This window comes from Mesoplasma photuris ATCC 49581 (assembly GCF_000702725.1).
Taxonomy (GTDB): domain Bacteria; phylum Bacillota_I; class Bacilli_A; order Mycoplasmatales; family Mycoplasmataceae; genus Tullyiplasma; species Tullyiplasma photuris.
The window spans coordinates 57,672-115,342 of sequence record NZ_JNJI01000003.1; the positions used below are offsets into that span (position 1 = coordinate 57,672).

Consider the following 57,671-nt stretch of genomic DNA (forward strand, 5'->3'; position numbering starts at 1 on the left):
CTAATATTACTAAAATTGAAAATGATTATATTGAAATGGAAAAAGAACACTATGGATATAAATTCATAATTATCAATACTAAATTAAATACATTTAAGTTAGGTTATCAAATAGTCTATATTCATAAAGTTATTAATGAATTTGAAGAAGTATATTATGGTTTTAAAAACGAAAATGAACGCGATTTATTTAAAAACTTAATGAATATTAAATCAATTGGTGTTAAAACTAGTTCTTTAATTATGTCAACTTTTTCATTTAATGAAGTTATTGAAATTGTTGAAAATAATGATTTAGAATCTTTAGCTTCAATTAAAGGAATTAGCATTAACTTAACAACTTCGATCATCAAAACACTGTCTAAAATTTACTTTGATAAAAAAATTTCTACTAAAAAAGATGTGGTGATCACTTCTTTAAATAAACTTGGTTATCAAACTAGAAAAATCTATAAAATCGTTTCTGAACTTGATAATAAAATTGGCCAAGAAGAAATGGTTAGATTAACATTAGAAAGAATTAGTTATGAGCAATAACTTTAGACCAAAAGACTATGATGAATATTTTGGTCAACCAAAAATTATTAATAATTTACAAATTTATATCGCAAGTGCAATTAAACGAGAAACTAATTTAGATCACATTATTTTATCGGGAGCTAGTGGGATGGGTAAAACATCATTAGCTTATTTAATAGCTAATGTCTTAAAACGGAAAATTCATATTTTAAACGGACCAACCATTCAAAAACAAAGCGATGTTATATCTGTATTAACTGCTTTAAAAGAATTTGATGTATTGTTTATTGATGAAGTACATTGTATATCAAAAGAAATTTTTGAACTATTATATCCAGTAATCGAAGATAACAAAATCAATATTTTGATCGGTAAAGATTACAATTCGAAAGTAATCAATATTAAACTTCCGAAATTCACTCTGATTGTTGCTACTACTGAAATTGATCGATTACCTGTTCCGTTTATTAATCGCTTTCCAATTAGTTTTGAATTACAAGATTATACAGATGAACAAATGGCACAAATTAGTCTAAATACAGCTCATAAACTTAATTTACCTATCAGCATTGATATTTGCACTAAATTAGGAGAATATGGACGAAAAACGCCACGTATTTTAAATAACTTAATGAAAAGAATTCATGATTTTTATATTTTTGAAGAGATTGATAAAATTGATGAAACTTTTATCAACTATGTTTTAAAAAGAATGGATATATATGAATGTGGTTTAACTAAAAGTGAGATTAATTACTTAAATATTTTAAATGATTGAAATGTACTTGGAGTTGAATCAATTGCGCATCATTTAAACTTACCAATTTCAACCATCATCAAAACTATCGAACCTTACTTAATTAAAAATAATTTGATTACCAAAAAAAGTCGTGGTCGAGCATTAACTCAAAAAGGTTTTCAAGTCATTAGATTAATTAAATAATTTACATTTTAAAGTAATTAAGAATAAAATATACTTAAGGAGGAATAACTTGATGTATCAAAAAAATATATGATTATTATTTTCGGAAAATAATTTAGATTTATATAAGGAAATTTATGAAAAAAACGGAACCTTATCAGGGGCTATAACTAGAGAAAAAGAAATTAAAGAACCATGAACTTTAAAAAGATTCCCTATTTTTTGCGATGTAAATGATAGTAATAAAATTTATAGTGCGCAACCGATGAAAGCTATTTTTAATGAAAAACTACAAGACCTTTTAATTGGGGCAGTTCAAGAAGCTCATGAAATTGCTAAACTAATAAAAGATCAATCATCAAATTATGGAGAAAAAGAAGAAGGAGCAGTTTCTGCTACAGTATTTTCGTTAATGAATAGTTGGTCGTATAATGAAAATTATGATAACTTTACTTTTTTAGACTTGGCTGCAGAATTACTTTATGCAATTGCCTGTAGACATAAATTTAGAGATGGAAATAAAAGAACGGCACTATTATCAGCTATATTAATTTTGAAAATGTCTGGTTTTTCACTGAAAACAGAGCAATTAAAACTTGTAGAGCAATGAGATGATTTTATGGTTAGAATTGTAGAAGAGCATGTAGAAATTCCTGAAAATATACATATAAATCAAATTAAGGAAAAATTGAAAGAAGAACTATTAATAAAAATTTAATATATAATATTTTAAAAGAAGGAGGTATTAATATGAAATTTAATGATTTAGAAACTACTGATTCATTAGTTATTGATTTTGATACTTATGCTAATGAAATCAAAAATGATAAAGATTTAATGGAAGCTTTAGAAAGACTGGCTAATAAATAATTTTAAAAAAACACCTATTGGTGTTTTTTTATTTATTCATTTTTTTAAAAACTGATTTTGCTAAAGTAATTAATATCGAAATTGAATGCACATTAACAATCGCATCTGCATAATTTTGTAATTTAGCTCCTGCTTCAGAATTTTGTAATTCACTAATATCAGACATCGTTTGAACTTCACTAATCATATCTTGTTGTTTGTATACAGCAAAATACTTTTCAATCGCTTTAATTGAATCATACTTTTTATCTCAAGATTTTGCATCTTCTAAAGTTGCAAATTCAGTAACAATATTTGCTGCATCATGTGGATTTCTAATTAAGAATTCTCTAATAGCATTGATTTCACTTTTCAAAGCACTATTTAATAAATAATCTAAATCGTCAGCGTCAATTTCGCTTAATAATTCATCTGCACCCAATTTATTCATAATTGATTCAGTTTTAACAACTGCTTTTTGAATTGTTGAGAAAATTGAGCCAAATTGCATTTTTAGCATTGTCTTACCAAATCCTCCACCACTCATCATCATTGACATTAATTGAGCTTGATCCATTGATCCATTCATCATTCCAGCAATATTAACTGCATTATTTTTTAATAAATTAACTAAGTTTTCAAAAGTGTTTATTTGATTGATTTGATTCACCAATTCAGTAGTGTATTCATTTATCTCATCTGTTTTAGGTAAAAATTGAGCCACCATTGGATTATCAGCCATTCCTGAATCATTAAATTGTGTTTTAATTTCCAATGATTTTTCATAAATTTTATCAATCGAAGTTTTAATTAGTACTTCAACAAGTAATTGTTTTAATGTTTGATTATTATTCATAATTTTAATTCCTTTTACATTTATAATTATATCAATTGAACAACCATAAAGGAATTGCTATTATATAAATAGTAAAAGGAATATATGAAGCAAAATAGTATTACAAAAATTGAAGATAAATACTATGTAAATAAGCATCAGTATTTCTTAATCGATAAAAAAGAAATTAAATCAAAAATGAGTAAGATTGCTTTTCCAGCAATCATTATGGATACTGAATTTTTTAATAGAAGTCACGATCATAACGAAATGAACAAACAATTATATAGTGAAGAAGACCATGATATTGTTTATGTACTTCAATATTCGTTTGCTCAAAATTTTAGAGAAATTTATACACGTAACAATCGAAAATCCATTAAATCGATGACAATGAGAAGAAATTATAATGATAATCATTATAATTTCATGAAACAATACGACATGACAATTAAAAGTTTTATTAACATGTGTATTAACAAAGGAATTAAAACCTTGGTTTTTGCTGGTGATGCAAATGATGCTAAGATTCTAAAAACTTGAATTAATCGTAATAAACAACTTTTAAATAATAAAAAATCTGAATTATTTATTTTAAATGAAGAGACACATGAATATGATGTAAATACATATGATATTTATGATGTTTTAAATCGAAATATGTCATTTTCTAATTTTGATAAAAATGGAAAACAGTTTTATGATCCTAAAAATTTAAAACCAGGAAGAATGGGTGAAAATACTTTATCTTTACCATCTTTAAAAAAGTTTTTTGACTATATGAGAACTTTGAGTAAAAATGAAAATTTTAAAGAAGATGAAGATATTTATAAATTATGTATTAGTGCTTTAAAATTTTATTCTTATGATGTTGCAACTCTTGAACAACATAACGCTTGAAATAAAGATGTTAAAATGGCAAAAGTGCATTGTTATAATGATGTTTTGAAGTTACTTTATTTAATTGATTTTTTATATGCTTTTATGTTTTTTAGTGATGATAAAAACAAATATATCAAAAATGAGAAAAAAGCTGCACCAAAACCAAGAGCTAAAAAACCTAAAAATGTTGAGACTAAAAACACTTTAACATCAACTGTTAAAACTAAGAAAAATGTAAAAGATTTTAGTACTAAATAACTAAAATCTTTTTTATTTAATGTTATTTAAATTGAATGTTAATATGTATAAATATTTTTTTTAGACAATATTGCTATAAAATGATTTCGAAGGGAAACTACAACCATGGAAAAGAAAAATAAACAAATACGCGAATACATATTAGGTTTAATTGAAAAGAATAAAGAACTTAAAATATTTCAATTACCTAGTGAAAATTTTATTGCAACTAAATTTAAAACTTCAAGAACAACAGCTAGAAAAGAGCTTTCTTTATTACAAAGTCAGGGGATTATTTATTCTGTTCAAGGATCAGGTTATTTTATTTCATCATCTGTAGAATTTTCAAAATTGTATCCTATCGGAAATGAAACATACAAAAAACGTAAAGTTATTTTATTAGATGATAAAAATCTTTTGTTTAAAATTGCAGACAAATTAAGTATTGACATCCATAATTTGTCTAACGAAAATTATTTTTCATATACTAAAATTTTTGAAAACGAAGATGGTGTTCCTAGAATTTGCAACAATTCATATATTTTAAAAAGTGCATTTAAAAATATAGATATTATCAAAATAACAAATTCTTTAATGGGTTTTATTAATGAAAATAATATTAACTTAGATAGACAAATAAACGTTGCAAGTGTTTCAGAATCAAATAAAAGCGATCAAGAATTATTGGGTGTAAAAAACAAAACATTGATTCCGGTTGTTTATGGAACCATAATTTCATCTGATGGACAATACATCGAAATATATGAAAGAAGATATAACCCTGATGATTTTATTCAAAACTGAGTTAAATTCTTTTAGTTGTATATACAACTATTTTTAAGAAAAAGCACTGTATTACAGTGCTTTTTAATTTGTATATACAACTTAATTAATTGAAAACATAATATTTTGGTACTTTATTTTATTAAATATGTATGTGAAAGGAAAATATGGAAAAAATTAATTACAACAAACTTATTGATGGTGAAAAAAATTGAGCTATCGAAGAAACTTCTTTTGATATTAATAATCAAGGAAAATTTGAAACAATTTTTTCTTTAGGAAATGGGTACTTAGGTTTAAGGGCAGTTACTGAAGAAAAATATGAAAATAGACATTATGGGCTTTTTATCGGAGGTACATTTAATTTACCAAAAGGTAATGAAGTGCCCGAGCTTCCTAATGGAGCAGATATTTTAAATATGGAATTTATTATTGATAATAAAAAATTTAGCATATTGGATGGTAACATAAATAATTATTCTAGATATTTAAACTTAAAAAATGGTCAATTAATTCGAGAATTTAATTGAACATCTGAAGATACTAAATTAAACTTCGATTTTAAATTTGAAAGTTTCACTTCTTTTGACAACATACATTTAATTTGTCAAAGAGTAACAATCAAATCTTTAAAAGGTAGTTCTGAAATTACTTTTATTGGAGGCATTGATGGTCAAACAACAAATTCAGGAACACAACATTTTGAAGATTATGATACTCAATTTAAAAATTCTAAAATACAACAATATGTATTTAAAACAGATGAGTCTAAGATATCTTTTTATTATAATAGATCTTTCAATTTCTTTAAAAATAAGAAAAAAATTGAAAAAATTACTAATTATTTATTATCTGTTTATGGTTATGACCGTAGAAAAGTTTTTCAAGAGTTTGATTTAGATATAGAAGAGGGAGAAACTCTTACAATTGAATCGTTTTCAACGGTTGAAACAACAAGAGATTTTGATTGAAATTACAAAGCAGATTATGATGAAATTTTGGAAATTCAATCTAAACATCTAGAAAAAGTATTAAATAATGGTTTTGAAGATGCGCTTTTAAAACATACTACAAAATTTAAAGGAAATTTATGAAAAAATTCTGTTAATATTAAATCTAAAAATGATTTAGATATCTTGTTCACAAGAATGGCAAACTATCAACTTTACAAAGTCACACCTCAATTTGATAAAAGATTAAATTTGGATGCCAAGGGTTGAGTTGGAGAAGAATATAAAGGTCATACATTTTGGGATACTGAAATTTATATTTTACCCTTTTATATCTATACTGATCCGCAAAAAGCACGAGCTCTATTGGAACATAGATATTTTGTAAAACCTTCAGCTCATATTAAAGCAAAATTAAATGGACAATTTGGAGCAATGTGACCTTGAGAAACTTCTTGAGTAGAAGATGGTGAAACATGTCCAACATGAGGAGAAGTGGATTTTAAAACAGGAAAAAGAATGAAAGTATGAGCAGCATTTAATGAATTACACATAAGTGCAGATATTATGTGAGCTATCGATATGTATTTTAGACAAACTAATGATCAAGATTTTATGGATAAATATGGTTATGAAATGTTATTTGATACAGCTATTTTTTGAGCAAACATCGCAAAAGAAAATCAACAAGGAAAATTTGAAATTTTAAATGTAACTGGTCCAAATGAATACAAAGAGAATATAGATAATAATATTTTCACAAATTACATGGTCAAGTATGCTTTGGAAAATACATTACAACACTATTTAAAATTAAAAGAAAACAATCCAAAGTTATTGAATAAAATTTCAGAAAAAATTGGTTTAATAAAACATTTAGATTTAATTATTAAATGTAACGAAAATATGTACTTACCAGAAAAAAATGATAATGGTATCTATCCTGAAAATGACACTTTTCTTAATTTAAAAAATTTGGAGAAAATGAATTATTACAAAGAAAATAAAGGTTCAATTTGAAAAGAATATACAGCGAATGACATTAATGAATATCAAGTCTTAAAACAAGCTGATATTGTTGCATTATTTTATACACATTTAGAAAAATTTGATTTTAATGATGTAATTAACAACTGAAAGTATTACGAAGAAAGAACTTTGCATTCTTCATCTTTATCATTAAGTATGCATTCTGTTACAGCAGCATTAATTGGCGAAAAAAAATTATCATATAAGTTTTTTCAAAAAGCAATTGGTGTAGATTATGGTATGAACATGAACTCTTCAAATAATGGAATTCATACAGCAGCAATTGGTGGAATAATAAAATGTTTAACTGAGGGATTTGGTGGAATTAGAATTAATAATATTTTAGAGATTAATCCTAAGCTTCCATTGGAGATTGAAGAATTAGAATATAATTTTCACTATTTAAATAATAAATTCAGAATAAAAATTACTAATAATGAAATTGTTTTACATAGATTGAGTGGAAATGACAAAATCAAATTTTTAGTTAACAAAGAAGAAAAGATAATAGATAAGAACGAAAAGGAAAAGGAGATAAGTTATTAATATGTCAATAAAAGGATTTATTTTCGATTTAGATGGTGTTATAACCGAAACTGCATGAATGCATTTTGAATCTTGGAAAAAGATGGCTTCTAAAATCAATATTAAACTTTCTACTGAAGACGAAAAATTGCTGCGTGGTGTATCAAGATCTGAGAGTTTAAATTTAATAATTAAAAAATATTCTACTGAAGATTATTCTTTAGAATTTAAACTTGAATTAGAAGATTATAAAAATTCGGAATATATAAAATTACTAGAAAATTTAAATGAAAATTATATTTTGCCTAACGTCTTAGAAATTTTAAAATATCTAAAAAACAAAAATATAAAAATAGCATTAGCCTCAGTATCAAAGAATGCTGTAATGATTATTAAGAAACTTGGAATTTATGAATATTTTGATTATATCGTCGATATAAATAAAGTTACTAATTCAAAACCTAATCCCGAAATTTTTGAAAAAGCAATTGCTGGATTGGAATTGCAAAAAAATGAAGTAATTGTTGTTGATGATTCTGAAATTGGTATGGAGACTGTGGAAAACGGAAATATTAAAAGTATTGGAATAGGTGTTAAAGGTCTTTACTCATTTCCATCAACAAAGGAATTCGGAATAAAAGAACTTAAAAGAATTTTGGAGGAAAATAAAAATGGCTAAAAGTGAATTAATTAAACGATTTGCACAAAGAAAAAGCTATAAGCAAGATCAACAAATAAGTTTGAAACAATTAGTATGACTTGGTTTCAACTATACAGTATCAATGGGATTCACATTAACTTTATCTAAAACTTTTGGTGGAGAAACAGGTGTTGGTGTTCATTTGTTTTGAATCATCATGCTTGGAGCAATTGTTGCTGGTGGAGCAGCTTGAGCATTCGCTAAATGTTCAAATGTTTTTTCAGATAAAAATGGGGGTGCTTTTGAATATACAAGAAGAACTTTTGGTAGATTCAACGGGTGGATGGTTGGTTTTTATCAATATGTTCTAATACCAGTTACTACACCGGCATCAATCCTTGTTATGATAACAATCGCTTTTCAGGGAATGTATGACCCATTAATGTTCGGGAGTGAAGAAAAAACTAGATTGATATTAAACATTATTGCTATTGGAGTTTATATTGTTCTATCATTATTAGTTCTTTTAGGTACAGTAGTATTTAAATGAGCAACTAATTTAACTTCAGGAGTTAAATGAATAATTTTAATAATGGTTTATATATCATCTGTAATAATAATGATTAGAACAAATGGTGAAAATTACAATGAAGCTATCGAAACCGGAGAATTAACTTCACAAAATTTTAATACATCCTTTTCTGCGTTTTTTTACGCTTATACTGGATTTGAAACTTTTTCAACTATAAGTGATAATGTTAAAAATCCAAAGAAAACAATGCCGAAAGCAATTATGTTAGTATTATTTATTGCTACAGCATTTTATATCATTGGATTAGTATTTGTTATGGGTGCTCTTGGTGGTAATGTTTCAGAAAATCCAAATAATCAAATAATTTCAACTGCTATGGGTGGTGGTGCATTGGTGATGGTTGGTATTTCTAATATAGCTGCAAATATTAATGGATTTATGCAAGGAGCATACTATAGTGGTGGTATGTTACAACCTTTAGCTGAACAAAGAATGATTACTACAAAAATTGCAGAAGTTAATAAAAAGAAAAATGTAGCAATCAAAGCATTATTTTTAAATATGATATTAACTGTTTTCTTTGCTGTTTTTTGATTAGTATTACCATATATATTAAATGATGACGGTGTTGATTATACATCTCTTATAGGATTTAATTCTATAGTTACATTTATTATTTATGGATATGTTATTTGCGCAGCACTTTATTTAAGTATAAAACACAAAACAAGTTCAAATATTTTAATTTATATATTGTGAGGTGGAGTATTAGCATTTTTAGGATATCAATTTGTTGCATATTTCATAGAATGAGATACAAATAAATGACAAATATTAACTTTTTCTGTTGTTACTTTGCTTTCTTTATTATGATATTTCTTTGGAGCTACTTTAAACCAGAGAAAAAAATATTTTGAATACAAAATAAGACAATTTGATAAAAAACTGTTAAATTGTTCTAATGAAAAAACTATTAAAAAATTTAAAAATAAGAAAGTATTCGTTCAAGAGCAATTAGACTGAATTAATAATGAAATTGTAACAGGTAAATATGATATAAATAGTCTACCTGATTGAAAAGATACAAACGAATTTAAAGAAATCAAAGAATATAAACTATCAAAAATAAGAACAAAAGAAAGATCTATAATTGACGGTTCATCATTAATAACAACTCCTAAATTTATTCTTGTTTCTAAAATTAAAAAAATTAATAAAAAGATAATGAAGTCAGGAAGCCACACAAAACAAATCGAATTTGATTTTATGACTAAAATAGAAATGAATGAAATAATAAATTCAAATTCTAATTAAACTTATTTGATTTATATATATTAGCAAAAAACACTTTAACATCAACTGTTAAAACTAAGAAAAATTTAAAAGATTTTAGTACTAAATAACTAAAATCTTTTTTATTTAAATAAAAAAATAATTAAAAAATAAATAAGATTAATTAAAATTAAAAAAGTAAATTTTGCTAACAATTTTTAACTTTTTAGATACTATAATCAAATCGATTAGTAGTGATGCTAATCGCAAGGAGTAAGTTATGAAATTAAATTTGAAGCAGTTTAAAACTAAACCGCTAAATGATTTAAATGATTCAAAGCTTATTGAAAAAATTAAAGAACTTGAAGAAATTGATTATTCTAAATTAAGCAGTCCTGATTTACCATTCTTCCATCATGGATATGTTCATACTTTTGGTGTGATAAGAGACTCACTAAGATGACAATGACGTAAACAATTAGTTGCTGGAATATTAGCAGGAATATTTATTGGTGTTGCTTATGTTGCTGTGGTTTTTGCAACAGCATCAATCGACAATGTATCAGTCAAAAAACTTTTAACTGGGACATTGTTTTCTGGAGTAATCTTGTTAATCGCATTTTTAGGTGGTGGATTTTTAACAGCTTATTTTTGAATGAATAAACTGTTATTTACTAAAGGTGAACGATGAAAAATATACTTAAAAGCTTGTGGATTAGTATATTTAGGTAACATTTTAGGTATTGGAATATTTTCAGCATTACTATTATTATCAAAAACATTTGGACAAGCACAAATTCAAATGATTCAAGATTCACTTATCTATGGAAAAATGTATGGATTGGGTGATCAATTGAAATCTGGAGGACTAAGTAACATTACAATATCAATTGTGTTTAAAGCACTCGGCTTTGTATTTGCTTCTGCAATTTTATGTAATTTTTTAGTTTGTTTAGCTGCTCAAGGCGCTAAATCAACAAAAGGAAATGTAGTTGCTTCTATGATTATGAACTTATTAGTCATATTTTATTTTTCATTGGCAGGATATCAACATACAGTAGCTAACTGATTCGGTGCTTGATTCGCCCTATTGGGACCAATTAGTGGAACAGGCTTTACTCTGGATGTTAATGCAGGTTGATTATTCATAGTGATTAATATCATTCCAGCATTTTTTGGTAATTGACTTGGTGCAACAATCATGACTTGATTTATTGCCATTTTCAATAAAGAATTTGAAGTATTATTAATTAAAAAATATCGATTACAAGATTTAAAAATGGAATTTGATAATCGTCAAAATAGTTAAAAGCTTACAAATCACCTGCTCAGGTGATTTTTATTTTTCACATACTTCAAATTAAGTTATAATTTTATATATAAGGAGCGTCTATGAAGAAATGTATCGGTTGTGGTAATGTTTTACAAACAGAGAGTCAAAAAAAGACTGGTTATGCAGTTAAATTAGAAAATGACTATTGTTTAAGATGCTTTAGAATTAAAAATTATAATGATTTAGTTGATCAAGACATTAATCAGGATCAGTTCATTGAAAACATTAAAGAAATTTCAAAATCAAAATCTAAAAAAACTTTTTATTACATTGTTGATATTTTTGATTTAGAAGGTACTAGAATGCTAGAACTTGAACAAGTTATTTCTAAACACAATGTAATTATTGTGGTTAATAAAATTGATTTAATGCCAAAAGCTGTTAAATTATCAAAAATTAGACGTTATGTTGCAAATGAGTTTAAAAACTCTATATTAAAAGATGCCAAAATTGTATTAACAACAACAATGAAACAAAACTTTGTAACTCCACTATTAAATATAGTTTTAAAAGATGGCAACGAACAATATTTTGTTGGAGTTTCTAACGTTGGTAAATCTTCAATTATTAATGCAATTTTGAAAGCGAACAATTTAATTCCGAAAATTTTAGAATCAAAATATTTCAATACAACTTTAGATATTATTGAAATTAAATTAAATTCAAAAGTCTCAATGTTTGATACTCCTGGTGTTGCAAGAGTTAACTCAATTGCTAACATTATGGAAACTAAAGATTGAGAATATTGTTATTTTAAAAAAGAAATTAAACAATTTACTTTCCAATTAAATTCAGAACAAACGATTTTTTTTGCGGGATTAGCATGATTTGATTTTTTAGGAGAGGGTAAAACAAATTTCCATATTTATACTAATAAAGAGATTGATTTACATCGTACAAAAACAACTAATAGCATCGATTACTGAAATAAAAATAGAGACATTTTATCACCAACAATTATTGATGATAAATTTAAAAAACACTATTTTGAATTTACTGATGCAGTAATTGGCAAAGAATACGATATTGTAATTTCTGGTTTGGGATGAATTCATTTTATTGTCGAACATCCAATGACTATTGTGGTTAATATTCCAAAAGAAGATAATCAAGTTTTAGTTTATAGTAGAGATCCATTAATTTAGTAAAAATATATTATATAATTAAATTGTCTTCTGGGTGGCACGCCTACGCGGACTTTAAATGCAATGACACAAATGTGTAACAGCAATTTATTTGCTGTTTTTTTTATTTAAAAACAAAAAAAGGATTGCTCCTTTTTTATCTCAATATTTCTTTAAGTTTTTCAAGGTCGTGAGAATCATTTGATGTTAATTGAATCATAGATTCTGTTCCACCGCCATTAAATTTAGTGTTTTCTAAAATATTTGCTAAAAGTAATTTTAAATTAATATCTAAGTTTTTATTTCTCATTAAAATTGTATTTACACCTGCTGATGACTTATTAATAAAAACGATCACTTTTTCTGGGTTATGAGATACTTCTTGTGAAATTTTAGATAAAAACATTTTATTAGTATATAAATCTTCTGCAGTTTCTAAAATTAAATAATTACCAACTGAATTGAATTCAAAAGTAGATTGATTGATTTTTTGTACTAAATCACGCTCTAATTCTTTTAAATATTTATTAACGATCAAGATGATTTCATTATGGATTTCATTAATTCTTTTAATTGATAAGTAATTTCATTGGTTAAGTAATGATTCAGCTTCATTTAATAACTCTTTAAAATCGTAGTTTATATTATTGTTCACACCTCTATTAATGGTTGCTTTAATTTCTTCTAAACGAGTATTTAACTTAGCTGTAAAGTATTCATTAGCATAATCAGGATTTGATGTCATTTCAATTAAAGTGCGTTTTGAATTTTTATCAAAATCTAAAAATCAAGTTTGCTTAATTTCACCAGTTGAATCTACATGAGTTCCACTACATGGTTCAATTACAATTCCAGGAAATTCAACCATCCTTACTAATTCATCACCACTGATCTTAGTAAATTCATATAAATATTCTTTTTCAATCGCTTCAGCTTGAGTTACGTTGAAAATATTTGACTTAATATTTGCTGGAATGATTTCATTATTAAAAATATTAGTTACCTTCATAACCAAATCTTCAGTTAGTAATTCATCGTTTTCAAATTGAAGTTGATATTTATATTTGTCTAATTTACTTCCAATTTCATAAATGTAATGACCAACATTTTTTATAGTTGATTGTCACATAATATGTATTGAGGAGTGATTAATTGAAGTTAGTCGTCTTCATTCGCTATCAACTTTGGTTTCAACTACATCACCGATTTTTAATATTTGATCTCCTAAATTAATTTGATGAATGAAGTAACCATAAACCAGATCTTTTCTAACATCGATTACATCAAATTGCTGATTTTTAAATTTAATTATTCCTTGATCAGAAGCTTGTCCACCAGACATTGCATAAAAAGGAGTTTTATCAAAGAACACATATCCCTCACCAGTTAAAGCTTTAACTGACTGATAGTTACTATCAAATAATTCTAAAACAGTTGACTTTGTTTTTAAAGTTTCATAACCAACAAATTCAGTTTTATCAAAATTAAACTTTTCATACTCTTTAAATTTTTCCATATCTTAATTTCCTTTTCTTTTAAAAATTATACATTATCAAATCTCAAAACCAAATTTAGATAATTAAGTATTTTTAATTTAACTAATACTAATTAAAATTGTTTATTTTAATGTATTTTCAAATTAGCAAACCACCATCAATTAGGTTAAAATATTTATAAAGGAGTTTATTAAAATGAGTGAAAAAGAATATGATACTTTAGATAAAATTATTCCTAAAATTAATGAGTATGCTAAAATTAAAAAAGAGCGTGAATTAACCGAATCAGAAATTAAGCATAGAGATATTTTAAGACAAAGATATTTAGAAATATATCGTGCTGGTTTCATTGATCAATTAAAATCAATCAAAGTAGTTGATGAAAAAGGCAATGACGTTACACCTGAAAAACTAAGAAAACTAAAAGAGGAACAACACTAAGATGAAAATAAATAAAGATATTAATCTAAATGCAATGAGAATATTAGGAGTTGAAGCAGTTAATAAAGCCAATTCTGGTCACCCCGGAATTGTTTTAGGAGCAGCACCAATTGTTTACACATTATTTACAAAAATTATGAAACATAATCCAAGTAATAGTAAATGATTTAACAGAGATCGTTTTATATTATCTGCAGGACACGGTAGTGCACTATTATATTCAGCATTACATTTATCTGGATATGATGTAACGATTGAAGATATGAAAAGTTTTAGGCAATGAAAATCTAAAACTCCTGGTCATCCAGAATTAGGAATGACTGATGGGGTAGAGGTTACAACTGGTCCTTTAGGTCAAGGAATTGCTATGGGAGTTGGTATGGCTTTAGCTGAATCAGTTCTTGAAGCTAAATTCAATACTGAAAATCACCAAATCATTGACCACCACACTTATGTTTTATGTGGTGATGGGGATTTACAAGAAGGTGTTTCATATGAAGCAATTTCATTTGCTGGAAAAAATGAATTAAATAAATTAATTTTAATTCATGATTCAAATGATATTCAATTAGACAGTAAAGTAAGCGACGCTATGAGTGAAAACATGGCGATGAGATTTAAAGCTGCTAATTGAAATGTTTTAAAAGTTAAAAATGGTGAAGATGTTCAAGCGATTGAAAAAGCAATTTTAAAAGCTCATAAATCAAAAAAACCAACTTACATCGAAGTAAAAACCGAAATCGGAATTGGTGCTAAAAACTCAGGAACTAGCGAAGTGCATGGTTCTCCATTAGGAGCTGGAATTATTGATGTTAAAAAAGCAATGAAATGAACTGAAGAAGAATTTACAATCCCTGCTTCTGTTTATGAATTTTATAAAGAAGTAGCTTTCAAAAATGCTGAAATTAATACACAATGAGATAACTCATTTAAAGAATATAAAAAAGTTAACAAAAAATTAGCAACAGAATTAGAAAATGCTTTAGCTGGTGAAATCACTATTGATTCAGAAAACTTATTAAAAGCAATTCCTGCTAAAAAAGAGGCAACAAGAGTAAGTTCTGGAAATATTTTTAATGCTATTCAAGCAAAAAATACAACATTGGTTGGTGGAAGTGCTGATTTAACTTCATCAACAAAAATCGCAGGAATGAATGGTAATTATTCTCCTGAAAATCGTAAAGGTAAAAACATTAAATACGGTGTTAGAGAATTTGCAATGGCCGCTATAAATAATGGAGTGGCCGCTCATGGTGGAGTTACACCTTTTGCATCAGGATTCTTTGTCTTTGCTGACTATATGAAACCAGCAATCAGATTGTCTGCAATAATGGATTTACAAACATTAAATATCTTCACTCACGATTCAGTAGCAGTTGGAGAAGATGGTCCTACTCATCAACCAATTGAACAATTAGCAATGTTAAGATCAATTCCTAACCACGTTGTTATTAGACCTGCTGATTATGCAGAAACAGTTGCAGCTTACGAAATTGCTTTAAATAATAAAAAGGGACCAACAAGTATTGTTCTAACACGTCAAGACTTAGAACAATTACCTCACAAAAATGTAATAAGTGAAGTAAATAAAGGTGCTTACTTAATAGTTAATGATAAAAATGCTACAATTACATTGTTAGCTTCTGGATCAGAAGTTTCATTAGCTATAAAAGTAAAAGAAGAATTAGCAAAAGATGGCATAATTGCAAAAGTTGTATCAATGCCATCAACTAACTTATTTGAAAAACAAACTAAAAAATATAAAGATTCAATTATTGATCGATCAACATTAAGAGTTTCAATCGAAATGGGAGCAACAATGGGTTGAGATAAGTATATTGGAGAAGATGGTTTAGCATTCGGTATTGATCGATTTGGTGAATCAGCTCCTGGTGATTTAGTAATTCAAAAATTAGGATTCACACCAGAAGAAATTTCAAAAGAAATTATGAAAAAAATTAGATAGGAGAATACACATGATATTAGCAACAACATTTTCAGCTGGAGGATTAGCTGGTATGATTATTGGGATAATTATCGGTGCATTATTAATTGGAGGAATCGCTGGTTTCTTCATTACAAAAGCAATGGTAAAAAAACAATTAAAAGAAAACCCACCAATCAATGAAGCACAAATTAGAGCTATGTATATGTCAATGGGAAGAAAACCTTCTGAAGGTGACATCAGAAGAACTATGAATGCAATGAAAAAAGGAAAATAAGCAACAGCTTATTTTTTTTAATGTATAATAATATAAACAGAAAGGAGAATATACATATGACAAATCAAGCATTGATTAAATCATTACTTGTTCAATTAGCTAAATTAGCTACAAGTGATAAAATTAGTAAAAAAGATATTATCAAAGTTAATATGTTGTATTCAACTTTAACTTTGATGTCAATGATGAAAACTAAAAATCCAGATTTAATGAAATTAGTTAAATTGGAAAGTAAAAATTTAAATTTAAATGTTAAACCTTTAATTAAGGAGAAAAATAAAAAATAAACTTCGGTTTATTTTTTTTAGCAAAAATAAACGAATTTATAAGTGGAGATATAGTTGAATTAGTGCGAGAATCAAAAAATAAATTAAGTAAATACAATTAATTCAAAGAAAAGAAGAAGTATAAAATTAAATATTTAAAAAAAATAAATAAAAAATTAGTTTATAAGTAAACTAATTTTTAAATTCTATATTAAGTTGATTTGTGAAATCTTCTTTGGTGTTTGTGCTAACTTGTTCGAAATTTTTTCAAATGCAATCTTCGATTCCGATTTGATTTAAAATAGATTTAATTAATATCGAATTTACTGGATCACCAAATTCTTCACATAAAGCTTTAGTTGTTCTTTGACTTGTAGTATAAATGATAGCACTTTTAATGCAATCTAGTTTTTTAACTAGATTGCCGTTTTTATATTCTCAAGCAAACCCAGATTTAAAAACTAAATCCATAAATCCCTTTGTGCTTGCGGGCATCAAGCTTCATCAAATTGGAAATATCATAATTAATTCATCTGATTCTAATAAATACTTTTGATATTTTTTAATATCATCTCTGCTAGTTTCACCTTTACTATATAATGCCAATTCTTCTAAAGAATAAACAGGATTAAAATTATCTTTATGAAAATCGACTAAATTGTATTCTTTACCTTCTTCTTTTAGTTTTTTGATTACTCTATTTAATATTTCTTTATTCAAACTACCATCATAAGGATGGTCAAATAGTATCGTTGTCTTTTTCATTTTCAATCTCCAATTTATATGATTATTTTGTTATGCTTTTTTTTATTTTGCTTAGCAATTTTATTATCTAATTTTATTTTATTTTTATAAGCGCGTTTTTCTTCTGGTGTCATTTTTTCAAAAGTAATTGGCTCAGTTTTTGCTTTGATACGTTTCATATTAGGAAAATGTCTTCAAGCAAGAATTGACATTCCAATAATAACAACAACTTGCATTTCTAACATTCCTGTTGCATAAGGTACAATTCCAGCATCAATCATGTATTGTGATTGGTTAATCGCTTTATGGAAAGCATTAAATCAAGCGAAAATGTAACCTTGTTCTCACGGACCTTGGTTTCAAACATCGTAAGCATTTCATAAATTTTCTGGTCTGTACATAGCACTTACATCAGTTATACCATGAATGTAAGGTATTCAAATCAAAGCACCAACAACCAATGCACCAGCAATTGAAGCGATACTTACTTTACGAGTAAGAGCTGCTAATGAAAATCAAACTATTAAAAATATTATTAAGTATAGATAGTTAATTACAAATAATAACCCTAGGAAACAACTAACTGCTTTACCACCTTTGAATTTATAGTATATGGGGAAACAATGTCCTATTAAAACAAAAATCGCTGGTATAAAATAACTGGTTTGTGAAAATAATTCATTTGGGATAGCTGATAAACCAACCGCTACTAAACTAGTTATTACAACTTTAAAGCCATCCAATACAACGGTTAAAAACCCTCAACCCTTACCAATTAATCTTGTTGTATTAGTAGCACCTGCGTTTCCAGAACCAGTTGTTCTAACATCAATTCCTCGTCTAATATTAACAATAACGATTGATCAAGATATACCACCAATGAAATATCCAACAATACACGCCAGTATTGTACCTAAATAAAACATATATACTCCTTTGTTTTCTCTATTTATTATTATAAAATAAATAAGATTAAATACAAATAAAAGGAGCGATATTATGAGTAAAAGATTTAGTGAATTGATAAGTATTGAAATGATCGCTCAAAGCTTATTCACTCAAGATGTGGAGTTAATGGATGTTGTTCCTGATGAACAAGTTTCTAATTACGCTAAGAATGAATTAAAATTAATTTATAAGAATAGTGATAAAATAAATGAAGTGGTTGACCAATTGGCAACATTAGCTGGTAAGTTAGCAGATAATAAAGATATTTCTTCTTATTTATATATTGACCAATATTGATCACGCTATTGATATTTAAATATGGTAAATAAAAATTATCTTAAATATACAAATGACTTTACTGAAGAACAAATTTTAGAAGAAGCTGGTTATACGTTTATAGATGTTTTTGCACCATTCTTTATTAATCTGATTGATCAGGAATTAAGTAATTATTTGGAAAACGTTATTAACAAATTAGACATAAGTGATTGAAATTTAGAAGTATCATCTAAATTAAATAAAATGGTTAATAACGGAATTGTTGCTGTTGAAGTAGTTGACAAAATTCAGTATGCAGAAGATATCATGGTTTATTTAAGTGATATGCAAGCTTTATTTGATAAATTGAACCTTGATGAAAATAATGATGATCATAATTTCTTCGTTTCTGAATCAAGACAACTAAGAACAAATTTATCAACATTAATTATCTTGATTCAAAAAGTGTTAGAAAAAATTATGATTGTAACGGAGGCTAAAAAATGCAAGTAGACCAAAATAAAACAGTTGAAGAATTATTAGAGGAAAATGAAATTCTTAAATCACAAAATGTTGAATTTGAAAAAATAGTTAAAGATATTAATAAAAAAATCATTTCTAAATTTTGATTATTATGATTAATTCCTATTGTTGGATGAGTTGTATTTGTAGCAATCACTTCTAAAAGAAGGCTACAACCAGAATTTAATGATGCTTTAGTAAAAGTAAAAACAGAAATTGCGACAAATGAATTTAAAATAATGTTAAATAACGCAAGAATCGAAAAAATTAAATAATCGTTGAATAATATTCTCAAATGAGATATTATTTTTTTATGGAGGAATATATGGAAAAAAGAAATATTGATGTACCAATTTTATTTAAAGTATCATTTATATTAGGAAATGCTGTTAAATATGTAAATGCAAAAATGAATCAAAAAGAAAATTTACCTAAAATTCATTTTTTAATTTTCATGTTGATTTTTTTAAAGCCAGGAATTAATCAAAATAAAATATCACTTGCCTTAGAAGTTGATAAAACAACTTTAAGTCGTATTATCATTAGATTAAAGGAACTTGGTTTAGTAACAAAAATTATGGATGCTAATAACCGTAGAAGTACAATTTTAAACGTAACTAAAAAAGGAGAAGCTTTAGCAAAAGAATTCACAATTCATTTAAACGAATATAAAGAAAAGATATTTACAGGAATTAATAAAAATATTTTGGATCAAGTTGAAAAGACTGTTAATATTCTTTTAGAAAATATTAAAGACCAAAAGTTAACATTTGAAGAGGAATATTTTAACTTTTAGAAAGATAATTTATGAAAAGAAATAACAAAAATGATAAAAGTATTTCTACTAGATTCAAAAATTGAATTTCTACTTTCCGAGAAGCAACAGTTGTTGAGTTTGAATCAAGAATTTTTATGTCTTGAAAAAGAATTATTAAATTCGTAGGTATTTCATTAGTCCCAATCATTTATGGTGTTGTTTGTGTTCTTGCTTTTTGAAATCCATTAAGTGGAATAGGAAATGCACCAATCGCAATTATGAATAATGACAATAGTATTATTTTAGTAACATCTCATGATGGAAAAAATTTAAAAATGGGTGCATTAGAAGATGAAAATGGTGAAATACTTGGAGTGAATGCTGATCAAAAAACAATGAATCAATATTTATATAATTTACAAAATGGTTTTGATTATACAGGTGAAAATATATTAGAAACTGTTAATTTAAATAGTAGTTCTACTCCAATTAATGTCGGAGAAAAAACAAAATTTCAAATAATTGATGTTTGATCAGTTATTAAAGAAAAACTTTTACCTAAAACAGATGAAAATATAAAAGATGAAGATTATATTTTTTCAACACCAGTTTTAGGAGATAAAACTGCTTTAACTGAAATACATTACATTACTAACTCACAAGAAATTGAGAAAGAATGACAATCAACTAAATATTATGGTCAATTAAAAATTGAAAAAAATTATTTAGCTAATTTAGTGGGATATTTTGGTACTTTAATATCTGGTGATGATAATAGTAAAATTGTTGTTGAACCAGGACAAACACCAGTTGAAGAATGAATAGAAATTTTAGAAAAAAATAAAATGCAGTTATTCACTACATTTGAAAGAAACTTCATGTTCGGATATTTAATGGACACATTTATGTCATTTGCTGATGGAATTGTTTTAAGATCAATACCAACTCTAGCAACAAATTTCTTAAGTGGATCTTTATTAAATTCACTTTCAACTAGTGGATGAATTTTGAACGAATCAATTAAACACGAAAATGAAATTCATTCAGAAATAAAATATAAAGATGATAAAGATTATATTTTAACAACTTCAGCTATTTTTAATGACAATCAAATAAATAAAAAAATGGCTAAATATTCAATTTTTGGAAACTATAAAAATGGTGAAACTCTACAAGAAGAAGATTATGGTATTTTTGCTAATTCATTAAAAGGAATTGTTGATTTAGGAGCTGATGTAATTAAAGATCTTTTAGAAAAATTATTACCAAACGCATCAGTTACTATTCATAATATTTTAAATGGAATTGTTGATATTATTATTAAAAACCAAAATCACATAACTTCTTTAAATTCAATTGGATACAAAATGTTTAATATTGGATCAACAGAATTTACAGATGAAGAAAACAAAATAATTGATTTTATCGGTCAAAAGATTTTCAAAATTAATGGTGATGAATTGAAAGAAGCTTTATTAAAATTCCAAAAAATCGATATAAGAAAAAATTACACAAAGCAAGAATTTGAAACTGTCGTTGATAGTGGTGTTCTAGCTAATACTGATTTGTTTTTTGGTGCAACTACTTTTAAAGAAATTCCTACCTTAATTATTGATAAAATTTCAGATGATATTACTGGAGGTTTATCACCTGATAGTATCATCGGAATTGAAATTCAAGGAAAAGAATTTGGACTATATGGAATTGGGTTAGGAATCTTCTTTTTAGTAATTGGACTATGAGTTGGTGTATTAATGCAAACATTTGTATTTGATAGAGGAAAACGTTTAGCCAAAGCAAATGCAAAACAATGATATTTATCTAAAACTGCAATGATGATTACGACCGTGATTATTCAAGCAACTCTTGAAATATGAGTTGTTTACGCAGTTGGTTGACATATATTAGGATTTTCTACAATGTGTCTAATATGGCTATGATTTATGGCCGCTGGAGTAATGTTTGTTATCTTGATTCAAGCCTTTTGATTCTTAGTCAAAGATGAAACGGTTGGTAAATTCTTAGTCGTTGTAATCATGGTATTATCACTTGCTGCTGGTGGTGGTACTTTCCCAGCATTCTCACAATTAGAATTCTTCCATATTGCTGGATACTTTGTTCCGTTTACATATGTTATAAAAGGATTTACAGCAATTGTGTATGGAACCACAATACCAAGTGGAGTTACTTTAGATACACAATTAGAAATACTTAAAAACTTTGGAATGTTCTTCGTTTATATTGTTCCATTACTAACATTAGGATTATTAGTTGGAGCAAAAAACAGACTTAGAGAAATGAATTACGGTAAATATTCAGGTAAAAAGGTAGTAATTGCTATGGAAGCTTTAGGAAGAGATGTTTCTCATTTTAGAATCAATGTTTCTAAACCTAATGCTAAAAAAATTAAATACAAATATGATTGAAAAGCTTTACCAAATGAATTTGATCAAGAACTATATATGAAATCAAGAGAGCTTTTTCCATTCGAAGGTGAGTTCAAATGACACAAAAATAAAAAACATGATTTTGTTCAAAAACCAAATTACTCTGATGAAGATCAAATATCTAGAAATGAATAAGAGGGAAACCTCTTTTTTGTTTTATCAAATCTTGGAATTGTATTTAGGCAAAATTGAATAAATGAGTAAAAAGTAAAGGTTGTGTTAAAAATAAAAATATTAATTTATGCAAAGCATTATTTTAACAAAACAAAATTAATATAAACAAAAAAATATTTTGAATAAAATTTTATGCTTTAATCATAAACGAAAGAGGTATAAATGAAAAAAGCGGGATTTTGAAGAAGATGAATAGCTAATTTGATCGATCTTTTATTAATAATTGTAACAATTGGTATAATGCTTATTGTCAATATAATTAAGTTTTTTAGAGGGAAACCAACATTTGGTAAAAAAACAGTTGGTATTTCTTATTCAGATAAAACAAGACAAGGAAAGTTATTTGGTTGCTTAATTTTACAATTCTTTTTACTTTTATTATTAGTTACAATAATTATTAATATTATTAAAATAGTTACTAAAAATGGTTCTTTTGCTGAAAATTGAGCAAATAACTTTTTAAAAATTGATTAATTAAATTATTAAAAATACATAAAACAAATGCATGGCATTTGTTTTATTTTTTTTAAATTGAAAGAGTGTGTTATAATTTAAAACATAATTGCGATTTAAATTTTGAGGAATGTTTTTTTATTTCAATTATAAAAAGAAAGAGATAAAATGAAATTTAATGAACTAAACTTACATGAGGATATTTTAAAAGCCTTAGAAAAAAACAAATTTAATGAACCTACAGAAATTCAAATCAAAGCAATTCCTGTATTTTTAGAAGGAAAGGATTTATTTGGTAAATCATCAACTGGTACAGGAAAAACCGCAGCCTTTGTTTTACCAATATTAAGTCAATTAAAATTAAACTTAAGAAAACCACAAGCTATTATTATGGCACCAACTAGAGAACTTGCATTACAAATTATGGATCAAGTTAAAATGTTTTCATCAAAAATGAAACACATTAATGTAGTGCCGATTATCGGTGGAGCACCAATGCAAAATCAAATCAACAGATTAAGAGATGCTCAAATTATTGTTGGAACACCTGGAAGAATTAACGACCACATCAATCGTAAAACAATTTGATTAGAAGATGTTCGTACAGTTATTTTAGACGAAGCTGATGAAATGTTGAAAATGGGATTCAGAAATGAAATCGATGCTGTATTTGAAGGTGTAGATCCAACTGGACAAGTTGGACTATTCTCAGCTACAAATAATGCAAAAGTGATGCAAATTGCTGATAGATATTTAAAAGATCCTGTTGTTGTTGAAATCGATAACGTAATCGAGGTAAACAACAACATCGAAAATACTTTTGTTTTCACAAAAGGATTTGACAAAAACGAATTATTATTAGCAGTATTTGAAAAACACGAACCAAAACGTTCAATTATTTTTTCAAATACAAAATCAATGACTGATAAAATTGCAAAAGTTTTAAGAGACGCTGGAATTAAAGCGGTTGTTATCAACGGTGATAAAAAGCAATCTCAACGTTCAAGAGCAATTCAACAATTTAAAAATAATGAATATCAAGTATTAGTAGCAACTGACGTTGTTGCTCGTGGAATTGATATCACTGGTATTGATTACGTAATCAATTACGATATTTCAATTGAAGATGAACACTTTGTTCACCGCATTGGACGTACAGGAAGAAACGGAACAACAGGATCATCAATTTCATTCATTCCCAATATTCCAACAATTAATCAAATGAAATCAATTCAAACTAAATATAAAATTGTAGTAACTGAAATTGATGCTGCTGAATATGGTGTGGAGAAAAAGAAAAAAGAAGCAAGTGGTCAATCATCTAATAAGATGGGAAATAACGGAAACTTTAGAAGTTCTAGATCTAAAAATGATTCTGGTCGTGGTGGAAGTAGAAATGGTCGTAATGACAGAAATTCTAGCAAAAGTTCAAAAAGTGGATCTAAAAATGGATCTAATGGATATGGTAGAGGCAAATCAAGTGATGGGTCAAAACCTAAACAAGGAAACAATTTTAAATCAAGTGATCAAAAAAGATCGAATGGTAAAAAGAAATCAAATTCAGATACAAGAATTAAATGATAATAAATAAAAACAGCCATTAAAGCTGTTTTTATTTTGGAAAGGAATTTATTAATCATTTTTCACTACAACATAGTAAGATAATAGCAAGAGGAATTTATGAAAAGAATTATTGAACCAATTGAAAATTATAAAAATGAAGTTAAACCAACACTTGAAACAGAAATTCAAAAAATGGTTCAAACAAAAATTGAAAAATCAAATATCGATTTAGAACAAAATAAGAAACAAGTAGCCGAAATTGATGAAACAACTAATTTAATACTTAGTCTTTCAAAAAATAAATCACTTTTAAAAACTTTTAGAATAATTTTAATAATATTGGGTATTGGTGCTTTGATATTGGCAATTTCGGGGTTTTATTCACTTACTTCTACAGTTTATGAAAAACCAACTTTATTTCAATTGCTTGCGACTATTTTAGGAAGTACAATTGCACTATTTTCTTTATTTTTCACCATCTTTTATTTAAATAAAAAAATTAAAGGTATCAATTTATCATTAGCAGATGAAACTGAATTAAATAAAAAATTAATTGATCAAGCTACAAAAAGCATAGCTGCTTTTTGTGAACAATTTCAACCAGAAGATACTTTAGAAATACTAAACAGAGCTGTGCCACAAATCAAATTAGATAAATTTAATACAGCTAAAAGAATGTCAGAAATGTTTGAAAGAGGATTTCCTGATCACAGTTTTGACAATGATATAACAACCAGATTTATACAAAGTGGAATTTTTGGTGAAAATCCTTTTATGATTTATAAAATTAATAAACATAAAATGAGCAGCGAAACTTATGTTGGATCAATTGTTATTTCCTGATCAGAAACATACACAAATACTCAGGGAGAACCTGAAACTAGAACAAGAACCCAAACATTAACCGCATCCTACACAGCACCAAAACCTTCTTATCAATTTGTTGATATTTTAACTTATATAAATGAATCGGTTCCGAGTGTTGATTTTGATAGAACAGTTGGTAAATATACTACGGAAAGAAAAATTGAAAAGAAATCAAAAGATATGAATATCGATTTCAATGCAATGTCCAATATTGAATTTGAATCAAAATTTAATGCTAAACGAAATGACGAAATTGGATTTAGAACACTTTTTAGTGCGCTAGCTCAAGAAAATATAGTCAAGTTAATTAATACTAACGATGAAGATGTTCAAGGAGACCATTTTAATTTTTGGAAAGAAGAAAATATTTTTTATATAACTTCTGATTGTTTAAACACAAATTTTGACTATAAAAATAAATATTATAGTCATTATAGTGCTCAAAAAGTAATTGATAAGTTTAAAAAATTTAATGAAAACTATATAAAAAACATTTATTTTTCTTTATCACCAATTATGGCAATACCAATTTTACAAGAAACATCATTAAGTGATTTATACACTTTTAATGAAAAAGATAAAATAAGTTATCAAGAAGCCGAATATTTAGCTCATTCAATTGATCCTCATCAGTTTTTTGGCAAAGATGTTGATGCTGAAGTTATTTGAAAAATAAGTAAATCAGATAATGATGAAAATACGATTGTGACAGGAATGAGTTATAACGCTTATGAACGAGTTCATCTTTCTCAACAATATGGACAAGATGGTGAATGACATACAGTTCCGGTTATATGATACGAGTACATTCCGATTGTTGCAAGTAAAGACATAAAGTTGGCGGATTTGAATGGCGTTTAACTTTATAGTGATAATATATAGATAAATAAGGAGTCAATATGGCAAATAAATTAGATGAAGTAACAGGAAATGTTAATACACAAGGAAGAGATATAAATGTTATTGAAAAACAATTACCAATGGAAGTTGGGACAGGAAGTAAAGTTTTTGAAATTATTTTATGATGTTTACTAATCATTCCTGGATTAATCTTTATGATTATGAAAATCAGTAAAAGAAATTATTTTTATAGTTTAGAGCAAAAAATTCAATCTGGAGCATCTGAAATTGATAATACATTAGAACAAAGAGTGATTGTTATGGAAAACTTAGCATCACTTGTTGCAAAATCAGTCGATTTAGATAAATCAACAATGACTGAAATTGCTGCTTTAAGATCAGGAGCAACTCATAATGATGTTCAAAGAAATGAAATTTCAAAACAAATCGATAATGTTTCAAATAAAATTAATTTGGCATTTGAAAACTATCCTGATTTACAAGCTCATGAATCAATCAAAAATGCAATGCAACAAAATATTGTTTTACAAAGAGAAATCTCAGCTGCTAGATCAAATTACAATAGTTTGGTTAGTCGTTGAAATCAAGATATTCAAGTTTGACCAACTGCAAAAATAGTTGCAGCTAAAGAAGGATTTACAACAAGAATTCCTTTTACAACTTCAGCAGAAATTAAAGCATCAGCTCGAAAAAACTTCTTTTAAAAATAGTAAATAAATATTTGTGCTAAAGATTAGTTTAGACTAATCTTTTTTATTTGAAAAGCTTGTGTAAAATACATTATAATTTAATTAAAGAGGATATATGAAAAAAATAAATTATAACGAAATGTTAATGATGTTATGAAATCAATCACCAACAGTTGCTGCTATTGGTGATTGAGGTAACTGAACTAATCAAGAAAAAAAATTATTTGATAGTTTATTAAAAACTGAAGAATTAGAAAAAGCAATCATTTTGATAAGCGATAATTACAATATTGAAAATACAATATCAGACAATATTGTTTTAAAATACGCAAGCGACCACGATATTAAATTAATTAATTGAAATTGTATGAAAGGTTTTGAAAGAAGCTATCAAAAAATAAAAAATGATTTAAATATTCGTAAGATTATTGTTAAATCTAACCAAAGTGATTTAAATCTTATTATTGAAGCTTTCGGAAAAGAAAATGTGATCGTTATTGATGTTGAAGCACAAGATTTAAATGATTTAAATCTTAAAGCAATGAAAGAAGCTTTATTAACTGGTGATTTAGAACAATATAAAAAATTATCTGGTGGTAATTTTACTTTTACTGGTCATGTTGTTAAAGGTAAACAAATCGGAAGACAAATTGGTTTTCCAACAGCTAACATTAATACTGAACATAAACTAAAAATTATTCAAGGTGTTTATTGAGTTAAAGTAACTTTACCAAATGAAGATTTTTTTAGATGAGGAATTGCTTCATTTAGAGATAATACTGATGGGGTTGAGGTTTTTGAAACAAATATATTAGATTTTAATAAGGATATTTACGGTTGAAGAATGGAAGTTGAATTAGTTAAATTCATTAGACCAAATACAAAAGTTAACTCTTTAGATGAATTAAAAGAGCTAATAGAAGCAGACAAAAATAATGCATTAGAATTTATTAAAAATTACAAATAAGGAGAAAATATGAAAAGTTACCCAATTTTAGGTTCACATGTTTCAATGAATGCAAAAAACAATTACTTGGTTGGTAGTGTTCAAGAGGCGATAAATGATGGGGCAAATACATTTATGATTTATACTGGTGCCCCACAAAACGCAAACAGAAAACCCGTTAGTGAATTTAAAATTGCAGAAATGAATCAAATGTTAGAAAATTCAAATATTGATAAAGCTCATTTAGTAGTTCATGCTCCTTATATAATTAATATTTCTAATCCCGTTAACCAAGATACTTGATTATTTGGAGTTGATTTTTTAAAAAAAGAAATACAAAGATGTGAAGCGATTGGAATTAATATTTTAGTATTACATCCCGGAGCATACACAAAAGGAACTGTTGAAGAAGGACTAGAAAAATTAATTGAAGGTTTAAACTTAGTTGCAGATTCACAAACAAATGTAAAAATCGCAATCGAAACAATGAGTGGAAAAGGAACTGAAGTTGGAATCACTTTAGAGCAAATTGGTTACGTAATTTCAAAAGTTAATGAACCATCAAAAGTTGGTGTTTGTATAGATACATGTCATATGAATGATGCTGGTTATGATTTGAGTAATTGAGCATCTGTTAAAAATAACATCGATCAAGCAATTGGTATTGAAAAAGTATTAGTGTTTCATTTAAATGATTCTAAAAATATAATTGGCGCAAATAAAGATCGTCATGAAAATATTGGCTATGGAACTATTGGGTTCGATATTTTAAGTGAAATTTTATATGATGATACTTTTAAAGAAATTCCGAAAATATTAGAAACTCCATACATCGGTGATCAATCACCATATAAGAGTGAAATTGCAGATTTGAAAAATAAAAAATTTACAGATTGAAGGATAAATATATCTAATTCATAAAAATAATGAGATAATTAATAATAAAATCAGGAGATACAAATGAAAAAAATTTTAGCTATTCTTGGAGCAATTACTTTAACAACAACAGCATCTAGTGTTGTTGTGTCTTGTGGTGATGCAAAAACTATTGAAAAAAAATATCACGATGTTACATCAATTAAATCAGATTCTTTTAGACCTAATCTAACAAACGGAAATGTTAAGTTAGATTCATTGACTGGTCATACAGATTGAATTAAAGGAAACATCGCTAATTCATTTGGTAAAAATTCTCAAAAAGCTTGAGATGATCTTCAAACTGCAGAAATTGTTTTTGAATATAAGCCATTTGCTGAATGAACATATTTAGATGAGTCTAAAGTTACGGGAGATCAGCCTGTAGAAATTAGAATGTATATAAAAAATGCTACTTCTAGATCTGAAAGTATTAAATTTGAATGAATTAAAACTCCAGATCTAGCAACTGTTGTAGAACCAGGAAAAATTGATTTAAGTTGAAGTAATGGTCCAGACCATAAGGAGTTTTTAATAGAAACCCATGAAGAAATAGGTAAACTACAAAAAAATATGGCGCATGTTGGAGGTTGACAAGAAGCTTCTGATGAAGAAAGAATTAACTTTTTAAAATATAACTATTCATATTCTTCAAGTTTTATAAAATCTCTTTCTAGATCTCTTTCTGAAATGGTTTTAAATAATTACGGTTTTACAGATGAAATATTTACATCACCAAACTTTGAATACAAATATTTAAATCAACAACTAGAAGATAATTTTTATAAAAATGATAATAATTTTAAACAATTATTTAAATTGTGAACAAATCCAAACGAAATTGGCGACTTCATTTTTGACTTCGGAACTGCAAACGGTAAGCCAGTAACTTTAACATTTACAAAATAATAGAAAGGATAGGAATTACATGACAAATATAGATGATAAATTAGAACAAGAGAGATTAGATGATCAGTTTGTTGAAAATTTATTAAACAGTAATGGTTCTTCATTAACTTCTCGAAGAAAAATATTAATTTCAATGTTTTATCGTTACGAATTAGGTAAACATACTTATGAATATATCCAACAAGATATTTTAGATGAAAATCAATTTAAAATCGATGAATCAACTTCTAAAGTGGCGAATGATATTAATGATAAATGAAATGAAATTGTTGATGAAATAGAATCTAAGTTAGCTGACAAATGACATTTTGATAGAATTCCTGCCTTAATTAGATCAATTTTAATTGTTGGAGTTTATGAAATTAAGTTCACCGATACTCCAAAAGCAGTAACAATTAATGAAATGGTTTCGTTAACTAAAACTTTTGAACCAGATTATAATTTTAAATTTGTTAATGGATTATTAGATAAGGTTAATAAAATTTAATATGGAACAATTTATATTTTCAGTTAAAGAATTAAATTCACTTATTAAAGAAGGAATTGAAAACAACAATACATATAGAAACATAAATGTGACTGGTGAAATAAGTAATCTTACTTTCAATAAATCAGGGCACATTTATTTTTCTATTAAAGATACTTCTTCATCAATAAATTGTATGATTTGAAGTATAAATGCTGATAAACTAAGAAAAATTAATCCTAAAGAAGGAATGAAAATTACTTGCACAGGTAGACTAACTTATTACATACCAACTGGAAGGGTGAGTTTTGAAGTTAATGATATAAAACTTGATGGTATTGGTGAATTGCAAATTATTTATCAACAAAGAAGAGAACAACTTGCAAAAGATGGTTGATTTGATAATTCATTAAAGAAACCAATCACTAAAAATCCGAAGGCAATTGGTATTGTAACTGCAGATACAGGTGCTGCTGTTCATGATCTAATCACAACTATTAAAAGAAGAATGCCAAGTGTTGATATTTTTCTTTTTCCTTCTCAAGTTCAAGGAGAAAAAGCGCAATTTGATATTGCTGCTAAAATAAAACAAGCAAATAATTTTGAAATTAAGCTTGATACATTAATTGTTGGACGTGGTGGTGGAAGTTATGAAGATCTTTGATCTTTTAATGAAATGGCTGTTTTAGAAGCAATTAGAAATTCAAATATACCAATTATTTCGGCTGTTGGACATGAACCTGATTTTACATTAGCCGATGAAGTGGCTGATTTAAGAGCAGCAACTCCAACTGCAGCTGGTGAAATAGCAACGAGTGATATTCAAGAATTGATTAGGGACTTAGCTTATCATTATCAAAATAATAAAAAAATGATCAGCAATCTTTATCGATTACACTTAGAGATAATAAATAAAACGTCAATTGAAGATACTAATAAATTGAAATTTATTATTCATAGAGAAGAAATTAATTTTAATAGAACAATAGAGTATTTCATTAATAACACCAAAAATATTATTAAACATGCAAATAACTATATGGAAAATCTTCAACAGACAAATTTTTTAACTATTGATAATATACTTAACAAACAAACTGAGCAGATAAAAAATCTAGAAGAAAAAAATCAAATATTGAATCCAAAAAAACCTCTTGAAAAAGGTTTTGTTCTGTTAAGAAATCAAAACAAGAATATTATTAAATCAGTAAACGATTTAAACATCGATGAAGAATTTGAATTAGAACTAAAAGACGGAAAAATAAAAATAATTGTAAAGGAAATTAATCATGGAAAATAAAGATAAAAAATACGATCAATTAATTAAAGAAATAAAAGAAGATACTAATAAGCTATCTTCAACAGAAATAACAATGGAAGAAGCAATGGAGTTATTTGAAAATAATTTAGAAAAAATTTCTTTAGCTAAAACTCAACTTGAAGAATACAAAGGTAAAATTAAAAAAGTTTTAGCTGATAATATGATTGAAAATTTTGAATAATATGAAAATTAGATTAGATGAAATTTTAGTTAATCAAAACTTAGCAGAAAATCGAAGTAAAGCAAAAGCGATGATTAAAGATCAAAAAATTATTTATATTAATAATAAACAAATTACTAAACCAGGCATGTTGTTCGAAAATGATATTGAAATAGAAATTAAAGGCGAAGAAAATCATTATGTTTCTCGAGCTGGATTAAAATTAGATAAAGCTATCAAAAAATGAGAAATTAATTTAAATAATTTGATTTGTATGGACATCGGTGCATCAACTGGTGGTTTTACTCAATGTTGTTTAGAAAACGGCGCTAAAATGGTTTATTCGGTTGATGTTGGTCAAGATCAACTCCATGAATCATTAAAAAATAATTCTAAAGTTATAAATATTGAAAAATATAACTTTAGAAATGCTAACGTTGAAGATTTTTCCGAAGTGATTGATTTTATTTGTTGTGATGTAAGTTTTATTTCGGTTGAAAAAATATTAATTCCTTTAAAGAGTATTTTAAAAGATCAAGGATTAGGTGTTATTTTAATTAAACCTCAGTTCGAATCAGAAATTAGCGAAGTAAAAAATGGTAAAGTTAATTCAAAAGAAATTCATTTAAAAGATATTCATAAAGTATTTAAATATGCAACAAATAATGGCTTTAGTGTTTTAGATTTAACTTTTTCACCAATTAAAGGAAACAAAAAACAGAATATTGAATATTTAGCTTTAATTAAAAAAGAAAATAAACCATTTGTTTCAATTACAGATGAAAATATTAACGTAGTAATCAATCAAGCATGACTAATATAGGAGGCATCGTATGAGTAAAAATACAAAAGTTATTTTTCACTTAGATATGGATGCTTTTTTTGCTTCTTGTTTACAAATGAAATATCCACAATACAAAAATAAGCCGATTGTTGTTGGTATTAATAGTAAAAGAAGTATAATTACGACTTCTAGTTATGAAGCCCGTAAAAAGGGCGTTAAAACGGCAATGCCGATATACAAAGCTTTAGAATTATGTCCAGAATTAATAGTTGTAGAGCCTGAGTATGATTTATTTACTAAAACTAGTCAAAAGATATGAGAACTATTATTTAATCGATTTACAAATAAAATAGAAGTAGCTTCAATTGATGAATGCTATATTGATGTTACTGATATTTGAAAAGATTACGGAACTGTTAAAAGTCTTGCTTTAAAAATTCAAGAATCAATTTATCAAGAACTAGATATTACTTGTTCTATTGGTATTAGTGAAAATAAATTTTTCGCTAAAATGGGAGGAAAATTACAAAAGCCAAATGGAGTAACCATTCTTACTAAAAATGTATTTTTTGAAAAAATGTGAAATTATCCAGTTAGAGAAATGTTTGGTGTTGGAATCAGAACAGCTCAAGCATTTGAAAGTTTAAACATTAAAACGATTAAAGATTTGGCACTATCAGATGATAAATTTCTTAAAGATAATTTTGGTGATAATGCTTTAAAAATTAAAATGAATGCTCTAGGTGAGGGCAGCAATATTATAAAGTTGGAAAATAATGATTTAAAATCTATTTCAAATGAAGTTACATTAGATTTTCCAACCGATGATGTTAAAGAAATTGAAGACATAATTAGACAAATTTCAGCGCACGTTAGTGAAAGAGCTTTAAGAAGAAGAGTGAAAGCTAGAACTGTTGCAGTGATTTTGAAATATTACAAAAAATATGAAGTGTTTGATAAAGTAGATCACATTAAACACAATCGAAAGCAAGTAACTTTAACAGATTACACTAATAGTTATGAAATCATTGCAGCAAATGCAATATCTTTATTTAACGATATTTATCAATCTGATAAAAAAATTCTATTGATAGGTGTGGGAATTGATAATATTAAAAAAGAAAATAAAATATATGATCAATTAAACTTTACACATGATGATTTTTATAAAAAAGATAATCATGAAATTAAAAATATTGTAAGAGATTTATCATCAATCAAAATAATGACTGGAACAGAATATGAAAAGACTGTTGATGAAAATAAAGCTCAAGGAAAATATTTAAAAAACTACGATACTCATATTACTAATAAAAAAATTAGAAACAACAGAAAAAAAACTAAGTAATAAAATTACTTAGTTTTTTTAACAATTTCTAAAATATCTAAGGTGCTCAAATTTAAGTTGTCTGCATTGATCTCTAAATCAAATTTAAAATTCTTGATCAGTTCTTTTTGTTGTTCGATAATTTTGATCACTTGTGCTTTATCAACATTATCTCTTTTTATTACTCGATCAATGTTGATTTCATCATTAGAAGTACTTATTTTTATCATTTTATCAATATTAAGTATATTTAAAACCGGTAAAATTGCTCCATCAATAATTACATTCTCTTGATCAATTTCTTTTAACGTTTCTTCTTTAATTTTTGGTCATAAAATTATATTAATTTGATTAGCATATTTTTTATTTAAAAAGAGTTTATTTCTAAAAGCACTACGATTTAAAACTTCGTTACTAAATATTGATGCATCATTTTTTTTTAATTCATTTAATATTTTTTCATTGCTTAAAACTTTTTTAGAAATTTCATCCAATTGTATCAATTTATATCCTGACTGTTCTGCTAAATATTTTGCTATTGTAGATTTTCCTGAACCGATAATTCCATAGATGCCGATTATCATATTATCAACCACCCCTACTTAATAAACTCAATTCTTTTTCAGCAGATATTTTAGTAGCGGTTATAATAAGTCTTGAGTTTTTATCTACAACAAAATAAACATCAGTATTAGATGCTCTAATATACTCATTATTTCCAACTTCAAAACTTCTTGTTGAATATTTGATGTGTTTTAAAACTTCTTCTTTAACTTTAAATTCTTCAACATCTTTCATATTTAATCTTTCTCTTATACGTTGTAAACCGTGATGTGAAAATTTTACATTATGTTTATAGTAGTAACTCATATATAACCCTCTAAGAATATTATATAACATCTACCCCCAGCACAACTTCTTTTAATTCTCTTAATGTTTTGTTTAAAGAGTTCATCATTTTATTTCTTGATATACCAAGAATAGCGGTGATGTCTTGCTTTTTTTCACCATAAATGTATAAATCAAAAATTTGTTTATCAATTTCGTTAGTATTTTTATTTTTAAAATATCATTCAATTGTTGATCTTAACGAAAACTCTTCATCGATATTTATGTTTTGATCATGAAATTCATCTTTGTCAAATAGTCCAGAATAAGCAACATTAACAACACGATGTTTGTTTGTTAAAAATTTGATTGACATATCCATACACTTTCAATAAATAGAATCAATTAAAAAAGATATATACGTTTTTCTTTTCCCTTTCGTATGATAGATTTCTAAACTTTCCTCAAATGCTAATCAACCAATATGTTCGTAGTCTTGACGCTCTAAGGCTGGAGCTGATAGCTTTGAATACGCTTTACTAATTGCAAAATTAATAACCTTTTTTAAGGCATTATAAAATCTGATTTTATCTTCTGGTGATAAATTTCTAATGTCTTGTTTTAAAAAATACTCAATATCATCCAAGTTCTTTTTGTTTTTTGTTTTGTTTTGCTCTGTTTGCATAGTTTTTCCTTTTACAAATTCACATAAACATTATATTTGTATTTAGGAAAATAAAAAAGGAATTATTCACTCCCTTTTTTCCCGTTTTTAAATGTTTTCTCAATTCATAGACTAAATTTAGATTTTTCTTTAATTTCTACATCATCTTGGAATAGAGTTGGATCCATTTCATATTTTCCACCTTGTAAGAATGATGCAGTTGCTTTTTGATATTCTAAGTTTGCACGTGCATTTTTTTCTCTATCTGGTTTTGGGTTAGCAATTATTAACATAACTCCAATCACGATTGATAATGAAATAAATACAATAGCTACAATCATTAAGATTGATGCTGTATTAAACATTGTGCTTACGCCATCTTGTTGCATTACTGCATTTCATAAATCTGAAGGTTTTCCATCTAATATGAAATAATAGTCTAAAGTTTTAAATAGTTTACCTCAACTATTTTCAAAACCATCAAGATTAACAAATCCTGAAATTGTGAAGATTGACATACCGAAGAACATAATCATGAACATAATTGACATAATTCCTGTTCTGTATCTTGTTCTATCACTTTTGTGTTGTCTGAAGGCTCCTCCACATATATATAGAGTTGGTAATATATAGAAGAACATTGAAAATCAATTCATAAATCCAATTTGAGCACTAATTGAAATATTATTGAACAATTTTAATTGATTATCACTTAATTTTTCCCCTTCATCAGAAAGAATTCAAGTATTATTAGTTCCGCTAGTTATAGCATCAATAATACCATCATGCATATCTATTTTAGCAGTATTAACATAAACTAAACCAGCAACTAAGAAGATTGATGCTAATACAGTTAAGATAGCCAAAACTTTCTTCATGATTGGCATTCATTTAGGTTTTCTATCAAATGGGTAGTATCTGATATCTTGCATTGGGTGAATTGGCATGTTTTGGAACATAGTTGGATCAATACCTTGACCCATACCACCCATATTTGGACCACCCATAAATGGGTTTTGTTGATTAAAATTTGTTTGTTGATTTTGATTTACTTTAATATTTTCAGCGTCAACTTTTTGGCTTTCAGCATTCATATTTTGATCACTTGGATTTTCAGTTTTTGTTTTTTCAGCTGTTTCTTTAGCTTCATTTTCTTTTTGAATTTTAATCACTTCATCAGTTAATACTGAATTAGCTTTTAAAGTTTCGAAAGTAAATTCACTTACGTTAGTTAATTTTGTTTTAGTAACACGATATTCTTTAACTGCAAATGTTAATAAATCATTATAATCATTTTCAATTTCATCAACTAATTTTACTGATTTTTCAATTCTTAAATTTGTTGATTTAGTCACTTTTAACAATGCTTTACCGAATGATTTAGCTCATTGTAATTCATTAAAAGTAGTGTTATTGTTTAATTCTAATGCTAAAAGGTTATTAACTTGTTTCAATACTAATTTTCTTCATTTAGAATCAGTTGATAATTTATATCTTAATTTATCGTGTTTAAAAACGTTGTTTAAAGCTATAACTATTTGTTCATATACTTTAATTGGTTCCATGTTTCCCTCATATTTCTTATAAATTGATATTCAGGCATCACTTTTTGATCCATCTTACCATTCATTATTTCTGTTTGTATTTTATATAACAATTTAATTTTATCATTTAATTGTCTTATTTTGATATCGTTAGCATTGATTGCTAATTTTACTCTATATGGATTTGCTGAAAGTTTTTCAGCAATTACAGCCATTGTTTTACCTTGTTGATAAAGAATTTTAACATCTCTCATGAAAGAGATATTTGCATTCATTAAATTTAATAGTCCAATTTGTTCATCATTTAATAAGATAAAGTCTTTATAAAGTTTTAAAAATCGATCTATATCATTTTTAATAAATGCATCTGAGATTGCAAAAATATCATTTTCAACATATTTAGTGATGTTATCCAAAACAACTTGTTCAGTTAACTCGTTCGAGATCGCTGATAGTTTGATAACTTCATTAGTGATTATTTGTAAATCTAACGGTAGATTATTCATAACTACTTTAATTATACTTTGATCAATGATTTTATTTTCTCTTTTAAATAAAGTTTCGATGTATTTTATAATTTGTGGTTCATCTAAAGGTGGAATATTTTGAACCTCGCAAACTTCTTGAATGTATTTAGCTAACTTTAATTTTTTAGAAAATTTATCACTATTCAAAGTAAAAATAACTTCATTATTAGATTTATTTTTTAAAATGTATTCGTTCAATTTACTTTCGCTGAAATTCTTATGTAAAGTTATTTTTTGTTCATTAACAAAATATGCATCTTTAATGACCACAATTTTTGGTTCATTAAATAATGACATTGAGTTAACTGTTTCGATAATCATATTAAAATCATCATCAATCAAAGATAACTCAATAACTTCATATTGATCATTAAAATTAATTTGTTTAATTAACTTACCAACAGCCTTTTTTAACAAAAAAGAATCTACAGAATATATAAAACGCATACACCCTCCACTCTTATATTTATTTTATCTTTTTTTATGTAATATTTATCTTTTTTTGCTATAATTTATTTTGTATTTAAACAATTTAAAAGAAGGAGTTGAAAATATGGCAAACATCAAATCTCAAAAAAAACGTGTTTTAACTAACGAAAAATCTCGTTTAGCAAATAAAGCTTTCAAATCAGAAATTAAAACTGCAATTAAAAAAGCTACAATCGCTAAAAACGAAAGCGCAACAAACGCTAATGAATTAGTTATTGCAGCAGTTAGTTTAATTGATAAAGGGGTTAAAAAAGGAATCTTAAAAATCAATAAAGCAGCTAGAGAAAAATCTCGTTTAATGAGTGCATAATTTATTTTCAATAAATAAACATTTAATAATAAATAAAAACGCACGGCGTTTTTTTTATTTTTTAAATGTAATCTTATTATTAATTAAATCTCATTTTAAATTTCCATTTATTCCTGTATTCAATCAATCGATATTAAAACTATCCAATTTTTTTATAGTTTCAACATTTGGAAATTTAAATTTATAATCGTATCTTCCAGAGATGAAAGCATTTTTGAAATTTCAATTTTTTAAAATTATTTCAGATGTTGAAGTTTTTGATCCATGGTGACCAACTTGTAATAAATCAATTTCCTCTTTTTTTCATAAAGATACATTTTCAACTAATCACTTTTCGCCACTTCTTTCTAAATCTCCCATCATTATAAATTTTTTATCATTCATTTTACAAAAGAGAACCATAGATAAATCATTTTCATTTTTAAATATGGTGCTATTAAATTTAGTAACAATCAAGCTGCCAAATTCATAATTACCTTTTTGATCATTTCTTCTGATTATTTGTTTTGGTTTTATTTCTAAGTTTTCCAATAAGTTCATATGATCTTGATGTTCGTGTGATATAAACAAAGCATCGATTTTGTTTATTCGGTGATAAGCTAAATAACTATTCAAAATATTTTTATTAATTCCACCACCACAGCCAGCATCGAAAATAACTACTTTATTTTCGAATTTATTAATATAAATAAAAGTGTTGGCATTCCCAACATCTAAAGAGGTTAAACTAACTTCTAAGCTCTGAACTTCTCTAATAATAAAAATTATTAATATGACTGCTAAAAATATCGATCAACTGTATCGATTATTAGTTTTTAAAGTTGCATATAGAATTAAATAATAAAATATCAGTGAAATCAATGAAATACTTCCACTATTATAATTAAATGACTTTAGGTTAATACTTTTAAGTGTAAATACCAATATTTGCTCTAAAAAAGGGCTTATTTGAGCTTGAAATAGGAAAATCAAGCAAATAGTTGTCGCTAAATAGAAAACTAATAGCAATGGGCTTAAAATCATTTCAATAACTTCAGAAAAAATATTAAAATTATAATTGTAAAAAGCATTTAAAGGTAAAAATACTAAACTTAAAATCACAAATTCTTTTAAAATAGAGTGTTCCTTTTTGTTGTCGAATAAAAAGCTTGTTAAGAATATTGATCCAATTGAAATATATCAAAAACTTGAATGATAAATATTCATTGGATTAAAACAAAGCAATAAATAAAACGTTAGGTAACTTTGTACCATTTTAGGTAATGTTGCTACTTTTTTGTTTTGTCTAATTACAAAAATTATGATGATTTTTAAAAATGACATATTACCATCAATAAATAAAAATCAAAATTGAAGTATCAAAATTAGATATAAAAATTTATGCTTATTTTTTCTAAATAATTTTCTAAATATAAATGAAAATCCCATCACATTCATCCCATTTAAATTAAACATATGTTGTAAGTTTGATTGTTTAATATAAATTGATAACGGGTGATCATTTTCTAAATTTTTAAAAATAATCGCCTTATAAATATCACCAACATTATTTTTGAAAGTATCAATTTTTGAAATTAATGAATTTGAATCAATCACTTTCAAATTATCAATTTTGATTTTTTTAAATACTAATTTTTCTTTTAAAAAATTTTGATAATTAAATTCATAATAACTATTATTATTAATATCAACAGCTTTACCATTAAACTGAATGATATCACCAGAATTAAATCATCCATTTTCAAAGTTAGTTAAGTATTTTGTGTTATTTATTGAAATGATTGCGCTATATTTTTTCACTTCAATTACTTTAGCCTGAACATTTTTGAAATCATCTTCAAGATTAATGAAACTGAATTGGAATATGATTAATCCAATCGCAAACATAATCATCAAAAGATAATATTTATTAATCTCTTTGCTTTTGTTCAAAAATAAAAGTAAAGAAATTAAACAAAATATTGCCAATACACCTCAGACTTGTCCGCATTTAATTAAATCAATTAGTAATATTAAACATATTAATTTAAGTAAGGGTATCAAATTGCGGGAATATAAATACTCTTTTAATTCCATAATCGAAAACGTACTTATGTTTTTCCAAAAATGCTTCAATCAGTTTTTCCCCTTTCTTTTGTTTTGATAGTCTAATTACTTCGAATTCATCAAATTTTGAAATACCAAATATTGTTAATATTTTAGAATTGATATTTTTGATTTTGGTCATTAATATTAGATTTTGTTTAGGTACGATTAGTATTTCTTTTTTATCTGCTTGATAAAAAACTTTATCAATTAATTTACTTTGATTAAGTTTTTTAATAGTTAGATTAATGTCACTTTCACGATTTTGTATTTTGCTTTTAAAATCAATATCAAATTTTAGTGGATAATCATACAACATTTTTATGACAACAATGTTATTAATTTTGAAGATATTCTCAGAAATAAAAATACCTAAAATAAATCCAAATAAACATCCTAGTTTTATACATGTATTCTTTCTCATATATTGGTATAGAAAAAAAGAATCCAAAAGGATTCTTTTATAAGTACTTTGTTAAAATTTCTTCTTTTAGTATTTCACTACTGTTTAATCTTGATTCTTTAAATTTATAATGTATTTCATTTTTTGAATTATATATTTCAAAATAATCAATTTTTTGAATATCCTCAAAATTGTCTTGAAGTAATTGCTCATAAAATTTTAACTGTAAGCATTCTTTATCTTCATTCAGTCTAGAAGTTGTTTTAAAATCAACCAAATGTCATTTATCATCAAGATCTTTATATAATAAGTCAAATGTTCCGTTATATTTTCCATTAGATAGTGAAACTTCACTATATACTTCTAGTGTATCAATTTTATCTAAATGTCTTTTGATTCAATTAAATTCACTCGAATGTGTTCTAATTGGATATCCATTAGCACTGTGATCACAATAACCAATATTATTGTTTATAATATAATCACTTAATCTATTGTGGACGCAAATCCCTTTTTCAATACCAAATTCTAATGCTGCAGGAGGGATATTACTAGCATCGAACGGATAAATATTTTGCACTAAGTTTGTAACTGATTTTAAATCAATAATTGAATTAGTAACTGTGTTTAAGTATTCATGTGTTTCTTCGTTTAATATAATTGTTGGATTAATATAATATTCTTTAATCTTCATAATTGTTCCTTTTTTAATTTAATTAAAAAAATGCCATTGGCATTTTATAAACTGGCAAGTTTTTCTTCAATTGCCTTTAATTGCTCTTTGTAGGCCTCATATTTAGTTTTTTCTTCAGCAACTTTATCTGCAGCTGCTCTTGCAATGAAATTTTCGTTTGAAAGCATTTTTTCAGAACGGCTGATTTCACTAATTAATTGATTTTTATGATCATTCAATTCTTTCATCAGTTCTTCTTTATTAATGAATGCATCATTTTCAATTTCTAAAAAATACTCAGCAACCGGAATTGCTGTGATATCTTTTGAATTAATGCAATCAACAACCGTAACATTAACAAATGATTTTAAAAATTGATTTATATTATCTCTATATTTATCAAAAATAATTTGATGATCATTATTTAAATTTGTAATCTCAACATCTAAGTGAGTTGAGTTTTTGATATTGTTTTTATTTCTAAATTCACGAATAGCTGTAATTATTTCAATAACTTCGTTTATATAATCTGTTGGATAATCAAAATTATCTTCATTTCATTTTTCTAACATAATAGATTCTTCAAGATTCATTTTTTGATAGATTTCTTCAGTTACAAAAGGAACAAAAGGATGTAACATGATTAAAATATTTTTTAAAACATAAAATAGTGTTTGTTTTGTGATATTTTGTACAACAACATTTTCAGAATTTAAATTAACTTTTGCAAACTCAATATATCATGAACAATATTTTGATCAAACAAAATCATAAATTATTTTACCCGCTAATGCAAATTCATAATTATCGATTAATCTTTTTACTTCAATTTGAGTTTTTGATAATTCATTTAAGATTCATTTATCAACAATAGTGGCTGGATTTCCAGCATTTTCTATATTCTCAACAAAGTCATCTAATAAATAAAAATTATCATTAACATTCATAAAAACATATCTTGAAGCATTTCATAGTTTATTAATAAAATTTCATGCTGCACTTACTTTTTCATTTGAATATTTAATATCTAATCCTGGAGTTGAATTTGTTAATAAGAAAAATCTTAATGCATCAACTCCATTTTCAGCAATTACATCCATCGGATCAATTCCATTACCTAGAGATTTAGACATTTTTCTTCCTTGTTCGTCACGAACTAACCCGTGAATTAAAACATCATTAAATGGCTTTTGATCAGTATATTCAATTGTTTGAAAAATCATTCTAGCAACTCAGAAAAATATAATATCATAACCAGTTACTAAAACATTTACAGGGAAATATTGTTTGAAATATTCACTTTCAAAACCTTCTCCACGCATCATTGTTGCAAATGGTCATAATCCAGACGAAAATCAAGTATCTAAAACATCCTCATCCTGATTTCAATTATCAATATCCGATGGTGGTGTTGTCCCAACAAATAATTCATTTGTTGTTTTATGATATCAAGCAGGAATTCTATGACCTCATCATAATTGACGTGATATTGTTCAATCGTGAGCATTTTCCATTCATTTATTTAAAACTTCATTGAATCTTTCTGGGAAAAATTTGATCGCTTTATTCGAAGATTGCAAATCTAAAATCATTTTCGCAAAAGAATCCATTTTAACAAATCATTGGTCTGATAAATATGGTTCAACAATAGCATTTGATCTTTCTGAAAAACCAACTTGATGAATGATTGTTTCAGATTTAACAAATGTTTTATCTAATGAAGTTAATTCAATGATTTTTTTTCTAGCTTCAAAACGATCTAGCCCTTGATAGTCTTGACCACCCAATTCATTTATAGTTCCGTTTTCATTCATACATACCGGTTTTGCTAAATTATGTCTTTCTCCAATTTCAAAATCATTCGGATCATGTGCTGGAGTACATTTCATAGCACCAGTTCCGAAATCAATTTCTACATAGTCATCAGCAATAACAGGAATTAATTCGCCATTAACTGGATTGATTACATTTTTACCAATAAATTTAATATAACGTTCATCATTTGGATTAACAACAACACATTGATCACCAAACATAGTTTCTGGTCTAGTTGTTGCCACTTGTAAAAATTGATCACTACCTTCTAAAAAGTATTTAAAATGATACATGTTGCCTTCAACTTCTTTATAAATAACTTCAACATTAGATATTGCAGTTTCTTGCTGAGGATCTCAATTAACAATTCTTTTACCTTTGTAGATAATTCCTTTGTTATAAAAATTAACAAAAATTTCTTGAACTAAATGATTAACATCATTATCAAGTGTAAATTTTTCAACGCTATAATCTAAACTTAAACCAAGTTTAGCTCATTGTTGGCGAATTATACTAGCATATTCTTCTTTTCATTTTCATGATTCTTCTAAAAATTTTTCTCTTCCTAAATCTCACTTGTTAATACCTTGTTCTTTAAGTTTAGATTCAACTTTAACTTGTGTAGAAATACCTGAGTGGTCCATTCCTGGTACAAATAAAGTATCATGTCCTGTTAATTTTTTAAAACGAATTATCGCATCTTGTAAACTACCATCTCATGCATGACCAATATGTAATTTACCAGTAACATTTGGTGGGGGAATTATGATTGAAAATTTTGGTTTATTTGATTTTGGATTAGCTTTAAATAAACCATTATCAACTCATTTTTGATATTTTCCTTCTTCAACTTGAGTTGGATTATATTTATCTGCTAAATCTTTTTTAATCATAATATACCTCTTTCAATATTATTATTTTACAATATTTATCAATTAAATAAAAATAAAACAGGTATTTAGTAATACTCTATTTTGTTATTCTAGATATCCCGATTTAATAAATATTTTTCCTTTATCAAAATCAAGTTCTATATTAGCATTATAAGGAATTAAAGTCTTGGGATGAGCATGACCAAAATTTACATTATACATGATTGGCAGATTATATTTTTGACTCAATTTTATTCAAATTTCTTTATATTCTGAATAATACTTTTCATCTTGTGGTTTTCCAATAATTAAAGCTTTAATTGTAGAAAACATATTTTTAGATTCTAAAGCTTTAATCATTTTTTCTAAAGTAAAAGGATCCGGTTTTTCTTCACTAGTTTCTAAAAATAAAACTTTATCACTTAAAAAATTTTCACTAGGAAGTAAATCATATTTATTGATAATAATTTTTTGACTATTATATCTAGTTCCAGTAATCATTTCATAAATTGATTCAATACATCCTCCAAAAGTTTTACCATTGATAATTCCTGAACCATTTAATATTTCTATTCCTTTTGTCTCTTTATGTTTAACCCTTGAAACATTTAATGCTTTAGTACTAAAATCACTTCTTTCTTCAAATCAAATTGGTGATGAGGTAATTTCAAATTCATTGCCATTAAATAACTGCATAAATGAATTTTTTGTATATTCTAACATTTCTACATCTAACTCTCCCAAGTCTGGTAAAAGTGCGTGTCCATAAAAAGTATCTAAACCTAATTTATTCAACATAAAGTGATTGTTGGTAGTATCTGAATAACCAATAAATATTTTAGGATTATTTTTAACAGCAATAACAAAATCTTTATCTTCTAACAAAAATGGAATCGTTTTAAAAGTATCTTCGCCACCAATTGCACATATTATCAATTTATATTCAGGATCTAAAAAAGCTTTCTTTAAATCCGCTGCTCGTGCTTGTGGATTTTGTTGAATAAAATCAACACCACTAAGTGCATTTGGCATAAATTCAACCTCTAACCCAAATTCTTTTAATCTTTGAACACCTTTTTCAGTTACATGATATGCGAAACTTTCTCCAGCAATCCTTCTCGAAAGACTAACAACAGCTACCTTATCACCAACTTTTAATTTATATGGTTTCATGTTACCATTGTCCTAATTTATCATTTTATTTAATATTAATTTCTTTTCAGAAAATTTTTTTTCAAGTTCTAAAATAGCTAGTTCTTTTTCGTGCGCATACTCTTCTTTTAATTTATTTATATTATTTATAGTAGAGTTGTGAGTTTTAAGTGATATGTCATTTGTTTTGACATATTCTAAATATTCTTTTTCCTCTAATGTTATTTTTTTGCTTTTTTCATTCAAATCTTCGATTTTTTTTGAAAGACTAGAAATTTCAGAGTCTATAGAATCAAAATTAAAGTAAAAGTTTTTATTTCAATTATCAAGACTCATAATTATATTCATTTTTTTAAAACTAATATAGACTTCACTTCCTGTTTCTTGTTTTATTCTTTGTTGAATTTCTAAGATTTTGTTTTTATTATTAAATATTTTTTCCAATATTTTTTCATTTGTTGTTTCTCCATTCAAAGATATAGCTTTTAAAGGGAAAAATAAATTGTTCTTTCATAAAGGTCTAAAATTTTCCTTTTCAAAAATTTTAAAAATTACATCATTGATTTTAAATAACGACATATCATCTAAAAATTCCTTTCCACTGCTGTATCATTTAATATTTATAATTTCAACATTCATAATAATCTCCTTTTATTAATTTAATTATACATTTAAGTAAAAAAATAAGACTGAAGTCTTATTTTTGCTTATTTTTTTTGTAATCTTCAACTTCTTTAATTAAGTCTTGAGCAACTAACTTAGAAACTATTTGACGATTTGTTTGTCAAGATTTGTTTGATAAATGATATGAATAAAATGTAATTGCATCAACTAATAAAATACCGATTGGAGCAATTAGAGCAACACCCATTGCCATAAATACAATTCAGAAATTTTCACTAGTTCAAGCCTGATCGCCACTATATCCCATTAATTTGAATACATTATTATTTAAACCAGGAATGAAAGTAACTAATACAATTAAACCAAAAGCTATGAATGAAGCATAAATTAATGGTTTTGAAATTAACATTTTAATATGTCTTGAAGATTTTCAGTTTGATAATTTAACTAAGTGAGCAAAAACTAAAGGTGACATTGTTGTTGTAATGAACATAGCTGTTCTACCTAAAGTAATTGCTTCAGTTTTTTGTTCAAAAGTTTTTCCATCTAGATTTGAAATTCAACCAAAGATATCTCCTGTTGAGACATCTGAAAATTCCATAGCAATGAAGAATGAAACTAATGAACCAATCGCTGACATGATCATGATCTTAGAAATTGGGATTAGAAGACCTTTTAATAGACCATTTTTACCCTCAATAGGTTTCAGTTTCATTAAAGTATTATCTAACGGACCCATACCTATCGCAATTGCTAAACATGATTCAACAATTAAGTTAATAAATAAAATGTTAGTAGCTTCTAAAGGAGAAACATGAATTATTAATGATAAAACAAAGATTGCCAAAACGTTAGCTAAATTGAATCCCATAATTAAAACTATTGCTCGTTTAATTTTTTGGAATACGTTTCTTCCTTCATTAACACCTTTCATGATTGTTGCAAAGTTATCATCAGTTAAAATTACATCAGAAGCTTGTTTAGCAACATCAGTACCTGTGATTCCCATTGCAACTCCAATATCAGCTTTTGAAAGTGATGGAGCATCATTAACTCCATCTCCTGTCATAGATACAATATTTTCACGCTTTTGTAACGCTTCAACAATACGAACTTTATGTTCTGGGTTTACACGTGCGAATACTTTAATATTATCAATTACACTTAATAAATCTTCTTCTGACATTTTTTCTAAAACGTTAGAAGACATAACATCATATGTTGTATGTGCAAGATTTAATTCTCTTGCAATAGCTAAAGCAGTTACTGCGTGATCACCTGTGATCATAACAACTCTAATTCCAGCAGCATGCGCTTCTTTAATAGCAAGAACCGCTTCATCTCTAACTGGATCTATCATTGCAACAGCACCAACAAAAATTAAATTAGATTCATATTCTGCTTTTACTTTTGATGGAGTATCATTATATGCAAACGCAAGAACTCTTAAAGCATCATCACTTAAATGAAGCGCTTCTCTTAATAACTCTTTTTTATGATCATCTGTTAATTGAACTATAGTTCCATTTAGATAGATACGATTACATACTTTCAGTAATTGATCAATAGCACCCTTAGTAAACGAAGTATTAACACCGTTAATATTGTTTACTGTTGTCATTAATTTACGTTCACTATCAAAAGGAACTTCATCAACTCTAGTAAATTTTGTACGGAATTGTTGTTCATCAATGCCCATTAAATCAGCAAAATCAACTAATGCTAATTCTGTTGGGTCACCAATTCTTTCATTTCCTTCAGTAACAGAATCATTTGGTAATACTAAAGCTTTTAAGAATAAATCTTTGTGTTCATCTGATTCTATAAGTTCATATTCTCTAGAAGGCATAATTTTATTATTTATAATTACTTTTTTAACTGTCATTTTATTTTGAGTTAATGTTCCGGTTTTATCTGAACAAATAACATTTACAGATCCTAAAGTTTCAACTGAAGCTAATTTTTTAACAATCACATTTTCTTTTGCCATTCTTTTTGTTGAGAATGACAGTGTGATTGAAACAACAGCAGAAAGTGATTCAGGAATAACCCCAATTGCTAAAGTAATAGCGACCATTAAGTAACTTGCTCATGAAGATGAACCATCTCCTGTAAAGAACATAGCGACAAACACTAAAACCCCAATTACTGCAGCTGCAGCTGAAATTCAGTAACTGAATGATGCTAATTTTTTCTCTAATGGAGTTTCCATATGAGCATTTTCATTAACTGTTTTGGCAATCTTACCAATTTCAGTATCTAAAGCAGTTGCAATAACAATACCAATTCCACGACCGGCTGTTGTGAAAGTTGACATAAACGCAATATTAGTTTTTTCAGCTAAAATTGATGTTTCTTTTACTGTTCTATGTGTTTTATCAACCGGAACAGATTCACCAGTTAAAATTGATTCATCAATCATAAAATCAGATGATTCAATAATTCTTAACTCTGCAGGAACATATTTACCAGCTTCAAGAACAACTATATCTCCAACAACCAATTCTGATGCATCGATTTCTTTTTGCATACCATCTCGAATAACTACCGACGTTGGTCGTGATAAAGATTTAAGAGCATCAACAGACTTTCTCGCTTTAACTGTTTGGACCGTTTCTAAAATTGCATCAATAATAACAATACCGATGATAACTGCAAAATCGATAAAGTCGTGTACTCCATGTATTTCACCACCACTAGCAATAAGTGGTGCAACAACTGAAATGATCGCTGCTGCTACTAAAATTAATTGAAGAGGTTCAATTAATGATAATAAGAATGTAATGTATCATGGCTTGTTTTTTGGAGAAGGTAATTCATTTTTACCATTCTCGATTAATCTTTTTTCAGCTTCAGTTTGAGTTAATCCACTTTTTAAATTTGTTTCAAGCGACTTTTCAATTTCTGAAGGTTTTTTTGATTCTATGTTATTCATTTAATTTGATTCTCCTTTATTAACCATTTCAATAAAAATTGAATAAGCTTTTTCAATATTGTCTTTGTTTAGATTCGAAACTTTTAAAAACCAATCTTCTTCATCAAACAACAAAGTTTGTTTTACTAGTTTTTCGTTTTTAGAAATTTCGTTTCTTTTAAGTTTATCTAATTTTGTTCCCACAATGAATACTGGAATGTCATTTTCTTTTAAAAAATTATACATTTCTACATCATCATTTGTTGGTTTGTGTCTTAAATCAACCAACATACATACACCACGTAAGTTTGGTCGACTTGTTAAATACTCTTCCATCATCTCTCCGAATTTTAGTTTCATATCTAATGAAATTTTAGCATATCCATATCCTGGAGCATCTACAATTCTAAATTCATCTTTGTTGATATTAAAGAAATTTAATAATCTTGTCTTACCCGGTGTATTAGCAACCTTAGCAAGTTTGTTTCTATTTGTAATCGAATTAATAAAACTGGATTTCCCTACGTTTGATCTACCCACAAAACAAATTTCAGGCATATCATCATCTATTCATCCACTTCTATCAGCTGCTGATTTTACAAAATCTGCTTGTTTAATCATTTGTTCTCCTTTTAATCAAAACTATTCTTAATATTATTATCAATTAAAAAGTCTTTTAATTTTCAATGATATTTGATTTTTATTTGTCCTTGTTGAGATTCTGTTTCTAAATCAACAAAGTTAATTATAATCTTTTTACGTTTATCATCATTTCTTGTATTAATTATATTTGAATTATCAATTATTTTATCAATCATTGCTAATTTGTTATTTTTAAAAATAATGATAGCTCCATTAGCTATTTTTAAAATATATACATCGAATACGATTGCACTAGCAATATAGATAATCATAATTATTGAAAATACTAGTGAATAAGTATCAATCTTAGCATTATCAAAATTTACTGCAATAATTCCAAATAAGATGACTAGAATTACGAATAAAATTGGCATTATAATAAAAACAAATGCATAAATTAAATTAATGATTGTTTTATTTTTATAAATATTCACATCTTGTTTTTCAAACTTCATTAATTTTAAAATATTTTTGATCAGACCATAAGATAAATACAAGTTTAATGCAAAAATTAAAATTGATAAAACAAATCCAGAAATTGTTGTTGCTTGGTGCACACTTGTAAATAACATTTAATTCCTCATTTCTAATATTTTTTCTAAAACCATAATCATTTTAGGTTTTTTTGAAATAATACGATATATTTCATCAGAAGTTCTAATAATGTATCCTTTATAATTTATTTTTTGAAAAGTAACAATAGAAACTCCAATACTTTTGATTTTATCTATATGTAATTGCTTATATTCACCCTTATTCTCAAACATAATTCTTCGATTAGTTAAAAATATAATTCCATCATAAGCAATCTTTCTTTTATCGTTTTTTTCAATTTTATAATTTTCTTTAAAACTCGTGAAATCTTCCATTTCATAATAAGCATCAATTCGATCAATACTCTTGATTCCTGATTTTCTGATTTCTTTTTTACTTAATTTATCAATGATTGTTTGAGCTTCATCATCAATGAAGAAAATTTGTTCACCTTCTGGTAATTCTAAATCGACTTCTATTGGTTTAAGTAAATTTTCTAATTCTGATTTCTTTTTTAATAAATTTCATTCATTACGATATTCATCTCTAACTTTTTTGTATGGAGTGTGTGTCTTTTGATATTTGTAAGCTAAAATACTTACAATCATTATAATGATTAAATAAATTGAACCAAATACAATTAACGCTATTCAACCAAGACTCATTAACTATTCCTCTTCATCAATATCGTCTTGTTCTCAAAAGTTTAACATTGTGATCAGTGCTTGAGCTTCATTGATTAGTTTGAAGTATTCTTGAGTTGTTTGGTCATTAATTTCTTCTTCTAAACCAAACATATTGAATAACAATTCACTTCCTTCAATTAAATCTTGAATTGTTTTTTCTTCTGACATAATGTTGATTACTTTTTTAAATTCTTCAGAGTTAGATAATTCGTGATCAATAGCTGGTTTAATTGATACATATAAGTCATTAACTTTTTTAATAATTAAATCTTTATATAAATCAAAGATTATTTCTTCGTCGTTTTTAATTTCTTTTTTTGCAATCATATCTTCTAAAGTTGCTGCATAAGAAATTAATTCACCATTTGTTTTTAAATTATTTGCAAGTGTTGTTGCTAAATCTAAATATGATATTAATTTAACTCTGTCAACATCAATTAAATTCAAAATTTCAGGTCTTAATGTTTTTTCTAAATCATCTAATTGATTAACTAACTGATCAAATGCATTTAAATCATCAACTTCACTAAATTTATCTAACAAAATAGTTAATTTTTGTACATTACTTTTTTCTTGAATTAATTCTTCTTCTAATAGTTCTAAATTAGCAATCACCAATGCTAAACCAGGTTCAAAAAATCCTAATTCAATTTCGTTATTATTGTTATCTTTGCTCATAATAATTCTCCTAAGTTAATATATAAATTATACATTATTACACATAAGATTATTTATTATATAATCTATTTAGAAAATAGGTGAAACCATGATTGAAGTTTATAAATTACCAACATATAAAGAGCAGGATTTTAAACAATTAAATCATGTACTTCCTTGATGAGAAAAAGAGTTAAATAAATATATTAAAAAGAATAAAAATTGAATGAGGAAATTTAAAATTAATCCTGATGATCACATTCCTTTTAATAATATTGAAGAGGTAACTTACTCAAAGGCTTTCAAATCTATTAATAACTATTTAAATTTTGCAACTCCTAAAATAGAACAAATTAAAAGTGATGCAAAATTAATGAAAAAATTCGGAAAAATGATTACAGATTACATGACTCTTTTGGGATTTTTACATGGTATTTTATTAATTATTGAATTTTATAATGATTTAGATAAAGAGCCAATCGCTGATCGAAAAAAACATATTCTTAAAATGGCAAACACAAAAAATTTGTTTTTCTTCAATAGATACAAAACTGAAATATATAAAATATATCCTGAACATAAAATTTTGAATGATATATTTAATTCATTAGTAGAAAAAGAAGATTATTTATTGGAATTTAAAGTTTTTGTAATAGCTATTACAAAATATTTCACAAAACTAAAGAAAACAAAAGAAATCAGTCAAGAACAAATTATGCAAATTGTTTATTTATCATATTTAATCATTTCTTTTAATCAATCTTACAATTATTTAGTCAAAACTTTATTGTATAGAATTTAACAAATAAAAATTACCTTAAAGGTAATTTTTATTTGTTCTTTATTTTTTTCTTTGCATGTTTTACTTCAGTTAAAGTTATATAAATAACAAATCAAACAATGACAAAACTTGTTGTATCAAAAACGATTGAAACTATCGTAGCTATTTCTGATCCTAATTGATTTTCCATCATTGGGAATAAAAATAGTAAACTTAAAATACTTAATATTAAACCAATTAAACCAAATACGAAACTTGTAAAGTCTAACTTGTTTCCTAATTTTTCTTTTTTAGAAATTTCAATATTTTTTAACTTTTTTTGATTAATCAAATACTTACTTAAATAGAAAGCACCGATTGCTAATCCAGCTGATATCGTATCTAAAACAACTGTTGCGATTGTAAAATTCTCTGATAAAAGAATATTAACTTCTCCTCAAATGTTGTCTTTTAATGCAAAAATACTCATCATTCCACATATAACACCAGCAAAACCAAATAATCCACTAAATGCTTCTAGAATGATTAATTGTGTTAATTTATTAATTTTAATTTTTTTCATATAAACATTATAACATTTTAATTACGCAATTTACAAATGAAAAATAGCCTAAAGCTATTTTACTGTTTTGATATTCAATTCACTCAATTGAGCATCAGTTACAAAATCAGGAGCGCCATTCATCGGATCAATTCCTGAAGCATTTTTAGGGAATGCTATCACATCTCTAATAGAATCACTTCCTGTTAAGATCATTGATAAACGATCCATTCCAATAGCTAAACCAGAGTGATATGGTGCACCATATTTATACGCATTCATAAATCAACCAAAGTTTTCATCAACTTGTTCTTTAGTTAATTCAATCGCTTCAAACATTCTTTTTTGAATTTTTGGATCAGTAATTCTTTGTGATCCTCCACCTAATTCAAAACCATTTAAAACAATATCATAAGCGTAAGCTTTAGCATTTTCTTTATTAACTTCAAAATCATTAACCGATTCTGGTAGGGGCATTGTAAATGGATGGTGGGCAGCCATATATCTGTTTTCTTCTTCACTAAACTCAAATAGTGGGAATTCAGTTACTCATAGAGCTTTATATTCATTTGGATTAGCTAATTCAAAAATATTAGCTAAAGCAATACGAACAGCTCCCATCGCTTGAGAAATTACTGAATATTTACCATGATTGACTAATAATGTTCCTGCGTCTTTGATTTCAAACTCTTTTAATAAAGCTGTTTTTTCATTATCACTTAGTTGACTAGCAATTGATCCTGATCAAACTCCATTTTCAAATTTTGCAAAACCGACTCCATTAATAGAATTTTGTTTGGCAGCTTCATTGATCAATTCAATTTGTGATTTATTTAAAATTTTATCAATCATAATTCCACGAATTGAATCATCAACATTGGCTAACATTTTAACTTCAGTATCTTTAAAAATACTATTTAATGTATGAATTTTTAAATCATATCTTAAATCGGGTTTATCAATTCCATAAAATTCAATCGCATCACTATATGATAATCTTAATAGTGGTCCTTCAAATTCAACACCTTTGATTTCTGATAAAACTTTTTTAATCATTGCTTCTACTAATAACATTACGTCTTCACCAATTGCAAATGACATTTCTAAATCTAATTGAGTAAATTCTAATTGACGATCAGCTCTTAAATTTTCATCTCTAAAACATCTAGCAATTTGATAGTATTTATCAATACCTGAAATCATGAATAATTGTTTATACAATTGTGGTGATTGAGGTAATGCATAAAATTTATTTTTATTTAATCTTGATGGAACTAGAAAATCTCTAGCACCTTCTGGAGTTGATTTACCAAAAATTGGTGTTTCAATTTCTAAGAAACTTTCTGCTTCTAAAAAGTTACGAACAATATGATTAATTTTTGATCTTGTGATCAATTTGTTTTGCATTTCAGGACGTCTTAAATCTAAATAACGATATGTCATTCTAGTATCTTCTCCAGAATCAATACCGTTTTCTATTAAAAATGGAGTTAATTCTGATTTATTAATTATTTTTATTTGAGAAACTTGAATTTCAATTTCCCCTGTTGATAAGTCTAAATTTTTTGATTTACGTTCGATAACAATTCCTTCAACCTCTATTACGTATTCTGTTTTAATATTTTCCATTAAAACAGCATTTTCTTCACCGATAATTAGTTGAGTAATTCCATATCTATCTCTTAAATCAACAAAGTTCATTGCTCCCATTTTACGAATTTTACGAACTCATCCTTGAAGTAAAACTGATTGTCCTACATTAGATAAATTTAGTTCACCACATGTGTGTGTTCTTTTCATTATTTGTCACCTTTAATTTTTTCTATAAGTTGATCAATTGATGCTTCAATTGATGTTTTTGTTTCTAAATTTTTAATTGTAATTACTCTTGAATCAAACTCTTGATCACCTAAGATAATCACATTCTTTGCATTATTTTTTTCAGCTTGTTTAAAAGCTGATTTCATAGACCTATTCATATAATCAGTATCAATTGAATATCCATTTTCAACTAACGTATTCATAACTTCTAAATTTAATTTCATACCTTTTTCAGATAAAGCAATTGTATAGAAATCAATTTGATCATTTTCTACTAAATTGTTTTTATTTTCTTTTAATATAATGATTAATCTTTCTAAACCAATTGCAAATCCTGCTGCTGGTAAATTGGGTCCACCTAATTCTGAAACTAAATTGTTATATCTTCCTCCGGCGATCACAGTTTGTTGACCACCAAGAGATTCATCTAAATATTTTAATTCAAAAATGAATCCTGTATAGTAATCTAAACCACGAACAAGTTGTTTATCAACAACTATTTTCATTCCCATATTCTTTAATTCTTCAATTAAGATATCGTATTTAACTTTATCTTCTTTAGTTAAGAAATCAGTCATATCTGGAACATCATTAAATTTGTTTCCATCAATTTTACAATCCAATACTCTTAAAGCATTTTTTTCAAGTCTTAATGAACAATCACTACATAAATCAAAATTAGATAAGTATGCCTTTAAAACTTTAATGTATTCAATTCTTTGTTCTCCAGTCACTAAATAATTTAAATTAATTTGAGTTTTATCTCAAAGATTTAAATCTTTCATAATAGTATTAGCAACATTAACAACTTCAATATCTTGATAAATACTATCTGGACCAAAAACTTCTAATCCTAATTGATGGAATTGACGATAACGTCCAACTTGTGGTCTTTCGTATCTAAACATTGGTCCAATATAAAAAGTTTTAAAGGGAATTGTTTCAGGAGCAAATAATTTATTTTCAATAACCGCTCTAACCGCTGATGCAGTACCTTCTGGTCTTAAAACAAATTTTCTTCCTTTTTTATCAATTAATTCATACATTTCTTTTGAAACAATATCAGATGAATCTCCAACACTTCTAACAAATAAATCCATTGATTCGAAAATCGGTGTAAACATCTCTGTATAATTAAATTTTGCTAAAATATTACGCAATTTATCTTGTAATGCGCTTCATTGTTTAGCTTCTTGATTATATATATCTTGAGTTCCTCTTGGTTTTTGAATCATATTTACACTTCCTTATATCTTTTTAATTATATAACAAAAACAGGACTAATTAGTCCTGTTTTCTCTTCATTCCTCTATCAACATCAATAATAGATGGTATTGATTTAATTGCGGAGATAATTTGATTTAATTGTTCGCTATTAGTTACTTTAATAGTTAATTCCCCACTTGCCATTAATGTTTTTTCATCAGTTGATAAGTTAGCATTAATTGTTGAAGCTTTTAAAGAAGTAAGTACTTTACTTACATCATAAATTAAATTAGGTCTATCTGTTGCGTAGTATTTAATTTTAGTTGAATATGAATGTGATTCAGTAACTGCTGAATTTCATTGTACATTAATAATTCTTTCTCCAGTTTTATTAATATTAATACATTCAGATAAATGCACTTTAATTCCATTACCTTTAGATACATAACCGACAACAGGTTCATAAGGAATTGGCATACAGCAACTTGCTAATTCAGTTTTGATGTTTGTAATACCATCAATAACAATATCATTTTTATTATCAAAATTACGAACTACTTTTGTTTTAATTGATTCAAGTGCTTCATCATCTTTTGAAAAATTGTGATCAATATAAACTAAATCACATGCTTCAGAAATTGTATATTCACCTTTTGCTTGCGCTAATAAAAATTCTTCAAGGTTTGTATATCCTAATGATTTAACTGATTCTAAAATTTCTTCATCACTCTTACGTTTTCATCGCAATTCTTTTTGATTGATGTATGAATTGATTGTATTTTCAGCTTTTTTAGCAATTGCTTTATTCTCTTCTTTTTTATTAGTAATATTACTTTCGTTCATTTTGGCTGTTAAATACTTCTTAATTCTGTTTTTAGCAGAAGTTGATTTAACAATTTTTAATCACTCGTGAGTTGGTGCTTGTTTTGATGAAGTTTTAATTTCTACAATTTGACCAGATTTTAAAACTGTGTTGATTGGTGAAAAGGCTCCATCTATTTTTGCACCAATTGTTTTTTCACCAAGTTCACTATGAATACTATAAGCAAAGTCTAAAACAGTTGAACCATATGGTAATGTTTTTACAGCTCCCGCTGGTGTTAAAACATAAATCGAAGCTGTAAACAAATCATCTTTCAATGCTTGTTCAATTTCTTTTCCTTTTGATCCATTTTCAGATTTTGCTGATTGTTGATCAAGTTCTAAAATATGTTGAAATACATCAACTCTTTCATCAATTTCTTTTTGACGTTTAGCAATGTCAACAACTTCTCCTTCTTTATATCTTCAATGAGCGGCAGCCCCTGATTCAGCAATTCTATCCATTTCTTCAGTTCTAATTTGAACTTCAAAAATATTACCATCTTTATCAACTAAAGTTGTGTGTAATGATTGATAAACGTTATTTTTAGGAGTAGCTATGTAGTCTTTAAATCTTCCACCAACCGGTGTATATTTTTGATGTAAAAATCCCAAAACTTTATAGCAATCATCTATAGATTTTGTAATAATTCTAATTGCAAGTAAGTCAGTGATTTCATCAAACGATTTACCAATCATATTCATTTTTCTGTAAATAGAATAAACTGTTTTTGGTCGTCCAAACATATTCAATAATTTAATATGTTTTTCTTTTCTTAAGTAAAGATCCATTTCTTGAATTAAATTACCAATATAGATTTCACGTTCTTCTTTATCTTTTTTAAGTTTATTTTCGATGTTTTGATATTGAAGTGGTTCTAAAACTTCAAATGACATATCTTCTAATAAAGATTTTGCATTTTTCATACCAAGTCTATGAGCAATTGCTGAATATATTTCTAATGTTTCTTTAGAAATAACTTCACGTTTTTCTTTTGGTAAATTATTAATTGTTAGCATATTATGTAATCTATCTGCAATTTTGATAATAATTACCCTAATATCTTTAGCCATT

The 57,671-nt window shown here is 26.3% G+C and carries 56 protein-coding genes (2 of these 56 cut by a window edge); 32 read left to right on the forward strand and 24 right to left on the reverse strand.

Annotated features, from left to right (window positions below):
• The 3 genes in view from ruvA to T347_RS0101990 are tightly spaced (at most 52 nt apart) and all read left to right on the forward strand, a layout consistent with a single transcriptional unit that may run on beyond the window.
• Positions 1-536, forward strand: partial view of a Holliday junction branch migration protein RuvA gene (gene ruvA, locus T347_RS0101980; protein WP_031542765.1) — the 3' portion only. Its footprint begins 19 nt before the window's first position; only the last 536 of its 555 coding nucleotides appear in the window; its start codon lies off the left edge, out of view; the stop codon is at positions 534-536.
• Positions 526-1,461, forward strand: coding sequence for a Holliday junction branch migration DNA helicase RuvB (ruvB, locus tag T347_RS0101985; protein ID WP_031542768.1), 936 nt, complete (start codon positions 526-528; stop codon positions 1,459-1,461). The genes ruvA and ruvB overlap by 11 nt, the downstream gene beginning before the upstream one ends.
• A 52-nt stretch (positions 1,462-1,513) precedes the next feature.
• Positions 1,514-2,158, forward strand: a complete 645-nt coding sequence (locus tag T347_RS0101990) for a type II toxin-antitoxin system death-on-curing family toxin (RefSeq protein ID WP_031542771.1) — start codon at positions 1,514-1,516, stop codon at positions 2,156-2,158.
• Positions 2,159-2,338: 180 nt separating this feature from the next.
• Here the strand turns inward: T347_RS0101990 and T347_RS0102000 are convergent, their stop codons facing one another.
• Complete coding sequence (locus T347_RS0102000; RefSeq protein WP_031542773.1) at positions 2,339-3,145, reverse strand: hypothetical protein; 807 nt, start codon at positions 3,143-3,145, stop codon at positions 2,339-2,341.
• A gap of 84 nt (positions 3,146-3,229) precedes the next feature.
• On the opposite strand from T347_RS0102000, the gene T347_RS03890 reads away from it, so the two are divergent.
• From T347_RS03890 to yqeH, 7 genes are all read left to right on the forward strand, one after another.
• Positions 3,230-4,264, forward strand: a complete 1,035-nt coding sequence (locus T347_RS03890) for a hypothetical protein (RefSeq protein ID WP_211246845.1) — start codon at positions 3,230-3,232, stop codon at positions 4,262-4,264.
• A 105-nt stretch (positions 4,265-4,369) separates the two neighbouring features.
• Positions 4,370-5,062 (forward strand): GntR family transcriptional regulator, encoded by a 693-nt coding sequence (locus T347_RS03810; RefSeq protein ID WP_031542777.1) that lies wholly within the window; start codon positions 4,370-4,372, stop codon positions 5,060-5,062.
• A 131-nt stretch (positions 5,063-5,193) separates the two neighbouring features.
• Entirely contained in the window at positions 5,194-7,551 is a 2,358-nt protein-coding gene (locus T347_RS0102015; protein ID WP_031542779.1) for a glycosyl hydrolase family 65 domain-containing protein, read from the forward strand.
• 1 nt (position 7,552) lies between these two features.
• The gene (pgmB, locus tag T347_RS0102020; protein WP_031542781.1) at positions 7,553-8,209 is read left to right on the forward strand and encodes a beta-phosphoglucomutase; all 657 of its coding nucleotides are present in this window, start codon (positions 7,553-7,555) and stop codon (positions 8,207-8,209) included.
• Positions 8,202-10,016 (forward strand): APC family permease, encoded by a 1,815-nt coding sequence (locus T347_RS0102025; RefSeq protein WP_031542782.1) that lies wholly within the window; start codon positions 8,202-8,204, stop codon positions 10,014-10,016. The genes pgmB and T347_RS0102025 overlap by 8 nt, the downstream gene beginning before the upstream one ends.
• Before the next feature lie 238 nt (positions 10,017-10,254).
• Positions 10,255-11,283 (forward strand): formate/nitrite transporter family protein, encoded by a 1,029-nt coding sequence (locus tag T347_RS03740; RefSeq protein WP_036228438.1) that lies wholly within the window; start codon positions 10,255-10,257, stop codon positions 11,281-11,283.
• A gap of 83 nt (positions 11,284-11,366) precedes the next feature.
• A complete protein-coding gene (gene yqeH / locus T347_RS0102035; RefSeq protein WP_031542784.1) occupies positions 11,367-12,452 on the forward strand; it encodes a ribosome biogenesis GTPase YqeH in 1,086 nt (361 codons plus the stop codon).
• A gap of 136 nt (positions 12,453-12,588) precedes the next feature.
• Here the strand turns inward: yqeH and T347_RS0102040 are convergent, their stop codons facing one another.
• Positions 12,589-13,947, reverse strand: coding sequence for an alanine--tRNA ligase-related protein (locus T347_RS0102040; RefSeq protein ID WP_031542786.1), 1,359 nt, complete (start codon positions 13,945-13,947; stop codon positions 12,589-12,591).
• A 175-nt stretch (positions 13,948-14,122) separates the two neighbouring features.
• Here T347_RS0102040 and T347_RS0102045 point away from each other — a divergent pair, with 175 nt between their 5' ends.
• The 4 genes from T347_RS0102045 to T347_RS0102060 are packed head-to-tail and all read left to right on the forward strand — an operon-like array spanning position 14,123 to position 16,877.
• Entirely contained in the window at positions 14,123-14,368 is a 246-nt protein-coding gene (locus T347_RS0102045; protein ID WP_031542788.1) for a DUF896 domain-containing protein, read from the forward strand.
• 1 nt (position 14,369) lies between these two features.
• Entirely contained in the window at positions 14,370-16,334 is a 1,965-nt protein-coding gene (gene tkt, locus T347_RS0102050) for a transketolase (RefSeq protein ID WP_031542789.1), read from the forward strand.
• 10 nt (positions 16,335-16,344) lie between these two features.
• Entirely contained in the window at positions 16,345-16,590 is a 246-nt protein-coding gene (locus T347_RS0102055) for a YneF family protein (RefSeq protein WP_031542792.1), read from the forward strand.
• 56 nt (positions 16,591-16,646) lie between these two features.
• Positions 16,647-16,877, forward strand: coding sequence for a hypothetical protein (locus tag T347_RS0102060; protein WP_031542793.1), 231 nt, complete (start codon positions 16,647-16,649; stop codon positions 16,875-16,877).
• A 171-nt stretch (positions 16,878-17,048) separates the two neighbouring features.
• Here T347_RS0102060 and T347_RS0102065 read toward each other — a convergent pair whose 3' ends face one another.
• Positions 17,049-17,621, reverse strand: a complete 573-nt coding sequence (locus tag T347_RS0102065) for an NAD(P)H-dependent oxidoreductase (RefSeq protein ID WP_031542795.1) — start codon at positions 17,619-17,621, stop codon at positions 17,049-17,051.
• A gap of 14 nt (positions 17,622-17,635) precedes the next feature.
• Positions 17,636-18,526, reverse strand: coding sequence for a glycerol-3-phosphate acyltransferase (locus T347_RS0102070; RefSeq protein ID WP_084323935.1), 891 nt, complete (start codon positions 18,524-18,526; stop codon positions 17,636-17,638).
• 73 nt (positions 18,527-18,599) lie between these two features.
• On the opposite strand from T347_RS0102070, the gene T347_RS0102075 reads away from it, so the two are divergent.
• The 16 genes from T347_RS0102075 (at position 18,600) to T347_RS0102150 (ending at position 33,988) form a co-directional block, all read left to right on the forward strand.
• Positions 18,600-19,319: a hypothetical protein gene (locus tag T347_RS0102075; protein ID WP_031542799.1), complete on the forward strand. Its 720-nt coding sequence runs from the start codon at positions 18,600-18,602 to the stop codon at positions 19,317-19,319.
• Complete coding sequence (locus tag T347_RS0102080) at positions 19,310-19,603, forward strand: hypothetical protein (RefSeq protein WP_031542801.1); 294 nt, start codon at positions 19,310-19,312, stop codon at positions 19,601-19,603. The genes T347_RS0102075 and T347_RS0102080 overlap by 10 nt, the downstream gene beginning before the upstream one ends.
• Positions 19,604-19,653: 50 nt before the next feature.
• On the forward strand, positions 19,654-20,124 hold the full coding sequence (locus T347_RS0102085) for a MarR family winged helix-turn-helix transcriptional regulator (protein WP_031542803.1): 471 nt from the start codon (positions 19,654-19,656) through the stop codon (positions 20,122-20,124).
• An 11-nt stretch (positions 20,125-20,135) separates the two neighbouring features.
• Positions 20,136-22,667, forward strand: coding sequence for an ABC transporter permease (locus T347_RS0102090; RefSeq protein WP_031542805.1), 2,532 nt, complete (start codon positions 20,136-20,138; stop codon positions 22,665-22,667).
• 201 nt (positions 22,668-22,868) lie between these two features.
• A complete protein-coding gene (locus T347_RS0102095; protein WP_031542807.1) occupies positions 22,869-23,180 on the forward strand; it encodes an RDD family protein in 312 nt (103 codons plus the stop codon).
• Positions 23,181-23,327: 147 nt separating this feature from the next.
• Entirely contained in the window at positions 23,328-24,743 is a 1,416-nt protein-coding gene (locus T347_RS0102100) for a DEAD/DEAH box helicase (protein ID WP_051636026.1), read from the forward strand.
• Between the two features lie 96 nt (positions 24,744-24,839).
• Positions 24,840-26,450 carry an MAG1210 family protein gene (locus tag T347_RS0102105; protein ID WP_031542811.1) on the forward strand — a complete coding sequence of 537 codons (1,611 nt, stop codon included), beginning with the start codon at positions 24,840-24,842 and terminating at the stop codon, positions 26,448-26,450.
• Between the two features lie 38 nt (positions 26,451-26,488).
• Complete coding sequence (locus T347_RS0102110) at positions 26,489-27,154, forward strand: LemA family protein (RefSeq protein WP_031542813.1); 666 nt, start codon at positions 26,489-26,491, stop codon at positions 27,152-27,154.
• Between the two features lie 100 nt (positions 27,155-27,254).
• A complete protein-coding gene (locus T347_RS03815; protein ID WP_051636027.1) occupies positions 27,255-28,106 on the forward strand; it encodes a riboflavin kinase in 852 nt (283 codons plus the stop codon).
• A 9-nt stretch (positions 28,107-28,115) separates the two neighbouring features.
• Positions 28,116-29,006 carry a deoxyribonuclease IV gene (locus T347_RS0102120; protein ID WP_031542817.1) on the forward strand — a complete coding sequence of 297 codons (891 nt, stop codon included), beginning with the start codon at positions 28,116-28,118 and terminating at the stop codon, positions 29,004-29,006.
• Between the two features lie 39 nt (positions 29,007-29,045).
• On the forward strand, positions 29,046-29,909 hold the full coding sequence (locus T347_RS0102125) for a lipoprotein (RefSeq protein WP_031542819.1): 864 nt from the start codon (positions 29,046-29,048) through the stop codon (positions 29,907-29,909).
• A gap of 19 nt (positions 29,910-29,928) precedes the next feature.
• Positions 29,929-30,396: a transcription antitermination factor NusB gene (gene nusB, locus T347_RS0102130; protein WP_084323937.1), complete on the forward strand. Its 468-nt coding sequence runs from the start codon at positions 29,929-29,931 to the stop codon at positions 30,394-30,396.
• A 1-nt stretch (position 30,397) separates the two neighbouring features.
• Positions 30,398-31,675: an exodeoxyribonuclease VII large subunit gene (gene xseA / locus T347_RS0102135; RefSeq protein ID WP_031542822.1), complete on the forward strand. Its 1,278-nt coding sequence runs from the start codon at positions 30,398-30,400 to the stop codon at positions 31,673-31,675.
• Positions 31,665-31,877 carry an exodeoxyribonuclease VII small subunit gene (gene xseB / locus T347_RS0102140; RefSeq protein WP_031542824.1) on the forward strand — a complete coding sequence of 71 codons (213 nt, stop codon included), beginning with the start codon at positions 31,665-31,667 and terminating at the stop codon, positions 31,875-31,877. Before xseA ends, xseB begins: the two co-directional genes overlap by 11 nt.
• A 1-nt stretch (position 31,878) precedes the next feature.
• Positions 31,879-32,679: a TlyA family RNA methyltransferase gene (locus tag T347_RS0102145; protein ID WP_031542826.1), complete on the forward strand. Its 801-nt coding sequence runs from the start codon at positions 31,879-31,881 to the stop codon at positions 32,677-32,679.
• Between the two features lie 10 nt (positions 32,680-32,689).
• Positions 32,690-33,988: a Y-family DNA polymerase gene (locus tag T347_RS0102150; protein WP_051636028.1), complete on the forward strand. Its 1,299-nt coding sequence runs from the start codon at positions 32,690-32,692 to the stop codon at positions 33,986-33,988.
• Positions 33,989-33,993: 5 nt separating this feature from the next.
• Here T347_RS0102150 and coaE read toward each other — a convergent pair whose 3' ends face one another.
• From coaE to holA, 5 genes are all read right to left on the reverse strand, one after another.
• On the reverse strand, positions 33,994-34,551 hold the full coding sequence (gene coaE, locus T347_RS0102155) for a dephospho-CoA kinase (protein WP_051636029.1): 558 nt from the start codon (positions 34,549-34,551) through the stop codon (positions 33,994-33,996).
• A gap of 1 nt (position 34,552) precedes the next feature.
• Entirely contained in the window at positions 34,553-34,837 is a 285-nt protein-coding gene (locus tag T347_RS0102160; protein ID WP_031542833.1) for a hypothetical protein, read from the reverse strand.
• Between the two features lie 19 nt (positions 34,838-34,856).
• Positions 34,857-35,480 (reverse strand): hypothetical protein, encoded by a 624-nt coding sequence (locus T347_RS0102165; RefSeq protein WP_031542835.1) that lies wholly within the window; start codon positions 35,478-35,480, stop codon positions 34,857-34,859.
• A gap of 62 nt (positions 35,481-35,542) precedes the next feature.
• The gene (locus tag T347_RS0102170) at positions 35,543-37,024 is read right to left on the reverse strand and encodes a hypothetical protein (RefSeq protein ID WP_031542836.1); all 1,482 of its coding nucleotides are present in this window, start codon (positions 37,022-37,024) and stop codon (positions 35,543-35,545) included.
• Positions 36,994-37,977, reverse strand: a complete 984-nt coding sequence (holA, locus tag T347_RS0102175) for a DNA polymerase III subunit delta (protein ID WP_051636030.1) — start codon at positions 37,975-37,977, stop codon at positions 36,994-36,996. Before holA ends, T347_RS0102170 begins: the two co-directional genes overlap by 31 nt.
• Positions 37,978-38,083: 106 nt before the next feature.
• Here holA and rpsT point away from each other — a divergent pair, with 106 nt between their 5' ends.
• The gene (gene rpsT, locus T347_RS0102180) at positions 38,084-38,329 is read left to right on the forward strand and encodes a 30S ribosomal protein S20 (protein ID WP_031542842.1); all 246 of its coding nucleotides are present in this window, start codon (positions 38,084-38,086) and stop codon (positions 38,327-38,329) included.
• A 54-nt stretch (positions 38,330-38,383) separates the two neighbouring features.
• Here rpsT and T347_RS0102185 read toward each other — a convergent pair whose 3' ends face one another.
• From T347_RS0102185 to T347_RS0102235, 11 genes are all read right to left on the reverse strand, one after another.
• Entirely contained in the window at positions 38,384-40,261 is a 1,878-nt protein-coding gene (locus tag T347_RS0102185; protein WP_169734479.1) for an MBL fold metallo-hydrolase, read from the reverse strand.
• Between the two features lie 94 nt (positions 40,262-40,355).
• Positions 40,356-40,838, reverse strand: a complete 483-nt coding sequence (locus tag T347_RS0102190) for a hypothetical protein (RefSeq protein ID WP_031542846.1) — start codon at positions 40,836-40,838, stop codon at positions 40,356-40,358.
• A gap of 37 nt (positions 40,839-40,875) precedes the next feature.
• Positions 40,876-41,511 (reverse strand): PD-(D/E)XK nuclease family protein, encoded by a 636-nt coding sequence (locus tag T347_RS0102195; RefSeq protein ID WP_031542848.1) that lies wholly within the window; start codon positions 41,509-41,511, stop codon positions 40,876-40,878.
• 44 nt (positions 41,512-41,555) lie between these two features.
• Complete coding sequence (locus T347_RS0102200) at positions 41,556-44,195, reverse strand: valine--tRNA ligase (protein WP_031542850.1); 2,640 nt, start codon at positions 44,193-44,195, stop codon at positions 41,556-41,558.
• Between the two features lie 87 nt (positions 44,196-44,282).
• The gene (locus T347_RS0102205; RefSeq protein ID WP_031542852.1) at positions 44,283-45,350 is read right to left on the reverse strand and encodes a S66 family peptidase; all 1,068 of its coding nucleotides are present in this window, start codon (positions 45,348-45,350) and stop codon (positions 44,283-44,285) included.
• Between the two features lie 12 nt (positions 45,351-45,362).
• A complete protein-coding gene (locus tag T347_RS0102210; protein ID WP_031542854.1) occupies positions 45,363-45,968 on the reverse strand; it encodes a hypothetical protein in 606 nt (201 codons plus the stop codon).
• Positions 45,969-46,026: 58 nt separating this feature from the next.
• Positions 46,027-48,888 carry a cation-translocating P-type ATPase gene (locus T347_RS0102215; RefSeq protein WP_031542856.1) on the reverse strand — a complete coding sequence of 954 codons (2,862 nt, stop codon included), beginning with the start codon at positions 48,886-48,888 and terminating at the stop codon, positions 46,027-46,029.
• Positions 48,889-49,488: a ribosome biogenesis GTP-binding protein YihA/YsxC gene (gene yihA, locus T347_RS0102220; protein WP_031542858.1), complete on the reverse strand. Its 600-nt coding sequence runs from the start codon at positions 49,486-49,488 to the stop codon at positions 48,889-48,891.
• Between the two features lie 11 nt (positions 49,489-49,499).
• The gene (locus T347_RS0102225) at positions 49,500-50,081 is read right to left on the reverse strand and encodes a hypothetical protein (RefSeq protein WP_031542860.1); all 582 of its coding nucleotides are present in this window, start codon (positions 50,079-50,081) and stop codon (positions 49,500-49,502) included.
• A complete protein-coding gene (locus T347_RS0102230) occupies positions 50,082-50,708 on the reverse strand; it encodes a hypothetical protein (protein ID WP_031542863.1) in 627 nt (208 codons plus the stop codon).
• A 3-nt stretch (positions 50,709-50,711) separates the two neighbouring features.
• Positions 50,712-51,407 carry a hypothetical protein gene (locus tag T347_RS0102235; RefSeq protein ID WP_031542864.1) on the reverse strand — a complete coding sequence of 232 codons (696 nt, stop codon included), beginning with the start codon at positions 51,405-51,407 and terminating at the stop codon, positions 50,712-50,714.
• A gap of 88 nt (positions 51,408-51,495) precedes the next feature.
• Here T347_RS0102235 and T347_RS0102240 point away from each other — a divergent pair, with 88 nt between their 5' ends.
• Positions 51,496-52,188, forward strand: coding sequence for a hypothetical protein (locus T347_RS0102240; protein WP_031542868.1), 693 nt, complete (start codon positions 51,496-51,498; stop codon positions 52,186-52,188).
• 28 nt (positions 52,189-52,216) lie between these two features.
• Here T347_RS0102240 and T347_RS0102245 read toward each other — a convergent pair whose 3' ends face one another.
• The 4 genes in view from T347_RS0102245 to T347_RS0102260 are tightly spaced (at most 54 nt apart) and all read right to left on the reverse strand, a layout consistent with a single transcriptional unit that may run on beyond the window.
• Positions 52,217-52,729: a hypothetical protein gene (locus tag T347_RS0102245; RefSeq protein ID WP_031542869.1), complete on the reverse strand. Its 513-nt coding sequence runs from the start codon at positions 52,727-52,729 to the stop codon at positions 52,217-52,219.
• Between the two features lie 54 nt (positions 52,730-52,783).
• Positions 52,784-54,508 (reverse strand): aspartate--tRNA ligase, encoded by a 1,725-nt coding sequence (aspS, locus tag T347_RS0102250; RefSeq protein ID WP_031542871.1) that lies wholly within the window; start codon positions 54,506-54,508, stop codon positions 52,784-52,786.
• Positions 54,508-55,764, reverse strand: coding sequence for a histidine--tRNA ligase (gene hisS, locus T347_RS0102255; RefSeq protein ID WP_031542873.1), 1,257 nt, complete (start codon positions 55,762-55,764; stop codon positions 54,508-54,510). Before hisS ends, aspS begins: the two co-directional genes overlap by 1 nt.
• Positions 55,765-55,813: 49 nt before the next feature.
• Positions 55,814-57,671: the 3' portion of a RelA/SpoT family protein gene (locus T347_RS0102260; RefSeq protein WP_051636031.1), read on the reverse strand. Its footprint extends 440 nt past the window's final position; 1,858 of the gene's 2,298 nt are visible here — the last part of the coding sequence; the start codon falls outside the window, past its right edge; the stop codon is at positions 55,814-55,816.